This is a genomic window from Pseudomonas cavernicola (genome assembly GCF_003596405.1).
Lineage (GTDB): Bacteria > Pseudomonadota > Gammaproteobacteria > Pseudomonadales > Pseudomonadaceae > Aquipseudomonas > Aquipseudomonas cavernicola.
The window spans coordinates 286,543-342,833 of record NZ_QYUR01000006.1; the positions used below are offsets into that span (position 1 = coordinate 286,543).

Consider the following 56,291-nt stretch of genomic DNA (forward strand, 5'->3'; position numbering starts at 1 on the left):
GCTCTTGGGCCGTCTGTGGCTCAGCCAGACGTGCCAACGCCGCCAGCAACTCCGGTGTGGCCGGAGTCGGCTCGGCCCGCTCGCGCACGTCAGAAAACATGCCATTGACCGCATCCAGCGCTTCCAGGACAACGTCCATCAGCTCTGAGTCGACGCGCCGCTCGCCCTTACGCAGGATATCGAACACGTTCTCGGCGATATGACAGCACTCCACCAGCTCATTCAGCTGGAGGAAACCGGCGCCACCTTTGACGGTATGGAAGCCGCGAAAAATGGCATTGAGCAGATTCGAGTCATCAGGACGGCTTTCCAGCTCGACCAGTTGCTCGGATAACTGCTCAAGAATCTCGCCGGCCTCAACCAGGAAGTCCTGGAGGATCTCTTCATCGGCGCCGAAGCTCATTGTGGTGCTCCCTAAAACCCAAGGCTGGATAGCAGATCGTCAACATCGTCTTGATTGGATGCGACGTCTTCACGCTTATCGGCATGAATCTGCGGACCTTCACCGCGGGAAGGCTCTTTTTGTTGTTCTTGTTCAGCGCGTAACACTTCGTGGTCGTGTTCGATACCGGCAAAACGGTCGACTTGACTGGCCATCAGCACCAGTTTCAGCAGGTTACTTTCCACTTCCGTGACCAGTTGGGTAACGCGCTTGATCACCTGACCGGTAAGGTCCTGGTAGTCCTGCGCCAGCAGAATGTCGTTGAGATGACCGGACAATTTGGCGTTATCGCGCTCACTGCGAGCGAGGAACAACTCGATACGTTTGGCCAGTTCACGGAAAGCCTCCGCACCGAGTTCGCGGCGCATAAAGCGACCCCAGTCGGCACTCAGGCTTTGTGCTTCGCCACTCAGATCATTGACCAGCGGCGCGCTCTGTTCGACCAGGTCCATGGTGCGATTGGCCGCTTTCTCGGTCATCGTCACCACGTAGTTCAGCCGCTCGGTGGCATCGGTGATCTGCGAGACCTCCTGCGCATAAGGCACCCGCGGATCGAGCTGAAAATTGACGATGGCGTTGTGCAACTCGCGCGTCAGCTTGCCCACTTCGTGGTACAGACCGCGATCACGTGCCTTGTTGAGTTCATGGATAAGTTGCACCGCATCGCCGAAATTGCCTTTTTCCAGGCTATCGACCAGCTCACGGGCATGGGACTTCAGGGTCGACTCAAGGTCACCCATTGATAGATCGTTATGCTCCATAGTGCCCCCACGGCAGGCATCAGCCGTTAACCCGCTCGAAGATCTTTTCGATCTTTTCTTTCAGCACTTGGGCCGTGAACGGTTTAACCACATAACCATTCACCCCGGCTTGCGCCGCTTCGATAATTTGGTCGCGTTTGGCTTCAGCAGTCACCATCAACACCGGCAACTGTTTCAAACGCTCATCAGCCCGCACCGCGCGCAACAAATCGATGCCGGTCATACCGGGCATATTCCAGTCGGTGACTAGAAAGTCGAAGCTGCCGCTTTGCAACATCGGCAGTGCAGTGGTGCCATCATCGGCCTCAGCGGTATTGGTGAATCCCAAGTCACGCAAGAGGTTCTTGATGATCCGTCGCATCGTTGAGAAGTCGTCAACGATGAGGATTTTCATGTTCTTGTCCAAGTCGACCTCCGTACAGTCCTAAACGTATTCAGCACCTGAATACGCCGTTCAATCGTGAAACTGGCAGTACCGCTCAGCTCGCGCGCCACTCGCTCAGGCGTGCACGCAAACGAGCGGCACACTGGCTATGTAACTGGCTGACCCGCGACTCGCTGACCCCCAGCACTTCGCCAATTTCCTTGAGATTCAGTTCTTCGTCGTAATACAGCGACAACACCAACTGCTCGCGCTCCGGCAGGTTGGCGATGGCAGCCGCCAGCGCCGACTGGAAGCGTTCATCTTCCAGATCGCGCGAAGGCTCGACGTGGGTAATACCGGCGTCTTCACGCAGACCGGCATGCTCTCCGTCCTGTAACAGGTCGTCGAAACTGAACAAGCGGCTGCCCAAAGTGTCGCCAAGAATGCCGTAGTAATCCTCGAGACTCAATTGGAGTTCGGCCGCAACTTCTTGATCTTTAGCGTCTCGGCCTGTTCTGGCCTCAATTTTTCTGATCGCGTCACTGACCATCCGGCTATTGCGGTGCACCGAGCGCGGCGCCCAGTCCCCCTTGCGCACCTCATCCAGCATGGAGCCACGGATGCGAATCCCGGCAAAGGTTTCGAAGCTGGCACCTTTACTGGAGTCGTATTTTTTCGAAGCTTCGAGCAGGCCAATCATGCCGGCCTGGATCAGATCTTCCACCTGAACGCCGGCTGGCAAACGGGCCAGCAAGTGGTAGGCGATGCGTTTGACCAGCGGTGCATAGCGCTCGATCAACTGGTGCTGGGAATCCTGCGCCTGTGCCTTGCTGTACATACGAAGTCCATTGGCTGCTGTCATACGGCCGGATCAGCGATCGGTTGCTGCACCAGGCGCTCGACGAAAAATTCCAGATGCCCGCGTGGGTTGGCCGGCAATGGCCAGGTATCGACTTTCTGAGCTATCGCTTTGAACGCCAGCGAGCACTTCGAGCGCGGGAAAGCTTCGTAGACCGCGCGTTGTTTCTGCACAGCCTTGCGGACTGACTCATCGTAGGGCACAGCGCCAACGTACTGCAGCGCCACGTCGAGGAACCGATCAGTCACTTTGGTCAGCTTGGCGAAGAGATTACGGCCCTCTTGCGGGCTATGTGCCATGTTGGCCAGCACGCGAAAACGGCTCATACCGTGGTCGCGATTGAGCAGTTTGATCAGCGCGTAGGCGTCCGTGATCGAGGTCGGCTCATCGCACACGACCACTATGACTTCCTGGGCGGCACGCACGAAGCTGACCACCGCATCGCCAATCCCGGCGGCGGTATCGATCACCAGCACGTCGAGGTTGTCACTGATCTCGCTGAATGCCTGGATCAACCCGGCATGCTGCATCGGCGTGAGGTGCACCATGCTCTGCGTGCCCGAGGCTGCCGGCACTACGCGAATACCGCCCGGCCCTTGCAGCAACACATCGCGCAGTTCGCACTCGCCACTGATGACGTCGGCCAAGGTGCGCTTCGCCGTTAAGCCGAGCAGCACATCGACGTTTGCCAGACCGAGGTCGGCGTCCATCAACATCACCCTCCGACCGAGGTCGGCCAGGGCCAGGGAGAGGTTCACCGACACATTGGTTTTGCCGACGCCACCCTTGCCGCCGGTCACCGCGATCACCTGTACGGGATGCATACCCATGTTATCTACACACCTTGTCTAAGAGGCTGTTTTGAAATTGTCTGCGCATCGGTGATGCCGCATTAGAAATGCCTGACCTTCGCTCGACGATTTTCAAAACAACCTCTAACTTCGACTGGAGCCATTTGGCTGGTTCCGTTCGGGTCATCCTGAACGGTACAAGGCACATCCTATGCCTGGGAACTCTTGCGTCTGCCTACCATACCTAGCCAGCGCGCCGCGTCGGGCTTTGGTAAAGGCCGGCAAACAAATCGGCCATGGCATCTTCGCTCGGCTCTTCCGGCGCTTGCAGGCTGACGGCACGACTGACCAACTGATGACTGCGTGGCACGTGCAGATCATCCGGAATTCGCGGCCCATCCGCCAGATAGGCTACCGGTAGATGTTGGCCTATAGCCAGGCCTAAAACCTCGCCGAGACTGGTGGCTTCGTCCAACTTGGTCAGAATACAGCCGGACAATCCGCAGCGCTTGTAGCTATGGTAAGCCGCCTTGAGTACTTGGCTCTGACTGGTGGCAGCCAGAACCAGATAATTTCTCGCTTTCACCCCTCGCCCAGCCAGCGACTCCAACTGCATCTGCAGCGCCGGATCGTTGCCCGGCAGGCCGGCGGTATCGATCAGCACCAAGCGCTTGCGGGCTAATGGCGCGAGGGCCTGGGTCAGCGACTGGCCCGGATCCTCCTGGGTCACCGAGACGTTGAGAATGCGTCCCAGGGTCTTCAGTTGTTCCTGTGCGCCAATCCGATAGCTGTCCATGCTCACTAGAGCGATGTTCTGTGCGCCGTACTTCAGCACGTAGCGGGCTGCCAGCTTGGCCAGGGTGGTGGTTTTACCCATGCCTGCCGGGCCGACCAGGGCAATCACACCGCCCTCTTCCAGGGGCTCTTCCTGCGGCGTACGGATTGCGTGGGCCAGGTGCGCTAACAACATCCGCCACGCCTGGCGCGGTTCGGCGACATTGGCGACACGCTCCAGCAGCGTGCGCGACAACTCGGCGGAAAGGCCCATGCGTTGCAGCCGACGCCACAGATTTGCCTGCTGCGGGCGACGATTCTGTAGTTGCCCCCAGGCCATGGAGCCGAGCTGGACTTCGATCAGCTCGCGCAGCCCGTGCAACTCAAAACGCATTGCATCCAAAGCATGTTGATCCGTCACGGCAGGCATGGCTGGCGCGGCGGCGACAGGTGCCGGCCGCTCATGACGCACGACCGAGGCCGGCAGTTCAGGAGCGATGATGGATTCATTGGCGAACAATTGACGGTCTTTGCCAGCATCGCTGTGCACGCGGGTAGCCAGTTCCGCCTGAGCCGAGGCAATTCGTGATTGGGTCTTGCGCAGCTCAACTTCAAGTTCCGGGTTCGGCTGCCGCACCGGCGCGGCCGGCACCTGGTAATCCAGCGCAGCGGTCAGCTCTACCCCACCGGCAACCCGACGGGTGCCGATGATGGACGCATCAGCGCCCAGCTCATCGCGAACCAACTTCATGGCTTGACGCATATCAGCGGCGAAAAAGCGTTTAACTTGCATGAGCTAGAGCCTCAGTTCTGACCCACCGTCGCAACGATGGTGACCTGCTTATTGTCTGGAATTTCCTGGTAGGCCAACACGTGCATATTCGGCACTGCCAGCCGTGCAAACCGCGAGAGCATCGCCCGAACCGGACCGGCCACCAGCAGAATCGCTGGCTTGCCGAGCATTTCCTGGCGCTGCGCCGCATCCACCAGGGAACGCTGCAGCTTCTCGGCCATGCTGGGTTCGAGGAGGATGCCATCCTCGGAGCCCTGCCCGGCCTTCTGTAGGCTATTGAGCAATATCTGTTCCAACCTTGGCTCAAGGGTGATCACAGGCAGCTCCGACTCTAGTCCCACAATGCTTTGCACGATTGAGCGGGCCAACGCCACCCGCACCGCGCCCACCATCGCGGCGGGATCTTGACTCTTCGGCGCGACGTTGGAGATGGCTTCGGCAATGGAACGGATGTCGCGTACCGGCACCTGTTCCTGCAACAACGCTTGCAGCACTTTGAGCAGGGTCGACAGCGAGACCATGCCTGGCACCAACTCTTCCGCCAACCTCGGCGAGCTTTTCGCCAGCAATTGCATCAACTGCTGCACTTCCTCATGCCCAAGCAGTTCATGAGCATGCTTGTGTAGCACTTGGTTGAGATGAGTAGCGACCACAGTGCTGGCGTCGACCACGGTGTAACCGAGGGACTGTGCCTGATCGCGCTGGGTCGGGTCGATCCACACCGCCTCCAGGCCGAACGCCGGATCTTTGGCGGCGACGCCATTCAGGGGGCCGAATACCTGACCAGGATTGATTGCCAGCTCGCGGTCTGGATAGACCTCGGCCTCGGCCAGGCTGACGCCCATCAAGGTCAACCGGTAGGCGTTCGGTTGCAGGTCCAGGTTGTCGCGGATATGCACCGAGGGCATCAGGAAGCCCATCTCTTGCGAGAGCTTCTTGCGCACCCCCTTGATCCGCGCCAACAACTGACCTCCCTGGTTGCGATCGACCAGCGGAATCAACCGGTAGCCCACTTCCAGGCCGACCATGTCCACCGGCGTCACGTCGTCCCAGCCGAGTTCCTTGACTTCCTGGGCACGCTGCGCGGGAAGCAGCTCCTGTTGGCGTTGGACTTCCTGCACCGCGTCTTCTTTGCCTTGGCGTTGTTTGTTGGCAATCCAGTAAGCCGCACCAGCCGCCACCAGGCCGAGACTGATAAAGGAAAAATGCGGCATGCCGGGCACCAGGCCCATGGCGATCATGATCGCCGCCGCTACCGCCAACGCCCGGGGCGAGGCAAACATTTGCCGAGTGACTTGCTCGCCCATGTCTTCCGAGCTGGAGACCCGGGTGACCATGATCGCCGCCGCAGTGGAGAGCAACAGCGAAGGAATCTGCGCCACCAAACCATCACCGATGGTCAGCAGGGTATAAATCCGCCCGGCATCGCCAAAGCTCAGGCCATGCTGGAAAATGCCAATCGCCATGCCGCCGATCAAGTTGATGAAGAGAATCAGCAAACCGGCGACCGCATCGCCGCGGACGAACTTACTGGCACCGTCCATCGAGCCGTAGAAGTCAGCCTCCTGGGCCACTTCGGTACGGCGTCTCTTAGCCTCCGCCTGCTCGATCAAGCCTGCATTCAGGTCGGCATCGATCGCCATTTGCTTGCCTGGCATGGCATCCAAGGTAAACCGCGCACTCACCTCGGAAATCCGTCCGGCGCCTTTGGTCACCACCACGAAATTGATGATCATCAGGATCGCGAACACCACGATACCGACCACGTAGTTGCCGCCGATCACCACCTCGCCGAAGGCTTGAATCACCTGCCCCGCCGCATCATGGCCGTCTTGGCCATGCAGCAGAACCACCCGCGTCGACGCCACGTTCAGGGCCAAACGCAGCAAGGTCGCAGCCAGCAAAATGGTCGGGAAAACCGCGAAGTCCAACGGGCGCAGGGCATAAATGGCGACCAATAGGACGACGATGGACAGTGCGATGCTGAAGGTGAACAGCACGTCGAGCAGGAATGGCGGGATCGGCAACATCACCATGCCGAGCATGACCAGCAACATCAGCGGTATGCCCAGATTGCCGTGGCGCAGACCGGAGAGGTTACTGCGCACGTTGCCAATCATTTGCGAGCGATCTACTGCCACATCCCTACCCCAGTCGATTCAATCTTTTGACGCGCGTCGCGTCTGCATCGCTGCTTTTGCAAGAAGTCGTCCAACTTGCGCAGAGAAGCCGAGGAAAAGATCAAACGAGACAGGCCAGGGGTTTGCACGGAGCCAGGCCGGGAGCAAGTAGGGTGGATTAGCCGCGCAGCGGCGTAATCCACCAAACCAGGCCAGCAGCCAGTTGGTTCTCGGCAGGCGGTGGAAGCCCCTCCGGGGATTCCACCCTACTGATCTAGCCGCTAACGAGGACTGGCTTTACTCGTCGCGGCGCAAATCCGGCGGGATCGGCAGATCTGGCAACGGCCCAGGGCGCTTACCTTTGCCTGCCTGGAACTGCCTGAGCTGGTAGACGTAAGCCAGCACCTGAGCCACCGCCAAGTAGAGGCCGGCCGGAATTTCATGATCCAACTCTGTGGAGTGGTACACCGCCCGCGCCAACCCTGGCGATTCGAGCACCATGACTTGATGCTGCTGGGCGATCTCGCGAATCTTCAGCGCCAGGAAATCACCGCCCTTGGCCAGCAAGACCGGGGCGTTGCCTTTCTTCGGGTCATACTTGAGCGCTACGGCGAAGTGCGTCGGGTTGGTAATCACCACGTCCGCCTGCGGTACGGCCGCCATCATTCGCCGCTCGGCCATCTCCCGTTGCATCTGCCGAATACGCTGTTTGACCTCGGGCTTGCCCTCGCTGTCCTTATATTCGTCGCGCACTTCCTGCTTGGTCATCATCAGCTTCTGGCGGTTATCCCAGAGCTGAAAAGGCACATCCACCGCGGCGATCAAGATCAGCCCACAGGCCATCCACAAAGCACTCCAACCCACCACCTGAGCACTGTGCAGGATGGCCATCTCCAGCGGCTCGTGAGCCATGGCCAGCAAATCGTCCTGATCGGACGAGAGCACCACCAGGGCCACCAGCAGGATGATGGTGAACTTGGCCAAAGCTTTCAGCAGCTCCAGCAACGCCTTGGCCGAGAACATCCGCTTGAGGCCTTCCCACGGGTTCATCCGGCTGAATTTAGGCTGCAGCGCCTGTGCCGAGAACAGCCAGCCACCGAGGGCAATCGGACCGAGGATAGAAGCCACCAACAAGATCACGAACAAAGGCAACAGCGCTTCCAGCGCGGTTTGTAGGGAAGACATGAACCACAAGCCCATGGAGCGGTCGTCCAGCAAGGCTTCGCGCGGCAAGGCGAAATTGGCGCGCATGATCTTGAGCAGCGAATCCCCCATGCTGCCGCCATACGCCAACAGACCGCCGACCCCAGCCAGCATGATGACCAGCGTATTCAGCTCGCGGGAACGGGCGACCTGACCCTTCTCCCGCGACTCACGGCGTCGTTTGTCTGTGGGTTCTTCACTCTTGTCCGCACCGCTTTCGCTCTCGGCCATGGTCTAAGACGCCTGCGCCAATTCGCGCAACAGTTGCAGAGCCTCAGTGGCCAACATCTGGTACTGAACGAGAATATCGGCCATGCCGATCCAGACGATGATCAAACCCAGCACCAAGGTCAGCGGAAAACCAATGGCGAAGATGTTCAACTGCGGCGCCGCACGGGTCATCACGCCGAAAGCCAGGTTGACCACCAGCAGCGCCGTGATCGCCGGCAGCACCAATAACAAACCGGCACCGAGCACCCAGCCAAGCCGGCCGGCCAATTCCCAGTAATGCTCGACCAGCAGGCCAGTGCCCACCGGCAGGGTCACGAAGCTCTCGGCCAGCACCTCGAATACCACCAGGTGGCCGTTCATGGCGAGAAACAGCAAGGTCACCAGCATCAGATAGAACTGACCGATCACCGCCACCGAAACACCGTTGGTAGGGTCGAGCGTGGAGGCAAAACCTAAGCCCATCTGCGTGGTGACAATCTGCCCGGCAATCACGAAGGCATGGAAAAACAGCTGCAAGGTAAAACCCAGCATGGCGCCGATCAGCACTTCCTGCGCGATCAACATGAAGGAGCGCAGATTGATCGCATCAACCTCAGGCATCGGCGGCAGCGTCGGCATCAACACCACACAGATAGCCAAGGATAAATACAACCGCACGCGCACCGGCACCAGCTGGGTACCAATGATCGGCATGGTCATTAGCAGTGCGGCGATGCGAAACAGCGGCAGAAGGAAACTGCCGACCCAACCGCCGATCTGCGCGTCGCTCAGCTCAAGCATTAGCGGGCTACCTAACCGATCAACAGCGGGATATTGGTATAGAGATTCTGGATGTACTCCATGAACTCACGGATCAGCCACGGGCCAGCCCAGATCAGGGTCACCAGCATCACCAGCAAGCGCGGCAAGAAACTCAGGGTTTGCTCGTTAATCTGCGTGGCCGCCTGAAACATGGCGACGATCAGGCCGACAATCAGGCTCGGTACGACCAATACTGCAACCATCATGGCCGTGAGCCATAGCGCTTCGCGAAACAGGTCTACGGCAACTTCGGGGGTCATATGTCTACTCCACACTCGCCCTACACACCACCGAAACTGCCGGCCAAGGTGCCGATGATCAATGCCCAACCGTCGATCAAGACGAACAGCATGATCTTGAACGGCAGCGAAATGATCAGCGGCGACAGCATCATCATGCCCATCGCCATCAGGATACTGGCCACCACCAGGTCGATGATCAGAAACGGGATAAAGATCATGAAGCCGATCTGGAACGCGGTCTTCAGCTCCGAGGTGACGAACGCCGGAACCAGAAGGGTCAGCGGCGCCAGTTCCGGGCTAGCGATATCGGTGCGTTTGGAGAGGCGCACGAAGAGTTCAAGATCGGATGAGCGGGTCTGCGCCAGCATGAAGTTCTTGATCGGCACTTCGGCTTTGCTGATCGCCTCCTGAGCGGGCAACTGCTCATTTATATAGGGCTGCAAAGCATCGCGATTAATCTGGTCGAACACCGGCGCCATGATGAACAGAGTCAAGAACAGCGCCAGACCAATGAGTATCTGGTTCGATGGCGTCTGCTGTAGGCCCAGAGCCTGACGCAGGATGGAGAAGACGATGATGATCCGGGTGAAACTGGTCATCAGCATGACGAAGGCTGGAATAAAGCTCAGCGCCGTCATGATCAGCAGGATTTGCAGGCTTACCGAATACTCCTGCTGCCCTGCGGCATTGGTCGACATCGTAATCGCGGAAATCGACAGTGGATCATCGGCAGCGAATGCCAAGGGCGCGGCCAGCGCAAACAACAGTGCCAGCAAAATGCGCAACGAACTCATCAAGACTTGTCCTTCTGATCCTTACCCAACAGCTCCATCAGACGCTGGGCGAACTCCGGCGTAGCGGACTCGCCGTCCGGCAGATGCACCGGCTCCTTGAGTACGTGCAGAGGGGTAATCCGCCCGGCGCTGAGCCCGAGCAAAATCTGCTCATCGCCCACCTGCACCAGCACCAAGCGATCACGCGGGCTCAGGGCTTGGCTGGCAACCAGCTTGATGACCCGGCCACCACGTGGACCAATCTGCTGCACCCGGCGCATCAGCCAGGCAAGCAGGAAAATCAGCCCGATCACCAGCAGCAGCCCCAGCAACAGTTGCACCAACTGCCCACCGATGCCGCTGTTGGCCAGCGGCGTTACCGCCTGCGTCGCAGGCTCGGCGGCCAACGCGCTGAGCGGCATGCTCAAGATAACGCCAAGGAATTTGTGCAATGTGTGCATGTTTCAGCGCAGCTTCTTAATACGTTCGCTCGGGCTGATCACATCGGTCAGGCGGATACCGAACTTCTCGTTGACCACCACCACTTCGCCATGGGCGATCAGGGTGCCGTTAACCAAGACATCCAAGGGCTCGCCAGCCAAGCGGTCGAGTTCGATCACCGAACCCTGATTGAGCTGCAGCAGGTTACGGATAGTGATTTCGGTGTTACCGACCTCCATGGAAATCGACACCGGGATATCGAGAATCACATCCAGGTTCGGTCCATCCAGGCTGACCGGCACATTGGATTTCGGTACGCTGCCGAACTCTTCCATCGGTGCACGGGGCGTCGAAGGCTCAGCCACAGCGCCACTCTGGGCCAGCATCGCATCAATATCGTCCTGACTAGCATCGCCAGCCTCGGAGAGTGCCGCCGCCCACTCATCGGCCAGGGCCTGCTCCTCTGGGGTGGTATGTGTGTCGTCTGCCATGGTGGAGGTCCTCGCCTAGCTCTAAACGGGTTACATCTGGATTAGGTTTAACGGTGCGTCGTCAACGTTACCGTTCGATCGGTTCTAACACTTGAAAAGCCAGGTTGCCCTTGTGCGCGCCCAGCTTGACCTTGAAGGCCGGCACACCGCTGGCGCGCATCACCACGTTTTCTGCCATCTCCACCGGAATCACATCCCCCGGCTGCATATGCAAAATATCCCGCAGACGCAGTTGGCGGCGGGCAATGGTGGCACCGAGCGGCACGCTGACGTCGAGAATGTCTTCGCGCAGGGCTTTTACCCAACGCTCGTCCTGATCATCGACATCCGACTGGAAGCCGGCATCGAGCATGTCGCGGATCGGTTCGATCATCGAATAGGGCATGGTGATATGCAGGTCGCCGCCACCGCCGTCCAGTTCGATATGGAAAGTCGAAACCACCACCACTTCACTGGGGCTGACGATATTGGCCAGCGCCGGATTCACTTCTGAGTTCATGTATTCGAAATTGACGTCCATCACCGCGTGCCAGGCTTCCTTCAGGTCGATAAAGGCCTGATCCAGGACCATGCGCACGACGCGCAGCTCAGTCGGGGTGAACTCGCGACCTTCGATCTTGGCGTGCCGACCGTCGCCGCCAAAGAAGTTGTCCACCAGCTTGAACACCAACTTGGCATCCAGGATGAACAGGCCGGTGCCACGCAGCGGCTTCATCTTCACCAGGTTGAGGCTGGTCGGCACATACAGCGAATGCACGTACTCACCAAACTTCATCACCTGCACGCCGCCGACCGCCACGTCTGCCGAACGACGCAGCAGGTTGAACATGCTGATACGGGTATAACGGGCGAAACGCTCGTTGATCATTTCCAGGGTCGGCATGCGCCCGCGGACGATGCGATCCTGGCTGGACAGGTCATAACTTTTGACGCTGCCCGGCACAGCCGCGTCTTCGGTCTCGACCATTCCGTCATCGACACCGTGTAAGAGGGCATCGATCTCATCCTGGGACAACAGGTCTTGGACGGCCATCGGCGGTACCTACTGTAAGACGAAGTTAGTGAAGAGCACTTGTTCGATGGCCACGTTCCCCGTCTCCTTCTGCGCAAGCTCTTGCACGCTGGCGGTCGCCAGTTGACGGAGCATTTCCTTGCCTACCGGGGTGGCCAACGAGTCGAAATCTTGACCGGAGAACAGCATCACCAAGTTATTCCGCAATACCGGCATGTGGACTTTCAACGCATCCAACAGGGCTTGGTCACGGGCCATCAGCGCGATACTGACCTGCATATACCGCTGCCGCCCTTTGTAGTTGAAGTTAACGATGAAAGCCGGTGTAAGCATTTCGTAGATGGCTGCTTGCTTTACTGGCGCAGCCTGCCCGCCACTGACCGTCTCAGGTTTCGCCTCATCCTGGTCGCCTTTGCTGAGGAAGAACCAAGTGCCCCCCACCGACAAACTGATTGCCAGCAACAGCACGAGAACTATCAGGATGATCAGCTTGTGTTTGCCTTTGCCAGCCGCTGGGGCTGCAGCATCTGGCAGGGTTTTCTCGATGTCTTTCTTAGCCATGCCAATAATCCGTCACTGATCGGAGTTCTATCCGCGTTCAAAGGGTTAGGAGCAAGTGTTATGCCAGCTTGAAAACCAAGCAGTCCAAGAAGCTGAAGGGCAGGCAAGTCAAAAGGGCAGAGGAAGCGCAATGTACAAGCAAGTACATGAGCATTCCGAGGCCATTTCTAGCGCAGCATGGCCAGGCGCAGGCGTTTTTAGACAGTTTCTAACTCAGAGCACCTAACTTGCGCAGCGGATATACCAGCCTGGCCAAGCGCTGTCACCCAAAACGAGTTCGCCCAGCTACCTGACGGTAACCGGGCGAACTCCGTATAGATCAGCGTGCGGTCAAATCTGCGTACTCGGCAACCGCCGGCTTGACGTTCTCCCTAACGGTCGTCCGAGCCTTTTTTATGGTTCTTCACGAAATTCCGGGATGGTGGCTAACACCGGATAGGCAAGAGGGTTGCAAGCGCTTTGCTGTTTGTTGGCCTTGAAGCGGTGCCCGGGCCATTTATCGCGCTGGCTGATCCTTGTGGTTGCGCCCCCTCGGGCGCCTCACTTTTCTTTGTTTGCGCAAAGAAAAGTAAGCAAAAGAAAGCGCACCCCGACATCCGGGTCTGCGCTGCGCTTCGACTACCCTCACTCCGGCACTGCTCCAGGGGCACGCCACGAAGGGACGTCCCTGTCCCTTCGTGCCTCGCTCCTCAGTACCTCCACTCAGCCTCCTGACGGGGACCCGGGGTGTCGCCTGCACGTTCATTAACCAGTTTGAAGCCTCTGCTGCCTAGTGGATTTGATACACAAGCTCGGGCGGGGACAGCGCCCCGTCAGGAGGCCGAGTGGAATCGTTGTGGAGGGGGTTGAGCGGCAGGGATGCCGCGAGAGCCGCGATGAGCCAGGGACGGCCCTTCGCGGCGTACCCCCGGAGCGACGATGGAGAGAGGGAACCCGTCGCAGGCGGGCCGGATGCCGGGGCTAGACCTTTTGGTTTCTTTTGGGGCAATGCCAAAAGAAACTCGCCCAGCAGGGCGAAACCGGGCTGTCAGCCAGCACGGCAAGCGCCCAATGACACCAAACGACAAGACAACACCCTCTTGCCTATCCGATGTTAGTCCTCATGTCCCCCGGCAATCCGTGAAGAACCGTTTTTAACGCAGCATCACCGAGTTCAGCGGATCGTGAACAGGCTCTCAGGCGTAGTAGTCCACCAACCCGCGACCGTGGGTCAGCATCGTGCTGCGCACCTCGCTCGCAGGTAGCGGCGCATCATCGTCAGCACTGCTCAGCCGATCGCGACCGGCACCGCCGCGGCTCTGAGCATCGCCGCCCTGCCCTTGCCAACCACGGTTCAGCGACTGGTCGGATACGTTGACATCGAGCATGTTCATGCCCTGTTGCGCGAACAACTCACGCAAGCGGTGCATCTGCCCTTCCAAGGCATCGCGCACTCCCGCGTTAGGGCTGGCGAAGGTGACCTGCGCCTGGTCCTGATGCAGATTGATCCGCACCTCCAGACGCCCCAGCTCAGCCGGATCAAGCTGAATCTCAGCGGATTTGAGGTTCTGGCTGGACAGCCACATCACCCGATCCACCACGGCCTCGCTCCAACCACCTTGCTGCATCGGCACCGGCTGGCCGGGGATCAAGGCCGCCCGCTGACTCTGCGTGGCCGGCTGAGCAACTGACTGGCTCAGGGCACCGAGTTTGCTGGCGAAGTTATCCGCACGGGCATCGCTCGGGCTTTCTTTCAGAGCGTCCAGACCTTCAGTTGCCAGTTCGCTGAGCGGCAGCTCTGTCTCGGCCTTAGCCTCGCCATTCAGCACTGTCGGATCGGCGAAAGCCGCCAGAGCATTGGCGAAATTCTGTCCAGCGCTCAGCGCCGTTTGCGTTGCCGTAGCATTCGGCGCGGCCTGTTGCTGCGCCGCGGCCTGCGCCTTGGCCCCGAGTTCGAGCGCCATCTTCACGGCTGGCAGCTCATTCAGCGCGTCCAACTCGGGATCATGACTCGCCTCGGTCATGCTCGCATGCCCCGAACTCGCGAGGCTACTTAGTACAGTCGGCAACCCGAGTTCACCCTCGCCCCCAGCTTCGGCTTCGGCGTTGACGGCAACCTCCACCTCCGTGGCGGGCTGTTGACCGGCCATCACCATCAACAGCAATGGATCTAGGGCCGGGTCGAGCTGTGCCGGATCGGTCGGCAAGGGATTGCCGCTTTCGGCAAGCACTGGTTCGCCAGCGGTTGCCACAGCGCCGGGATCTTCTTCGCGATCCGGCTCGCTGGTTTTGTCGCAGTTGGGTTTAGCCGACGCGTCGCTACGCTCGGCGGACTTTGCCTGACGCTCCTTGGCATACACCTGAGCGAAGCTGGCAGCCCCACTCTTGCTGGGCTCGGCCGGTTTCGCCGGGGCTTTCGCCGCAGACGCTTTGGGCTTTACCTCGGGTGCAGACTTGAGAAGCAGATCGGGGGCAACGGACATGGGCACTCTCCGTGCGGATGGGTCGTGCCAGGGATATAGCAAGGCTTGGGCCAAGTTTTTCGCGGGGCTTAAATGTGGCTCTTTCCGGAATTCCTGGGCAACTGTTAACACCTAAAACCGCATAGGCAATCTGGTCGCAAGAGCCCGGCTGTTTGTTGGCCTTGAGCTTGTACCCAAGCCGTTTAGCTCGCTGGCTGATGCTTCTGGTTGCGCCCCCTCGGGCGCCTCACTTTTCTTTGTTTGCGCAAAGAAAAGTAAGCAAAAGAAAGCGCACCCCGACATCCGGGTCTGCGCTGCGCTTCGACTACCCTCACTCCGGCACTGCTCCAGGGGCACGCCACGAAGGGACGCCCCTGTCCCATCGTGCCTCGCTCGGCGTCCTGCCTCGGCAATTGCTCCCGGCATTGCCCTACCTCCTGCATCCATGCAGTCGTCGCGTCCCCCTGCGCAGCACCTCCACTCGGCCTCCTGACGGGGACCCGGGGTGTCGCCTGTGCGCCTTGTGAAAACCTGAAGCCACCTGCCGTCTGGTGGATTGATACATAAGGTCGGGCGGGGATAGCGCCCCTTCAGGAGGCCGAGCGGAATCGTTGCGTAGGGGGTTGAGCGGCAGGGATGCCGCGAAAGCGACGACTGGCCATGGATGGCCCTTCGTCGCGCCCCCCCCCCCGGAGCGACGATGGAGGGAGGGAACCCGCCACAGGCGGGCCGGATGCCGGGGCTAGACCTTTTGGTTTCTTTTGGGGCAATGCCAAAAGAAACTCGCCCAGCAGGGCGAAACCGTTCTATCAGCCTGCGCGTCAAACGGCCAATGACTCGGAACTAAAAACCAACACCAGATTGCCTATCCGGCGTTAACCTTTCATGTCCCCGGTAATCCGTGAAGTACGTTAAATATTGAGTTGGACTACTGCTCTTCGTAGCGCGTCATGCCCGCGAAAGCCCCTCAAGCAAAAGCATTGCGATAGGTAAACGAATCAACCGCTCAGTCCACTAGATCTTGAGCAGGCGCTAAGTGCGTGGCATCGGGAAACGCTGCCGCTCGGACTTGAAGAGGATGCACACGATGGCAAACTCGCGCTCGATCTGTTCGATCAACTGCGACGTCTCGGCCAGAAGACCGCGGCGGCTGGCCACCTCCAACTGTTTGCACAACCCAGCCAGGAGCGGCGCACCCATGTTGCTGCAACTGCCCTTGAAGCTGTGCGCAGCCAACCGCAAGCTCTGCGCGTCACCGCCCTGCTGCGCGGCGTGCAGCAAACGCAGGCGCTCCTCAGAGTCGGCCAGGAAGGTATCCAGCAACAACGGATATTCGTCCTCCATGACGTCCTGCAAGGCGACCAGTACGGCGTTGTCGAGATGAACATCGGACACTTGGTCACTCCTTGATCAAGGATCTAAAAATTATGCCTGATCCGACCAGGAAAACTCCACGCTGACGCCCCGCCCATCATCAGGCCAAACGCAGCGCTCGGTCAGCTGTTGAACCAAGCTCAAGCCGCGCCCACATAGGCTGTCCGCCACTTGCTGCTGCTCCAGCACACGTTGCACATCGAAGCCCTGACCACTGTCCTCGACCCGCACGATCAACCGGCCACCGCCAGGTTCCGGCAGCAGTTCCAGGTGAAAACGCACGTACCCCTCGCTCAGGTTGGCCAGGCGTGCGCTACGTTCACGGTAGTAGTCGGCGAAGCCCGTGGCGTCGCATTTGAGCGCCGAATCCAGACCCAGAACACCGTGCTCCAGCGCATTCGAGTAGAGCTCGGCCAGCACGCTGTACAGCGCCCCACCCTGGACACGCAACCCCTGTACTTCGAGGAGCAATTGCAGCAGGAACGGCAGCGGATTGAAGCGTTTGAGGGTTTGCGCACGAAACTCAAAACTTGCCGACCAGTCCAGCGGACTGCTCTGCCCGCTGTCGGCGAACGCCGGCGGTGGTCGAGGCAAGGTGCCGGCCTCAACCAGGCAGACCTCGACCATGCTGACATCATCCTGCGCCTCGCCACGGAAGCTGGTCAGCGCCTGTTGGATTTCGTCGAACAGCAGATCAGGCTGCCGATTGGCCGCGAACACCGCCAACAGGCGTTCCTCGCCAAACAATTGGGCAGCGCTGTTACGGGTTTCCAGCACCCCGTCAGACAACAAGAACAGCCGGTCACCCAACTCCAGCGGATAGATCTCACAGCTGTCATCAAAGGTCGCCGGCTCCAACACACCCAATGGCAAATGCCGTGAAACCAACGGAATCCGCTCGCTATTAGCAATGCGGTGCAGATAACCATCCGGCAGGCCACCATTCCAGACCTCGACCACCCGCCGCTGAAAGCTCAGGTTAAGCAGTGTGGCGCAGCAGAACACCCCCCGTGGCAGGATGCGTTTGAGCTTGGCATTCACCTCGCGGAGGATTTCCGCCAAGGAGTAACCCTTGGCGGTCATGCCGTAGAACACTTCGGCCAGCGGCATGGCGCCAATCGCTGCCGGCAAGCCGTGGCCGGTAAAATCGCCGAGCAGCACATGCATGCCGCCAGAAGGCTTGAACGCCGCTAACAGCAGGTCACCGTTGAACACGGCATAAGGCGATTGCAAGTAGCGGATATTCGGCGCGCTCAGGCATCCGGAGTGCGCTACTTTGTCGAATACCGCCTTGGCCACCCGCTGTTCGGTCAGCAGGTGCTCGTTGTGTTTGGCGATCAGATCGCGCTGCTCCAACACGGTCGCTTGCAGGCGACGCAGGCGGTCCATGGCCTTGATCTTGGCTTCGAGAATGACCCGGTTATACGGCTTGGCGAGAAAGTCGTCGCCACCGGCCTCCAGACACCGAACCAAGGCCTCGCCTTCGGTCAGCGAGGTGAGGAAGATGATCGGCACCAGCGCTTCGCCGGCCGCTTGCTTAATCCGTCGCGCCGCCTCGAAGCCATCCATCACCGGCATCAAGGCATCCATCAGCACCAGCTGTGGCCGCTCGAGTTCGAACAGCGCCACCGCCTCCAAGCCATTGCTGGCGGTCAGCACCTGATGCCCCTGACGATTGACGATGGTCGACAGCAGCATCCGATCGGCAGCGTTGTCCTCGACAATCAGGATGGACAGACGCTCGGCCATCAGTGGATGTCCTATGCGATTTTGAACAACTGTGCGAAGTTGGAAATGGCGAGAATCTTGCGCACATCGGCATTGCAGTTGATCAGGCTGATCTGCGCATGGTCGCCACCCGCATGGTCACGCAGCAGCAGGAGCATGCCAAGGGCCGAACTGTCGAGGTAGGTGGTGCCCTCGAGGTCGACGACGTAACGCTTCGGGCTGACATTCACCCGCTCGTAGGAGTCGCGAAACGCTTGGTGCGCGCCAAAATCGAAACGTCCCTGGATCCGGATGCTCAGCTCTTGCCCATCGGCTGAGGGCAGCGAAGTGATGGCCATGTAACACTCCCTATGCAGCAGAAACCCATAATTTTATGCGCGGTGCATACTCTGATGATGTAGCACCGCGACTCGCCAGCAGCAACCGCAATCAGCCGTGCTCACGTCCGATCAGCCGTTGCGACAACTCATCGAGCAACTTCTGCTCCCGTTTATCCGCGGCCACACGCGCCTCGTCAAGATAACGCTGAACTAACTTGCGCAGGCCTTCCAGCCGCGCATAACGCTGCTGCCAAAGCTCACGGGCCTTGTGCAGATTATCGCGGTTCCAGGCCACACTCTGGCTTTGTTGGCTAATGGCCGTTTCCAACTGCGCGAGAAAGCGCTGGTAGTTCATCAGCCATTGCCCGGAGACGCCCTGACGGCCTTCAGTGAGCCACTGCTGTTGGTAATCCGCCAGGTAGCGATGCAACTCCCCCAGCTTGCCCTCGGCCTGACTCAAGAGTGTCTGACAGCGACCAAGCTGGCGGGCCGCCTCGCGCTCATCACGCTCGGCCATATCAATCACCGGCGTTAATCGCGTTGCTCGGCTTTGCGCCATTTAAACCTTAGCCTCTCGGCGCCGCAGGGTTGAAGACTGCGGCCAACTGCGCCCTGCTTTGCGCCAAACTTTCATTATCGTCCAAGCCCTGACGCAGGTATTGAACCATCGCGGGATGACGGGCAATCGCCAAGTCGGTTTCCGGATCGCCGCCCGGCACATAAGCACCCACGCTGATCAGATCGCGACTTTGCTGGTAGCGCGACCACAGCTGCTTAAAGCGCTGGGCGTTGCGCATATGCTCGGCATCCACGACCTGCGGCATCACCCGGCTGATCGAAGCCTCGATGTCGATGGCCGGATAATGCCCCTCCTCCGCCAAACGCCGCGACAGCACGAAGTGGCCATCCAGCACACCACGAGCCGCATCGGCGATCGGATCCTGCTGGTCATCGCCTTCGGACAGGACGGTGTAGAACGCCGTGATCGAGCCCCCGCCCTGCTCGGCATTGCCGGCACGCTCCACCAGCTTCGGCAGTTTGGCGAACACCGACGGCGGATAGCCCTTGGTCGCCGGTGGCTCGCCGATGGCCAGGGCGATCTCGCGTTGAGCCTGGGCAAAACGGGTCAGGGAGTCCATCAGCAACAAAACGTTTTTGCCCTTGTCGCGGAAATATTCGGCGATGCGCGTGCAATACATCGCTGCGCGCAAGCGCATCAGCGGCGCATCGTCGGCGGGCGAGGCCACCACCACCGAGCGCTTGAGTCCCTCCTCGCCGAGGATTTGCTCGATGAACTCCTTGACCTCGCGACCGCGCTCGCCGATCAGCCCGACCACGATGATCTCCGCCTCGGTGAAGCGTGTCATCATGCCCAGCAGCACGCTCTTACCCACGCCGGTACCGGCAAACAGGCCGAGGCGTTGACCGCGGCCGACGGTCAACAGCCCGTTGATGCTGCGGATGCCAACGTCCAACGGCTCGTCGATCGGGTGACGCTTGAGTGGGTTGATCGTCGGGCCATCGATCGGCACCCAGTCTTCGGCCTTCATCCTGCCCTTGCCGTCCAGCGCGTTGCCGACGCCATCCAGCACCCGGCCGAGCATCGACCGCCCCATCGGCAGGCGGCCGCTGTCCGGCAGCGGCACGACACGGGCGCCAGGAGCAATGCCGGCCAGGCTGCCGACCGGCATCAAGTAAATCTTGCCATTGGAAAAGCCCATCACCTCGGCCTCGACCTGCACCGGGTGGTAGCTGTCATCGTTGATCACCAGGCAGCGACTGCCGAGAGCGGCCCGTAGACCTTCAGCTTCCAGAGTCAGGCCGACCATGCGCAGCAGGCGACCCTCCACCACCGGCTGGCTGGGCAGCCGCACCGCCTCGCTGTAGCCGCCCAGCCGCTTGGCGAAGCTGATGCGCTCAAGGCGCATGAGGCGGCTCTTGGCTAGCGGCAAGATCCAACCGAATATCGGCGGCGGCTGGGTGCGTGGCTTGCTCGCGCTGCTGCTCGAACAATTGCTTGAGCGCCTGCGCCAGACGGGTTTCGATGCTCGCATCGATCTGGCTGTGCTCAGTCTCGACCCGGCAACCGCCCGCCTGCAAGGCTTCGTCTTCGAGGATGCGCCAGGTCTCTTCGTGGCGTTCGCGCAGGGCTTTGACCACGTCAAAATCTTGTGGGTTGATATGGATCCGCACATTGTCCGCGCCCATCGGCAGCAATTTCAGCGCCTCACGCAGGACTTGGCGAATCTGGCTGGAGTCGGTACTGAGCTCGCGCTGGATCACTTGCCGGGACATATGACTGACCAGGTTGACCAAGGCTAGTTCTAGCTGCTGATCCTGTTCGGCGATGGGCTCGAGCAGTTGCGTCATCAGCAACTCAAGGCTCGCCAGTTTGGCATTCAGCGCAGCGTCGGCCTCCTGTTTGGCTTTCAACTGGCCGGCGTGGAAACCATCTTTCTCGCCGGTGGCGAAGCCTTCGTTGTAGGCTTCCTGGCGGATCATCTCCAACTCGTCCAGCGTCAGCGGCTTGACGGTCTCCAGCGGCACGTCTTCGCTTTGACTGGCCGCCTCCGGCTCACTCGAGGTAGCGGTCTCGCCAGTGGCTTCGGCGGGCTCCTCGACTACCGCCAGCGCCCCTTCGGGGTCAAAGCTCGGCAAGGCCCAGCGATCAAAAGCGCTGACATCCTTGGCGCGAATCAACTCGCTGGGAGCATCCTTGTTGACCATGCCGGACCTCAGACCATTTCTTCGCCGCCCTTACCACCGAGGACAATCTCCCCGGCTTCGGCCATACGGCGGGCGATGGTGAGAATTTCCTTCTGCGCGGTCTCGACATCGCTGACGCGTACCGGCCCCCGGGCTTCCAAATCGTCGCGCAACAACTCGGCGGCGCGCTTGGACATGTTCTTGAAGACCTTTTCCCTGATCGCCTCGTCCGCGCCTTTCAACGCCAGCACCAGCACATCGGAAGACACCTCGCGCAGCAGCGCCTGGATGCCGCGGTCGTCGACGTCGGCCAGATTGTCGAAGACGAACATCAGGTCTTCGATCTGCGTCGACAGATCCTCGTCGACTTCGCGGATCGAGTCCATCAACTGGCCTTCGATCGAGCTGTCGAGGAAGTTCATGATGTCCGCCGCGCGCTTGACGCCACCCATGGTCGCCCGGGTGGTATTCGCGCTGCCGGAGAATTGCTTCTCGAGGATCAGGTTGAGCTCTTTCAGCGCCGCCGGCTGCACCGTATTCAAGGAAGACACGCGCAGGACGATATCCAGGCGCACCTTGTGATCGAAATGACCAAGCACCTCGCCGGCCTGATCCGGATCGAGATACGCCACCACGATGGCCTGAATCTGCGGGTGCTCATAGCGAATCACATCCGCCACGGCCCGCGGCTCCATCCACTTCAGGCTGTCCAGGCCACTGGTGCTGCCGCCCAGCAGAATGCGGTCGATCAGGCTACCGGCCTTATCTTCGCCCAGCGCCTGGGTCAGCATCTTGCGGATGTAGCTGTCGGCACCGACGCCGACACTGGTCTGGTCGCCGACCGTCTCGACGAACTCACCCATCACCTGCTCGACCTGCTCACGCTGCACATTACGCATGTGCGCCATGGCCACGCCGACCTTCTGCACTTCCTTGGGGCCCAGATGACGCAACACTTGCGCGGCATCGGTCTCACCGAGGGAAAGCAGGAGAATGGCGGCCTTTTCGACCTTGTTCAGTTTGGTGGCGACGCGGTTATCACTCATCAGCGTTAATCCACTCTTTGACGACTTGAGCTACCCGGCCCGGGTCTTCAGCTACCAGGCCCTTGATCGCATTCAGCTGCGCATCATACCCCTCGGTGGGGCTGGGCAGCAGGATGCTCTGCGGCCCGCCGAGGCTGACCCGGTCAGCCGACAGCTCACCGTCCAGACCGCCCATCTCGCCCAGCTCGACGTCGCCACTACGGCCACCGCCAAGCAAGGCATGGCCTTTGCCACCACCGGTAATATTGTTCAGCACTGGCCGCAGCACCCCAAACACCAGCACCAGAATAAACAGGACGCCGAGCACCTGTTTGACCACATCCCAGAACCACGGCTGGGTATAGAACGGAATTTCAATCAGCTCCTCACCCGGCGTGGCCATGAAGGCGGTATTGATCACGCTCACACTGTCGCCACGGCTGGCATCAAAGCCAACGGAGTCCTGCACCAAGCGGGTGAAGCGCGCCAAATCGGCCGCAGCCCAAGGTACTCGGGTGGTTTCACCGGTTTTGGCATCGGTTTTCAGTTGATCGTCCACCACCACCGCCACCGACAGTCGGCGCAGACGGCCCTGCTGCTGCTTCGTATGGCTGATCGAGCGATCCAGTTCAAAGTTGCGGGTGGATTGTTCACGCTTGTCCGCCGGATACGGCGCCAGCTTCGCCTGGCCGGTCGCCGGGTCGATAACTTGCTGGCCATTCGCATCCAGCAAGGGCTGGCCAGCCGCCACCGGGCCCGCTGGAGCCGCTGCCGGTGCTGCATTGGCTTGCGCCGGTGCAGTCGTCGGCCCTGGCGGCTGATTACTCAGCGCACCTGGCACGCCTTGCGGTGGCAGGCTGCTCTGGCGTTCTTCATTGACCTTTTGCTCGCTACGCAGCGCCGGTTGATCCGGATTGAACATCTCCGAGGTGGACTCCACCGCGCTGAAGTCCACATCGGCGGACACTTCGGCCTTGTAACGACCGCTGCCCAATACCGGCTGCAAGATATTGTCCACGCGCTGGCTGAACATGCTTTCCATGCGCCGGCTGTAGTCGAATTGCTTGCCGGCCATGCTCAGCTCGGACAGTTCCTGCTGGTCGGAGAGCAGATTGCCCTTCTGGTCGACCACGGTGACCTGCGACTTGCTCAGCTCAGGCACGCTGGTGGCGATCAGGTTGACGATCGCCATCACCTGGCTCGGCTCCAGCGAGCGCCCCGGATACAGTTCAACCAGCACCGAAGCACTGGGTTTACGCTCATCGCGAACGAACACCGAGCTCTTCGGAATGGCCAGGTGCACGCGAGCTGCCTTGACGTTGTTCAGACTGGAAACGGTGCGCGCCAACTCGCCTTCCAGGCCACGGCGATAACGGGTGGCCTCCATGAATTGGCTGGTGCCAAGGCCTTGTTCCTGGTCAAGGATCTCAAAGCCGACATTGCCGTCGCGCGGCGCTACCCCAGCACTCGCCAGCTTCAGGCGGGCACGGGAGATATCTTCGGCTTTGACCAGCAAAGCCCCGGAGTTAGGTTCGATGGTGTAGGCGATATCAGAAGCGGCCAAGGTTTCGGTCACCTGCTTGGCATCCATCCCTTCGAGGCTGCCATACAACGGCCGATAATCCGGCTGTTGCGACCAGAGCACCACGGCAAAACCGATCGCCACGCTGGCTGCCAGACCGACCAACAGGCCGACCTGTCGCAGCATGGTCATCTCGGACAGGTTTTCCAGAAAGGCCAGCCCGAACAGCGGCTTTTTCGGCTCTCCGGCTTCTGCCTTGACGGGTACGTTACTGATCGCTGCGTCTGCCATCTCTCAATCTCACTCCTTTATTCCGGTCCCAGATCACTCGTACTGCGAAGACAAACCGAGGACAGTACAAGCAGTTCGGCGAGTCGGCGTCGACAAAGGCACGGGTGATGTGGGGCCAGAATTAAACCGGCATCTGCATGATGTCTTGGTAAGCCTGAACAATCTTGTTGCGCACCTGGGTCATGGCCTGAAAGGACACGCTGGCTTTCTGCGATGCGATCATCACATCGGACAGATCAACTCCGCTTTTGCCGACCTCGAAGGCTTCAGCCAGTTGGTTAGAAGCCTGCTGAGTCTCATTCACCTTGTTCACAGCCTGACCGAGCAAGTCGGAGAAGCTCGGTGCGCCCGCTTCGGGCGTGCTGACTGGCGGCTTAGTCCGCGCCATAGCCTCCATCTGCATGGAGCGCATTTCCAACATCAGGCGATTGAATTCAATACCCTGGCTCATAACCTATCTCCAGTGACCGCGGTTTTTTTGACGTTACGCGGTGCTCTGATTAGGTAAGTGCAACAAGGGTGCCAGAAAACCCAGGCAAGAAATGGCCCGCACTAGGCGGGCCAAAGAGGGGGTTATAAAAGATGAGTGGGGTGGAATCTCCGAAGGAGCTTCCACCGCCTGCTAGTCCGATTTGGTGGATTACGCCGCTGCGCGGCTAATCCACCCTACCTACTACCTACTTGACCGAGCAGAGAGTCTCTACGACCTGTTTTTACAGCTCAACTGGCGAACAGATAAGCCTCGACATCCATCCCGGCATCACGCATCTGCGCCAGCTTGTAACGCAGGGTGCGCGGGCTGATGCCTAAGCGCTCCGCAGCCTCCTTCCGGCGGCCACGCTCGGAGCGCAGGGTATCGATGATCATCTGGAACTCATGCCGGCGCAGGTCGTCACCTAGCGCATTGGCAGCTTCAAGGTTATTGGCCTCGGGCAGGCGCGACGCGCTCGATGGCACCACAGCCAACACCGGGGGCGCTGAAACAGGTGACGTCGCCAGACCGATCGGGCCATTCAGGCAGAGATCCTGCGGCTGAATCAAACCACCTTGCTGCAAGATCAGCGCACGTTGAATCGCGTTATCCAGCTCACGCACGTTACCCGGCCAGGGATAGCCGAGCAGACAACTCTGCGCCTCCAACGATAGGCGCGCGGCGGCGTGATTCATTTTTTTTGCGTGCTTGGCCAACAAACGCTCGGCCAGCGGCAGAATATCGGCAGTCCGCTCACGCAGCGGGCGCCAGGCCAGTGGGAAGACCGACAAGCGATAGAAGAGGTCTTCACGGAAGCGCCCAGCCGCCACTTCACCGGCCAAGTCGCGGTTACTGGTGGCTAGCACACGGATATCCAGCTCGATCGGTTTACGCGCTCCGACCCGCTCCACTTCACGCTCCTGCAACACCCGCAAGAGCTTGGCTTGCAGACCGAGGGGCATTTCAGAGATTTCATCGAGCAGGATGGTGCCACCCTCAGCCAATTCGAACTTGCCTGGTTGCGCGGCGATGGCCCCGGTAAAGGCGCCCTTCTCATGGCCGAACAGCGTGGCTTCGAGCATGTTGTCGGGAATCGCTGCACAGTTGATCGCGATAAAGGGCTTGCTCGCCCGCGGTGACTGCTGATGGATATAGCGCGCGAGCACCTCTTTACCCGTACCGGACTCACCGGTAATCAGCACCGTGGAATCACTCTGGGCCACGCGCGAGGCCAGCTCCAACAGCTGCCGGCTAGCCGGCTCCAGCGCTACCGGGCCGTCACTTTCCGCCGAACTCAAACGACCAAGGGCGTGGCGCGCCACCAGATCGAGCAACGCCTTCGGCTCGAAGGGTTTAACCAGGTAGTCCGCCGCGCCTTGACGCATGGCCTCGACTGCCCTCTCGACCGCGCCATAGGCCGTCATCAGCAGTACCGGCAATTTCGGGTAGCGGCTACGGATCAGCGCCAGCAACTGATGGCCGTCCATGCCCGGCATATTGACGTCGCTGATCACCAGGCTAAACGTCTCGCCGTTCAGTGCCTCGAGCGCAGCTTCAGCACAATCCACCGCCCGGTAGTCATGCCCGCCGATCTGCAGGGTATCGGCCAGAGCCTCGCGTAGCGCACGGTCGTCTTCGACCAATAGAACTTTGGCAGCCATGGACACTTACTCCTGAATAACCGTTGGCGCCGCAGAGATCAGCGGCAACACTAAAATGGCGCACGTGCCACGCCCCGCACGCGAGCGCAGCTGCAACTCGCCTTGATGCGCACGCGCCACCGCCTTGACCACTGCCAGGCCGAGGCCGGTACCGGTGGTTTTGGTGGTAAAGAAGGGTTCGCCCAAACGCGCCATAGTCGCGGCATCGATGCCTGGGCCGTTATCGCTGATGCACAGTCGTAGGGTCGTGCCGCGCGCATACAGATGAATCTTCAACTGCGCCTCGCGGCCGGCTGCCTGGATAGCGTTCTCGACCAGGTTAAGTACGGTGCCCACCAAGGTATCGCGGTTGCACAGCAGCTCGCCGGCGTGGCTATCGCACTGCCATCGCACCGCCATGTCCCTGACATGCGGTTCTGCGGCAGAGCGCAGCGCGTCAAATAACGCCTTTGGCGCCAGACGATCAGGCAGCGGCAGATCGCCACGGGCAAACACCAGCATGTCACGCACTTGGTGCTCCAGCTCATGCAGGCGCTCTTTCAGGCGCCCGGCAAAGCGCTGCTGCTGTTCGACAGGCAGCACTTGCTCGGCCAAGTGGCTGGCATAGAGCAAAGCGGCGGAAAGCGGTGTACGGATCTGGTGCGCCAGGGAGGCGACCATGCGTCCAAGAGCGGACAAGCGCTCATGGCGGGAGAGCTGATCCTGCAAGCGCCGGGTTTCTGTCAGATCGGTAAGCAGCACCAGTTGCCCTGGCTCGGCAGACAGCGAGCGAGTGGCAATCGACAGACGCCGGCCATCTTTAAGAGAGATTTCGTGACCATCATCTTCACGCGGCGCGAAATTACGGGCGATGACTTGGCGCCAGAGCATGCCGACCAGCGGCTGACCGAGCAGATTGCGCGCCACCGGATTGGCTTCCCGCACCACGCCCTGGCCATCGATCACGATCACACCGCCAGGCAGCAGGTCGAGCAGGCTTTGCAGACGGTGGGCCAGACGCTCCTTTTCCGCCAACTCCTGCATCCGCTGCGCGCTGACCAGAGCCAGTTGGCCTTTCAGCTCAGTAACCCGCGCCTCCAACAAGTTGTAGGAATCACTGAGCTGAGTCGACATCTGATTGAACAGGGCGAACGCCTGCTCAAGACCGGCACGACTGGCCTGCTCCAGGGGAGCGGCAGTGTCCGGTTCAGCGGTGTGGGATTGGAGTGCGGTTGGGTTCATGGTCCTCTCTCGCGCGGCGAGCCGTCATAAGACGGTCAGTCGAGAGAGGACTAGCAATACCCGTGCCTAAAAAATTAGGCTTATTTTTCAACTAGATAAGAAAACTCGCCGTAGGGCGTGTCAATCCTCCGGCTGATCCTCGTCATCACGGCGGCTCATGCCGTACTTGCGCATTTTCTCAACCAGGGTAGTCCGGCGAATGCGTAGGCGTTCGGCCGCACGCGCCACCACCCCACTGGCATCATCCAGCGCCTGCTGGATCAGGCCTTGCTCGAGATTGCCCAAGTAATCTTTGAGGTCCAAGCCTTCCGGCGGCAGCATCGCTGACGAATCCAGCACCGGCATGCCTCCATTAAATCCAACTCGCTCTTCCAGTTCATCACGCAGACTGGTTGCTTGTTGATCATGCTCGTCGTCGACCTGGCGGAACTTCTTCGGCAACTCCAACACGCCGATCACGCCGTAGGGATGCATGATCGCCATGCGTTCGACCAGGTTGGCCAGTTCGCGCACATTGCCTGCCCAGTCATGCCGACAGAGCGACATGATCGCTGCGGAGTTGAAGCGAATCGAACCGCGCTTCTCGAACTCCATTCGCGAGATCAGTTCGTTCATCAACAGCGGAATGTCCTCCACGCGCTCACGCAGCGGAGCCATCTCGATCGGGAACACATTCAGGCGGTAGTAGAGATCTTCGCGGAAGGTTCCTTGCTCGATCATCTGTTCCAGATTCTTATGCGTCGCCGCGATGATGCGCACGTCCGCGCTCTGCGTCTTGTTGCTACCCACCCGCTCGAAGGTTCGCTCCTGCAACACCCGCAGCAGCTTGACCTGCATGGGTAACGGCATGTCGCCGATCTCGTCGAGAAACAGCGTACCGCCATTGGCCAACTCGAAACGCCCAGCCCGGCTGGTGATGGCGCCGGTAAAGGCACCCTTCTCATGGCCAAACAGCTCGCTTTCCAGCAACTCCGCCGGAATGGCACCGCAGTTGACCGGAACGAAGGGCGCTTCTCGGCGTTTGGAGTGGTAATGCAGGTTACGTGCGACTACTTCTTTACCGGTGCCCGACTCGCCGAGGATCAAGACACTGGCCTCGGTATCGGCGACCTGCTGCATCATCTGCCGCACCTGCTGAATCGCACGGCTAGTGCCGACCAGGCTGCGGAACAAATTGGGTTCACGCTGCCGGCCACGATCACGGGCCTGGTCATACATCTCACGATAGACCTGGGCACGATGCAGGGAGTCGAGCAGCTTGGTATAGCTCGGCGGCATTTCCAGGCTGGTCAGCACGCGGCGACGCAGATCCTCCGACCAATCGGCCGGCACCGGCTCGCCGATCAGCATTAGCGGCACCAATTCGTCCCAGGTCGCCAACTGCTTGAGCAGTTCAAGCACCCCGCCCTTCGACTCAACCTCGCCAAGCAGCACGCTCAACACATCGCGGCTGCTGGCCAACTGGCTCACAGTCTCGCGCCAGTCGCGGCTGCTACAGACGAGATGCTCTTCCCCAAGAAAACTCAGAATGACCGCCAAATCCCGACGGCGTTCACTGTTGTCGTCAATCAGCAAAATTTTGGTTTCACGCCACATCTTATTTTTTCTAACTCGTGGGCTGGAGGAGGACCGCGTCGCCGTCAAAATTTACGGAAAGCACCGGCAAGTGGCCAGTAGTAAAGTCAAAAGCGTGACAAGAGTCAATTTTATGGCGTGATTTTTTTGCTTTCCCCACGATGAAGTCTAAGCGGCTGTTTGGAAAGCGAGGAAATGCGCCGTAATAAACAGGCAAACTGGCAGAGAACATCCAGAAACGCAGGCAATACTTAATGGCCAAGCACAGGAAATAACGCCGAAAATCAGCTCAACCGAAGAGCTGGTAAACCTTGGCACCCTGCTGGGATTGGTTCAGCTGGATCAGCTCGCCAGCCAAACGCTGTTGCTCGACCTGGCAGACGGTCACCAGCTCACGGTAGAGATCTAGCAGCTCTTGCATGCGCGCTCGCAGTACTTCTTCGTCACGCACGGCTTCAACCATGGCTTCATCGACGGCTTGACGGCACTGCAAATCCAGCTCGCCGATAGCGGACCAATCTTGCTTGGCCAGGGCATCGCGCAAGGCACTGCCAGTTGCCTCAAGGAGCTGTACGGATGAACTCATGAATTTCTCCTTGGGGCTTGCAGTCATCAAGGTGCAATCGCGTCCCAGCCAGATTTGATATTGCGTAGCAGCCCTGCGACTTCGTCCAGCATGGCTGGATCATTCTTCACATTGGCCTCGAGCAGACGCACCGACATGTACGCGTACAGGCGATCCAGATTCATCGCCAGCTCACCGCCGGCCTCCAGATTCAGCCCATCACGCAATCCGCCGACAATACCCACGGCCTTACCGATCAACTCGCCCTTCAGCGCAACCTGGCCACGTTCCAACGCACCGCGAGCCTGGGCCATACGGGTCAGGCCGCCCTCCATCAGCATCTGAATCAATCGATGCGGGCTGGCGTCTACCGCTTGGGCCTGGGTGTTAACGGTCTGGTACTGCCGCAGGGCTGCCATCGCGTTCATCTTGTTTCGCCTTGATTACTGACTGGATATCTTCTGTATCGGTCAGCCAAGGCAAAGCTTTAACGCGATTTCGCTTCTATCTCGAGCGTTTCCGGGCCGATCTCATCCCACGCCTGCTTGATTTCGCTCAGCAGCGCTTCGACTTCATCCAGGCGGCGCGGCGTGCTATCCAGGGCCACGCCAGCCAGGCGGCGGGTCATATAGTCATAGAGGGCATCGAGGTTCTCGGCGATCTCGCCACCAAGCTCCTTATCCAGCCCTGCTTGCAGCGCACCGATAATCGACAGGGTGTTGCCCACTGCATGGCCACGAACATCAGCCTTACCCTCGGCCTGCGCCAGGCGAGCCAGTGACAAGCGCTCGAGCGCGCCTCCCAGCAGCATCTGCGCCACCTGATAAGGCGATACAGCCTGAGTAGTTTTGATTTGCTTATAGGTATCGATTGGGCTGTTCATGCTTAGTTTTTAACCAGACCAGGAAGGCTCGCCAGGGATTGTGCCAAGCGGTTGCTGGTCTGACTGAGCTGACCGACCAAGCTGTCCATGGCGTTGAATTGCGCCAGCAGGCGAGTCTGCAATTTCTCAACGCGCAGGTTGAGGGCGACACGCTGGGTGTCCACCGACTTGATAGTGGTCTGTAAACCGTCCAGGCGCTGTTGCAACACACCACCGGTCTGGGTGTAGGGCTCGAGCTTGCTGTCGAGGCGCTTCATCAGCCCTTGATCACCGGTAAAAAATGCGGCTACGGACTCGAAGTTTGCGCTCAAGGCCTTGTCCAACTTGCTGTCATCGACCTTCAGGGTGCCGTCTTTCTGGGTGGTGACACCTAGGTCTGCCAGGATGCGGACCCCCTCATCTCCCGAGGTCTTGACCAGCTCATTGCGGACCGTGGTCAGCAATGCACGCACACTGGCGTCACCGACCAAGGCGCCTGTGACCGGCGCCTTACCTTCGCCTACCGGGGTCACTCCAGTCAGCGAACTGGTAACGCTTATAAGTTTGTTGTAGGAATCGACAAACTTTTTGATATTGCTCTTAACACCGCTTTTGTCTTGATCGACGGTCAAGGTGATGGGCTTATCGACCTCGGTCTTGGCAAGCAGGTTGAACGTCACCCCCTCGATAGAACCCACGACACTGTTGGTTTTGCTCTCAAGCGGCAAACCGTCGATGCTGAACTTGGCATTTTCTGCCATGGAGATATAGATAGCGCCAGAGGCTGGCAGAGTACCTTTGGCCGGTACATCCAAGACGGCGAGATCGGAACCCACGGTAGCCTTCATCGTCAGATCATTGCCCTCGCCGGTTTTGCTCGAAGAAAGCGCCAGGCGCGAAGTCGGAGGAGTGGTGGAGGCGTCGGTAATGATATTGGCACTGACACCATCGCTCTTAAGCTGGGTATTAATGGCGTCGCGAATATCTTTTAGGGAAGCATTCAGCGGAACGTCGATAGGCTTTAAAGCTGTCGCGCCCAGACTGACAGTCAGGGTACCGCCGCTGGCGAACGAATAATCCGAGCCGCCACTGACAGCTGCGGTCGCCACTTTGCTGGAACTGGCAAGACGCTCGACGGCAATTTTGTAGCTTCCCGACAACGCAGCCTTGCTAGCCGAGGCACTCACCAGCTTGCTATCGGATGAGACAGCCGTTCGATTCTCAAATAACTCTGGCTTGTTCAAATCCTTGAGGATCGCCTGCAAGTCAGCAATGACGCCCTTAAGCTGACCAACCCCGGTGAAGCTAGCAGTCGTGGCCGCTTCCAGACGCTTAAGCTGCGCTTCCTTGGGGGCTTTCTCCACAGCCACCAAGCTGGCAACGATGGATTTGATATCCAGGCCAGAGTTGTAGCCACTGATCGTCGTATTGGATGCCATCTGCCTTACCTCGTCAGTTCATTGACGTTTCAACCTTTGGTCGTGCCATACAGTCAAAAGGCGTGCCGCTTTTACTCAGGCCTCGGCTTTAAAGAGCAAACTTCTGGCTTCGGCCAGGCTTTCAGCCAGCTTGAGTGCTTCCTCCGAGGGAATCTGGCGGATCACTTCACCGGACACCGAGTCGGTCACCTTGACCACCACGCGCCCGCTCGAGTCATCCAGATTGAAACTGAGATTGCGGCTGATGCTTTGCGCATACGCCGCGATAGTCGAAACAGCCTGCTGCACCGCGCTTTGGTCAACCTGCGCAGTAAGCGGAGCCTCTAAAGCTGCCTGCTTGCGGGTATCGGCCGCCTGAGAAAAATCGCTAGCAAACAGGCGAACAACCGGATTGGCAGACAGCCCATTCAATTTAGCAACGTCCATCCTTTCCACCTCTCAATGGCAAGACGGGGAGAAGCGCAAGCGCTTCCCCCCGTTGTCACACATCAACCCAGGTTGCGCTTAGCGCAGCAGGCTCAATACCGCCTGCGGCAGTTGGTTAGCCTGAGCCAGGATGGCGGTGCCCGCCTGTTGCAGCACCTGGTTCTTGGTCATGTTCGCGGTTTCGGCCGCGAAGTCGGTGTCCTGGATTCGGCCGCGGGCGGCGGAAACGTTTTCACCGATGTTCTGCAGGTTGACGATGGTGTTGTCGAAGCGGTTCTGCACGGCACCGAGTTCGGCGCGCTGGGAGTCGATTGCCCTAATCGCGTCGTCAATGGCGATTACAGCCTTCTGGGCACCCTCTGCAGTAGTAAGATCAACATTGCTGACCTTCAACTTACTGACATCGGCAACAGCGCTATTCACATCCACAGTCCCCTGAGTAACACCTGCGGGAACCTTGCCGGCAGTAGCACTGTTGGCGACGGTCAGAGCGGTGAGAGCACCTGTACCATCCGCCTTTGCGGCCAGCTTGGAGACAACGTTCAAGCTGTTGTCACTCTGAACGAAGGCACCGATACCGGAGTTGGTGTCGTTGATTGCTGCCGCAATCTTCTGGCTAACCGCTTTCTGGTCGTCACCAACACTCAAGGAAGCAGTTGCAGTGAACGCCTTACCGTCCACAGTGAAGCCAATATCGACCTCACCAGCAGTGGTTACGGTGGTAGCAACAGTCGGCGCAGTAACTGTGGAAACGTAGTGCTGGGACTCCAGCGACTTCGAGCTCATTTCCTTGATACCGACGCTGATGATCTCGTTAGCAGCAGAACCAACCTGGAAGCTGGCCACACCGAAAGTACCGTCCAGCAGCTGACGACCACCGAAAGTGGTGGTGTTGCTGATACGGTCCAGTTCCTTCTTGAGCTGGGTCACCTCGGAGTTCAGAGCTGTGCGCTCGGAGCCGCTGTTGGAGCCGTTGGCCGACTGCAGGGACAGATCACGCATGCGCTGCAGGATATTGGTGGACTGCTGCAGGGCGCCTTCGGCGGTCTGCGCCAGGGAGATACCGTCGTTGGCGTTCTTCACCGCAACACTCAAGCCGTTGACCTGGCTGGTCAGGCGGTTGGCGATCTGCAGGCCGGCGGCATCGTCCTTGGCGCTGTTGATGCGGCTACCGGTGGACAGGCGCTGCATCGAGTTGTTCAGCGAGTTGGACGAGTTGTTCAGGTTGCGCTGGGTATTGATCGACGCAATGTTGGTATTGACGGTCAAGGCCATGATGTTGTCCTCCGAGGACTAGCGTATTTGCCTGAGCTTGCGAGCTTGGGCGGGCTTAGCCCAGGCACCCATAAAGTTCGCATTCGTACTTTGTATCGGCGCTTGATCGGGGAGCTTTAGGTTTTTTCCAGAGTTTTTTGAGGGATTTTTTTCTGCAGGCTTGACAAGGGCTTAGCTGAAGCAAAAAACCTTAAGGCTGGGTGTGGCGGATTTTCGGCGGGATTGTAGGAGTAGCAGCCAAGCACCTCGTAGGGTGGGTTAGCCGTAGGCGTAACCCACCATTGATCGGCAACCGGCATGGTGGGAGGCGTGGTGGGTTACGCCGCTGCGCGGCTAACCCACCCTACGGGGCTTTTCAACGCAGTTTGTCGAACAGGCTGAGGCTGCTGATCTTCACGTAACTCTGCTGCGCGGCTTCCAGAATGATGGACTGGAAGGACAGGCGCGAGAGCGCCTCGGCGTAATCCAGGTCCTGCAGGCCCGACTGGATGCTCTTGTTGATCAGCACCAGATCTTCGTTATTGGTTTGCGTCGACTCCACGACGTTGAGCCGTGCGCCGATCTCGCCCTGGGCACTGAGCACCGATGCCATGCCGTTATCGAGGTTGGTCAAGGCGGCGGCCGTGATGTCACGAATGGCGGCGTTATCGCCGTTGCCTTCAAGCGCGCGACGCAGGGTCGCGACCGTGTTGAGAATGCCTTGGCTTTGCTCGTCCGGTGTCGAACCCAGCGCCAGGGTCGTGCCCGCCTGCGGCGGCGATTCGAAGCGGACGCTGAAGCCGTTGGGTGCCACGAAGATGGCCGGATAATCGGCGGCATTCGAGGTCAGCGGCGGCGCCAGCGCAACCAGCACACCCGGTGCCGCGCCGATTCGCAACTCAGGAGTACCCAAGTTGTCGACCACCGTAGCCTGGGCACTACCGGCCGGATAGTCGGTGAGGAAGCTGGCCATATTGGTGACGAAGCCCTGCCCGCCTGCAGCCGCGCTGCCAGCTGGGCTGCCGATGAAGAAGCGCTCCCCGCCCGCCGGCACACCGTCGAAATGCACACTGACACCCTGGAAGCGCAGCTGGTCCCCACGCTCGGGGTTATCGTCCATCTGCCGAGCAGGGTTGGTCAGCGGGGTAGGATTACTGGCACGAGGATAGGCGTAGACGTTGTAGGTTTTCTGGTTCGGTGCTGGCTCGAACTCGATCTCGACCCCGGAAGCGGGAAACCCGGCGAAAGCTACTTCGTCATCCACCAGCGGCTCACCCATCTTCAGCGTGGAACCCGTTACCGGCGGAGTGATGCTGCCACCCTGCAATCGCGCACCATTGACCACGCGATCGAACACGCTCTTGCCGTTGTCGCTTATGGCAATCTGCTGCGAGCTGGCGATCTGGATCTTGCGCTGGCCTTCATCACCCAGATAGCTGTAGTTGCCATCGGCGTCACGCACGAAGGGCTGACTCTTACCCTGGAAACCGCCGAACAGGTACTCGCCACGGGCGTTCTTGCTGTTCATCAGGCCCAGCAACTCGTCTTCGCGCTCCTTCAGCTCGGAGGCAATGGAGCTGCGATCGTCCTTGCTCAGAGCCCCGTTCCCGGCCTGCACCGCCAGCTCGCGAATACGCTGCATGACGTTGACCACGCCACTGAGCGTGCTTTCTTCCAGAGTCAGGCTGTTCTTCGCCGCAGTGAGGTTGCCTTCGAACTGCTTGAGTGCCGCCTGCTCCTGGTCGAGTTGCAACAGGCGCACGGCCGCGACCGGATCGTCCGCCGGGGTGAGAATCTTCTTACCGGAACTGATCTGTTCCTGGGTGCGCGTGACATCCGAGTAGTTCCGCTGGATGCCGTTAACGCCGTTGTTGAATGCCTGAATGGTGGAAATTCGCATCGTCGCACCACTTAACGGAAGGTAGAAACCAAGGTATCAAACAGCGCGCGCGCGGTCTGGATGATCTGCGCCGATGCCTGGTAATACTGCTGGAACTGGATGAGCTTGCCCGCCTCTTCATCCAGGCTGACCCCAGACAGCGAGTTGCGGTTATCGGTCGCCTGCTTCAGTAGGACCGAAGTAGCCTCACTGTCGACTCGCGATTGTGCGGTCAGGGTACCGACGCGCTCGACCAGTTCGCCATAGCCATCGCCGAAAGACAGGCCCGAGCCAGGCACCGCGGCATCAACGCTGAGCACCGGCTTGTTTTGCAGATCGACCAGTTTGAGACCGTTGCGGTTGTCCGATACGCCATTCTTGTTGAAGTCGACATTGTAGGTGTCGCCAGCTTGCGGCACACCAGAGAGCTTCATCTCGAATGTGTAGGTGCCATCGCCGATACTCAGGGTGTTGGTCTGCCCAGGAGTGATGGTGAAGGTAGAGCTGTTGCCTGGCTGGAATCGCGCCGTGCCAGCACCACTAATAGTCAACTGGTCCGGTGCGCTGAAGGTCATGGTCAAACCGCCCGCACCCAGTAAAGTCTGAATATCTGTGGTGTTGATCGGAGACGGACCAGAGATCAGATCCGGCTGACCAATGGCTCCGGTACCACGGTTCTGCGTGTCGGCCGTGGCCCGTACCGGCCCTGCATACGCTAGCTGATCGGACTGGTTGAGGGTCTTCTCGATATCTGCAGCTCCACGCCGGGTCGGCATCACCAGATAGGACTCACCGGCGCTATGGGCTCCGCCAGCCGGGATATGGAAACCCAGCCCCGGCACGGTATTGCCGACGGTGAAGGTAGAGGTGCCGGGTGGCGACTCGATGAAGCCACCGCCAACAGGGCGAATGCGGTACTGGGTGGAACTGACGAATTCAACTTCGTAGTCGCTGGTGCTCAGCTTGGAGGTGTCGTCGATCCTCACGTCCAGACCGGTGGGGAAGCTCCTTTGCGCCATCAAATCAGCCGAGTTGATGTCCTTGAACAGGTTGACGCCGACATCCCCCTTCAGGTCGAGACCTTGCTTGAGCTGCTTATTGACCTGTTCGCTTATCGACATCGCCAGACGGCCGATGGAGTTGAATGCCGGATCCAGCGCTTCACTGCGATAGCGAATCAGCCCGCCGATTTCACCACCGCTGATCAGCGAGGTGATGGTCTGCCGCGAGCCACCACTGACGAACTCCACTTGGCTGCGCAATGGGTCATCTTTACTCGGAGTGACTTCGATACGATTCGCCGTGCTACCTACTACCAGCGGCTGGCCAGAGCTGATAAAAATGTTGGCCGTGGAGTCGTCCTGCTGAACCACCTGCACACCGATCAGCGTGGACAACTGGCGGATCGTTTCTTCACGAGCATCGAGCAGGTCGTTCGGATCCTTGCCGTTGGATTTGGCTACCGAGATAGCGTCATTGTATTGGGCGACAGAGGTCGCCAGGCGATTGACCTGGTCACTGATGGCCCCCATCTGCTTATTCAGGTACTGGTTCTGCTGGTCGATCCGCTCGTACACCGTGTTAAAGCGTTTGGCCAGACCTTCTGCCTCGGACAGCGCCAGCTGCCGCGCTGGCGCGTCGGCCGGTGCCTCGGCAGAGGCCTGCAGGGCGGCGAAAAATTTCTGCATCGCAGGGCTGATACCGGTCACGCTGCCAGCCAGCAAGGCATCGAGCTGATCGATCTGGCTTTTGTAAGCCGCGACATCACTGTTGACCACGGTGTTATTACGCACCTGGGCGGTGAGGAACTCGCTGGCCAGCCGGCGTACATCATTGATCGTCGAGCCGGCACCAATGTAGCCGGCTCCACTGAACTGCGGAGTTCGCGAGCCCTGCACCGTCTCCTGCCGGGAGAAACCCGGCGTATTGACGTTGCTGATGTTGTGACCGGTAACGGTCAGCGAGGTCTTGCTGGAGTTCAGCCCCGACAGACCAATATTCAGTAAGTCAGCCATGTCTCATCAGCCCGTTGGCGCCGTGCTAGCAGCGGCGATAGTTTGGTAGGTCTGCATCTGCCGCGCGATTTGCGCCACTTTGCGTGCGTACTGCGGATCGCTGGCGTAGCCGGCCTCTTGCAACTCGCGGACGAACTGCTGCGGGTTGTCGGTGGCATCCAGCGCCTCGTCGTAACGACCATTGCTTTGCAGGAAGCTCACAAAGTCGTGGAAGCTCTGCTGATAGGAATCGTAAGCACGAAAGTCGGCCGCCTCCTTCACCGCCTTGCCACCTTTGTATTCGGTGGTCAGCACCCGTGCCGACTCCCCTTCCCAGCCGCCGTGCGACTTGATGCCGAACAGGTTGTGGCTGCTCGAGCCATCCTGCTGGCGAATGATCGACTTGCCCCAACCGGTTTCCAGCGCCGCCTGGGCCACCAGGTAGCGCGGGTCGACGCCAATCTTGTCGGCCGCTTCCTGCGCCATCGGCAACATAGTGGCGACGAATTCTTCCGGCGAACTAAACGCCGACTTGCCCGGCGCCAAAGGCGGCTGCGCCAAGCGCCGGCCGGTGATCGCATCGCTGTCCTGCACGCGCAACTCGCGGTCTTTCGGCGCGGCGTAGGTCTGCGCCGGGAGCCAGTCGGTCTGCGCCAAGGGCTGGCCATCGGCTGAGGTAGCGGACGGTGCGGCGGCGGACGGCACAATGCCCGCAAGCAGGCGGTCGGTGAGCTTGCCGGGCAGCGACAAGCGCCGTTGATTGATCAGTTTGGAGTCATCGCGGCTGCTATCCACGGCCGGCAGTTGCGCGGCCTTGCGGGTTACCGCGACCTCGCTGGTTTGCGCGAACGGATTAGGGCGGGCGCTGCCTTTGTTCATTTGCGACAGCTGCCGCACCAACACATCGGCCAGCCCAACGCCCTGCTCCTTGGACATGGTCACGGCCAGCTGCTGGTCGTACATGTCCTGGTACATCTTGCTCTCGTTGCTGTTCATGAAGTTGCCTTCGGAGAACACCTCGTTAGCCGAACGCATGGCTTTCATCATCTGGTTGAGGAACAGCGACTCGAACTCCTGGGCCACCTTGCGGATGTTGCCCTCGCCGTCACGATCCTTGCCGACCTTCAGTTGGTTGAGGCGGTTGAGGTCGGTGTAGGCGCCGCTGTCGAACTTTGAGCCGAGCTGTGAGCCGAGGCCGGCACTGAGTTTTGAGTCCATGGCCGCTTCCTTAGATCACGATCAGGTCAGCCTGGAGTGCGCCGGCTTGCTTGAGCGCCTCGAGGATGGCCATCAAATCGGAAGGCGATGCGCCCACCTGATTCACCGCGCGGACGATCTCGTCCAGCGTGGTACCCGGGCCGAACTTGAACATCGGCTTGGTTTCCTGCGTCGCATCGATCTTCGAGCGCGGCACTACGGCGGTCTGGCCGTTGGAAAACGCCCCCGGCTGGCTGACGATAGGGTCTTCGGTGATGCTCACGGTGAGGCTGCCATGGGTCACCGCGGCCGGCTGTACCCGCACGTTCTGGCCGATGACGATGGTGCCGGTCCGCGAGTTGATGATGACTTTGGCCACCGCCTGCCCGGCGTTCACTTCGATGTTTTCCAGTACCGACAAATAATCGACCCGCTGGCTCGGGTCCAGCGGTGCACTAATGCGCACCGAGCCGCCATCAATCGCCTGAGCCACGCCTGGGCCGAGCAGTTCGTTGATCTGGTCGACGATGTTTTTTGCCGTGGTGAAGTCCGGGCGATTGAGGTTCAGCGTCAGGCTATTGCCCTGATCGAAACCCGTCGGCACCGGCCGTTCGACCGTCGCACCGCTAGGAATCCGTCCTGCCGATGGCACGTTGACGGTGATTTTCGAGCCGTCGCCGCCTTCGGCATCGAAACCGCCGACGACAAGATTGCCCTGGGCAATGGCGTAGACGTTGCCGTCGATCCCTTTCAGCGGCGCCATCAGCAGGCTGCCGCCACGCAGGCTTTTGGCGTTACCGATCGAGGAAATGGTCACGTCGATGGTCTGGCCCGGCTTGGCGAACGCCGGCAGATCGGCATGAATCGACACCGCCGCGACGTTCTTCAGCTGCACGTTGCCACCGCCCGCCGGCACCTTGATGCCGAACTGCGCCAGCATGTTGTTGAAGGTTTGCAGGGTGAACGGCGTTTGCGTGGTCTGGTCACCGCTGCCATTCAGGCCAACGACCAGACCGTAGCCGATCAACTGGTTACTGCGCACGCCCTGGATACTGGCCAGGTCTTTAAGCCGCTCGGCTTGCGCTGCGCTGGCGGCGAGCAGTAAGCACAGGGCTGAAATCAATCGTTTCATGATCACGCTTACCTACTCAGAACGGCCACAGCGGGCTCATGAAGAAACGATCGAACCAGCCCGGCTGACTGGCATCGGCAAAGGCACCAGTCCCCGAATAGGTAATGCGGGCATCGGCCACTCGGGTCGAGGGCACGGAGTTGTCCGTAGCGATGTCATCGGCGCGGATCAGGCCGGCAATTCGCACCAGCTCATCGCCCGTGTTCAGGGTCAACCACTTCTCGCCACGCACTGCGAGGACGCGGTTCGGTAGCACCTCAGAGACCGTAACGGTGATCGAGCCGGTCAGGCTGTTGCTTTGCCCGGCCTTGCTGTCGCCTTTGGTGTCGCGGGTGCCCTCGTACCCGACATCCAGGCTCAGATCCCCACTACCGAACGGGTTGTCGGTGGAAACGCCAACACCGAACAGGGTGTCCAGGCTGAGGTTGGCCTTGCTGTCTTTCTGTAGTTGCGAGTTGGCGTTCTTGCTCGCCTGGGTTCTCTCGTTCAGGGTGATGGTGATGATGTCGCCGACCCGGTAAGCCTTGCGATCGTCGTAGAGATTGGTCTCGAACCCTGCCTGGTAGATGGAGCCATTGTTCTGCGCCGCAGGTAACGGAGTACGCGGCAACACCGGGGAGTAATAGGGGTCATTCGGCTTTGGCGGCGGCGACACGCAACCACTCAGGGCGGCGATGCCAAGCAGCGGGATAAGAATAAGCCGGTTCATAACTACTACCTCACGGCGCTCTGTTGCGAGTTGCGTAGGGTGGGTTAGGCCATAGGCCGTAACCCACTGTTTGGCGATGCCTATCGGCACCGATGGTGGGTTACGCCGCGATGCGGCTAACCCACCCTACGGTTATAAGTTCTGCGAAACGAAAGCGAGCATCTGGTCAGCGGTGGAGATGACTTTGGAGTTCATCTCATAGGCGCGCTGCGTGGTGATCATGTTCACCAGTTCCTCGACCACGCTGACGTTGGAGTTTTCCAGGGTGTTCTGCTGCACCGTGCCCAGGCCGGTTATGCCCGGGGTGCCGACCTGTGGCGTGCCGCTGGCGGCGGTTTCCAAAAACATGTTGCCGCCAATCGCTTCCAGGCCAGCCGGGTTGATGAAGTCAGCGGTCTGGATGTTGCCGAGGATCTGCGGCTGCGGGTTGCCAGTGGTGGTGACCGAGACCGTACCGTCTTCACCCACAGTGAACGACTTCACTTCGTTCGGCAGGACAATGGCCGGCTCCAAGGCAAAACCATTGGCGGTCACCAGCTGGCCGTCGGAATTCAGATGGAAGCTGCCATCACGGGTGTAGGAAACCGTGCCATCGGGCATCAACACCTGAAAGAAGCCACGGCCGTTGATCGCCATATCCAGCGGCTGCTCGGTGGTCTGTAGGCTGCCGGCGGTGAAGATCTTCTGCGTACCGACAATGCGCACACCGGTACCCAGCTGCAGGCCAGACGGCAGTTGGCTGTCCTGGCTGGTCTGGCCACCCGGCTGCCGGCGGATCTGATACAGCAGATCCTCAAACTCCGCGCGATCACGTTTGAAGCCAGTGGTCGAAACGTTGGCCAGGTTGTTGGAAATCGTGGTCAGGTTCATGTCCTGGGCGGACAAACCGGTTTTACTGACCCACAGAGCCGGTAGCATGGTCATTCTCCTCGGGCGCCGGTTTCACGGCGGCCACGTGCTGGAAAGGGCGTGTCGTCAATTATTTGCCAGATTGCGTTGCCGCCTGAAAATCGGCCAGGCAAGGCGCGGGCCGCAGCCAATGGTCATTCCATTGGCAAGTCCTGCAACGCCGCATGGCCGATTTTCAGGCGCAACCCGAAGGGACGGGCCTGCTTTTACGCAGCGCTGCGTTATTCGTCGCTCATTTGGAATAGCCAAATCTCTCTCCTCATGCCTTGCTCTGCGTAAAAGCAGGCTCCGGCGCAACAGGCAAATAATTGACGACACGCCCTAGCTGAGTTGCAAAACACGCGCCATGGCCGACGCATCGTCCTCGGCAGTGCGCATCATCTTCACTTGCAGTTCAAATTGGCGGGACAAGGAGAGGATCGCGGTCATCTCCTCCACGGCATTCACGTTGCTGGTTTCCAGAAAGCCGGAAGTCACCCGGACATTGGTATCGGCTTGCACGGGGCCTTGGCCCTTGAAGCGGATCATGCCGTCGGCGCCCTTCTCCATTTGCTTGAGATCCGGGTTGACCAGCTTGAGGCGATCCACCTCAGCCAAGACATTGGGCGCCTCGCCCAAGGCCCGAACGGTGATGGTGCCGTCCTGACCGATCTCGACCTTTTGCTCCGGTGGCACGGCAATCGGACCGCCATTGCCCATCACCGGCAAACCATTGCCGGCACGCAGCTGACCGAGGGCATCGATCTTCAGGCTGGCGGTCCGTACATAAGCCTCGCCACCGTCCGGCGCCTGCACCGCCAGCCAGCCATCGCCACTGATGGCTACGTCCATGCCGTAACCGGTTTCCTGCAAGGTGCCGGGGGTGAAGTCGGTGCCTGGGCGCTCGCTCATGGCGTAGACCCGTGACGGGAAACTTTCACCGAACACCTGCATCGAGCGCGCCTGCTCGAAGTCGCGACGAAAGCCGTTAGTCGAGATATTCGCCAAGTTGTTGGCGTGCGCACGCTGGGCCAGGGTGTTCTGGCTGGCTCCGGTCATGGAGACGTACAGCATCTTGTCCATGGTCATTCTCCGAGGGGTGGCGCTTGCCGCCCGCTGCTCTGTTACCAGCTACAAAGCAAGCGCTATGCCACTCTCGAATAAAAACAGTAAGCAATTGATATAAAACAAATTTTAAAAACAAAAAAACCCCTTTCGGGGTCTTAAAATAGCGCTGGCGGCGAGTGGCTGCCGCCAGCGGCAAAGCGCTTGCCGACCTATTTCTCAGGCGGCAAGACGCGACTCATCGCAGATTGATGATGGTTTGAGTGATCGCACTCTCAGTCTCGATGGTCTTGGCGTTGGCTTGGTAGTTGCGCTGGGCGACGATCAGGTTCACCAACTGGTCCGACAACTCGACGTTGGAGTCTTCCAATGCGCCAGCCTGCAGCGCACCCATGGTGCCGGTACGCGGCGTACCCACCACCGGCTCACCCGACTCGAACGACTGCACCCAGCCGGTCTTACCCACCGGGGTCAGGCCCTGCACGTTGGCGAAGTTGGCCAATACGATCTGCCCCTGCACCTTGGACTGACCGTTGGTGTAGCGGGCGAAGATCACCCCGGTATCGTCAATTTCCAGACCGGACAATTGCCCGGTGGTGTAACCATCCTGGCTGACGCTGTTGACCGCAAAGGCGCTGGAGAACTGGGTAGCGTCGGAGAAGTCGAAGGCGATGCCGCCCGCATTGGCCTGGGCTCCGTTCCAGTTCCACACCGGTGGCTTGCCATTGTCGGAGATGGCCGGAATCCAGCCGCTGCCGGGAGTCGGCGGATTGCCGCTGGCGGCATTGATGGTCACCGTCATGTCGGCGCCAATGGTCACCAGGCCCGGAGTGGCATTCTCATCGCTAACGCTTTGCAACTGGCCGGTGGAGTTGAAACTCAAACCGAGAGCATAGGGTGTGGTGGAGCCGGGGTCGGCCGGATTACGGCCGTCGACCAGCATCTTCATGTCCCAGTCATTGGCGCCGGTCTTGACGAAGTACTGGGTCAACACATGGGCATTGCCCTGCGTGTCGTAGATGTTCACCGAGGTGGACGAGTTATAGGTGGTCGGGTCGCTGGGGTTGAAGGTGGCGTCCGCGACTGATGCAGCAGAGGTCGCCGCAGCCGCCTGCTGAGCCCCAGTCGGGTTGGCCGGGTCAACTACGCCGTTGACCGGATCATTCAGCCAACGGTTGTATTCGGCGTCATAGCTGGCTTGCCAGGTTTTCGGCGACACCAGCGTCGAGTTCAGGTTGAAGTTCTGATCCAGCTTGCTACTGGCCTTGGGCGCCTGACTCGCCGTCTCGATCTTCAGGTCACCAACCACACCGCTCTGCACATTGCCATTGGCATCCACGGCATTGCCCTGCAGGCGATAGCCGAAGTTGTTGACGACAAAACCATCGCGATCCGTACCGAAGTAACCGGCCCGGGTATAGCCGACATCGCCATTGTTACTGGTGACGAAGAAGCCATTGCCGTTGATAGCCAGATCCAGAGCGTTCTGCGTGTAGTTGATGTTGCCTTGGTTATACAGCTGCGACACATTCGCCAGCAGCACGCCACTGCCCTGCGCGTTGGAGCCTGAACCAAGCACCGATGCGGCATACACGTCGGCAAACTCCGCACGCGACTGCTTGAAACCAGCAGTACCAGCGTTGGCGATGTTGTTACCGGTGACGTTGAGGTCGCTAGTCGCTGCCCGCAAGCCGCTAAGGCCAATATTGAACGCCATGGAATACTCCTTTGCCGGTACAGCCGGCGATTACAACGTAGAAGTTGCTGACTGTAATTACTGGCCGATGACCTGAACCTGGGAGAGCCCAATGCTGCCGAGCCCCGCCAGATTGAGCATCAACTCACCACCGTTCTGCCCCAGGGTGACGCTGTCGACGTTAGCCGGCAGCAGGGTGTATAGCCCCTTGGTTTCAGTACCGAAGACCGCTTGCGCTTCGAACTTGTAAGTACCGGGTGGCGCCACCTTGCCGCTGGAGTCCTTGCCGTCCCACATGAAGCTGACATTGCCGGCGGCCTGCTCGCCCATGCTGACCCGGTTCACCACAGCGCCTGCGCTGTCGTAGATGTTGACGTACACGTTGCTGCTTGACTGTGGCAGCACTAGGCTGGCTTTAAAGGTTTCGCTGGTATCCACCACCGCCTTCTCGCTCGGCACTATCACCTTGCGCCCGACCAAGGAGGACGCCTGCAACGCTTGCGAAGACTGATAACCGGAGACCAGCGAACCCATGCTGGTGTTCAACTTCTCAATCCCCTCCACCTGACTGAATTGCGCCAACTGGGCGATGAACGCGCCATTCTCTTGCGGCGCCAGCGGGTCTTGGTTGTTCAACTGAGCGACCAGCAAGTTCAGAAACTCGTTCTTACCGAGATCCTTGCTGCTCTTCGTCTCAGTCTTGATCTGATACTGATCAAGTAGCGAGCCGGCGGCGCTAGTGCTATCGATGCTCATGCTTCATCCCTCGTTGGCAGCTCACTGACCCAGGGTCAGGACTTTCTGCATCATCTGCTTGGCGGTGTTCATCATTTCGGTGTTGGTCTGAAAGGCCCGACTGGCGGAAATCATGTCGGCCATTTCCTCGACCACGTTGACGTTGGGGTAGTAGACATAACCATTGGCATCCGCCGCCGGGTGATTCGGCTCATAGCGCGGAGTCAGGCTGCCCTGATCCTCGACCACACCGAGCACCTCCACGCCACGGCCAGGCTCGTCTTGATCGGCGAATAACGAACCACGGTCGCCGCTCAGCGACTGCTGATTCTGGAACATGGTGGCAAATACCGGATGGCGAGCGCGGTAGGTCTGGTCGACGCTCGAAGACACCGTCTCGGCGTTGGCGATATTGCTGGAGATGGTGTTCAGGCGAGTGGTCTGGGCACTCATGCCGGATCCGGCGATATTGAAAACACTGGCTAGTGACATGGCATTCGACTCCGTTATTCGCCGCGCAGGGCGCCGATCAGCCCTTTGAATTTACTGTTGAGCAAGGTGAAGCTGGCCTGAAACTGCACAGCGTTTTCCGCGTAATTGGATTGCTCCAGCTGCGCATCCACCGTGTTCTGGTCAATCGAGGGTTGTGAAGGGGTGCGGTACTGCAACGCGCTATCCGCCATGGCTAGACCTTCGGCGGAGAGATGCCGACTGTCCGTGCGGTTCAGCGCAACCGGGCCGCGCTGGGTTTTAGCGCTCTGCTCGGCGAGCACCGAAGCAAAATCCAGATCACGCGCCTTGTAGTTAGGTGTGTCGGCGTTGGCGATGTTGTTGGCCAGAACCTCGGCACGCTGGGCGCGAAAGCCGAGTGCTTTTTCATGGATTCCGAGGGCTGTCTCGAAACTGATGCTCATGGTCAACGAACCTTTGCCTATTGGCGTGTCTGGTTTTCCCTGTCAGACATATAGCAAAGCTCATGCCAATTTATTTTTTACTTATAAATCAACAATTTGAATATTTTTAAGTAAGGAAATAGCCCCTCAGCGGCAAAGCCTTTCCGCTGCCTGGCAAAGCCGGCGGCAACCCTGCCCGGCGTTTTGCCGCATTCTAAAAACAAAAAGGGAGGCCAATGGCCTCCCTTCTTTGATGCATAACCCTACCGCCCTGCCGACACTCACTTCACCTTGTAGATGATCCCCGGGCTGCATTGCACCATCTGATAGTGATCGGGCAGGCCATTCAGCGCCTCGGAAGCACCGAGGAACAAATAGCCACCCGGCCTCAAGGTGCTATGAATGCGTAGCAGGATGTCCTTCTTCACCTCGGCGGAGAAGTAGATCAACACGTTGCGGCAAAATACGATATCGAATTTGCCAAGGCTGGCGTAGCTATCCAGCAGGTTCAAGGCGCGAAATTCGACCCGACTCTTGATCGCCGGCTTGACCGCCCAACGCCCCGCTTCTTTCGGATCGAAATAACGTTGCAGGCGCTCCTGCGACAACCCACGCCCTATCGCCAAACTGTCGTACTCACCCGACTTGCACGCCAGCAACATGGAGCTGGACAGGTCAGTCGCAACGATCTGTACGCCGGCCCGCAGCTGGCCGAGATTGCTGCGCTCGAACTCGTCGATCGCCATCGATACCGAATACGGCTCCTGCCCCGATGAAGACGCCGCCGACCAAATGCGCAATCGCTGCGTTGGATTAGCCTTGAGCAGCTCGGGCAAGACCCGATTCTTCAGCACTTCGAACGGGTAGGCGTCACGAAACCAGAGGGTTTCGTTGGTGGTCATGGCATCCACCACCTGCTCACGCAGACCACTGCGCGGCAGGCCCTGCATGCGCTGTACCAATTCGCCGAGTGTCTTGATGTCATTCTGCTCCATCAGCTTATTCAGCCGGCTGGATACCAAGTACTGCTTATTACTACCCAAGAGGATGCCGCAGGCTTTTTCCAGGAAAGTCCGGAACTGCTCAAAATCCAAATTACCTGAAGACACTGGCGCCGCCTCTCCGAACCTATGTACCGCTGAGAGCCAAGCTCTCAGACCTCAGCTGCTATGTTGATGCGCTCAGCCACCCGCGAAGCCAAATCATCGGGCCGGAACTTGGCGAGAAAATCATCCGCACCAACTTTCTTCACCATCGCCTGATTAAACACACCGGAGAGCGAAGTATGCAGGAGGATATGCAGTTTCTGCATGCGTGGATCGGCACGAATCTCAGCGGTTAACGTATAGCCATCCATCTCCGGCATCTCGATGTCGGAAATCAGCATGAGCAATTCCTGCTCCGGCCGCTTACCGTCATCCGCCAACCTACGCAGATAGTTCAAAGCTTCACGACCATCGTTCAATGCCGTGACCTCGACACCTACCGACTGCAAGCAACGCATCACCTGCTTACGCGCAACTGACGAGTCGTCGACGATCAGTACATGCTTGCTAATGGCTTTGCTCTTGGTTTCCAGATCAATCACACCGGCAGTAATAGCCTCGGAGGTCGGGGCGACCTCCGCGAGAACTTTCTCCACATCGATGATTTCCACCAACTGCTGATCCAAGCGCGTCACGGCGGTTAGATAGTGGTCACGGCCCGTGCCCTTGGGTGGTGGATGAATCTCTTCCCAGTTCATGTTGACGATGCGCTCTACCGAGCGCACCAGAAAGCCCTGAACCTTGGTGTTGTATTCCGTGATGATGACAAAGCTGTTCTTCAAGTCAGCCAGTCCTGGTCGACCGGTAGCCATGGCCAAATCAAGAATTGGAATGGTTCCCCCACGGATATTGGCGACTCCACGCACCACCGGGCTGGATTTGGGCATGATGGTGAGCTTGGGGCATTGCAGCACCTCTTTCACCTTGAACACATTGATCCCGTACAGCTGCGTTCCATCGAGACGGAATAACAGCAGCTCTAGGCGATTCTGCCCAACCAGTTGAGTGCGCTGGTTAACCGAATCCATTACACCCGCCATGCCCTGACTCCCTAATTTAGCCACCGAACGCGCAACTTGACGCTGCAGGCGGCACGGGGCTTGCTTTGAAGCGGTTATGAAAGCGAAAACGACATTTTTTCGACATCTGATAGCCAAACGCCGCACGTTGCTTGGGGCTTTATGCGCTTTCTTTTGGCTCGGCCATAACCCGGCTACCGCGACTGCGGTGACCTTACCCGAACAACTTATCGGCGTAACCCAGAGCTTTCTTGAGCTGACCGTAGAAGACTATTTGCAGCGTAGCGAAATCCAGGGGCGCCCTGAAATACAAATCAACCGACTCGATCCGCGCCTGCGTCTTCCGTTATGCGACAAGGATTTGACAGAATCCCTGGAAAGCCCCGCCCAGCCCATTGGCCGGGTCACCGTAAAAGTTCGCTGTGAAGGCACTTCACCTTGGACAGTGTTTGTTCCAGGGCAGGTACGCCTATACCGCGACGTCGTGATCGCCATCCGCCCACTCAAGCGTGAAAGCGTGCTCGGCGAGGCTGACCTGTCATTAGTCGAGCGCGATGTCGGCCTGCTCAACCAGGGCTATCTCACTTCGCTGGAGCAGGCTCTCGGCAAGAAACTGACGCGCACTCTGCTGCCCGACCAAGTTTTAGCCCCGCTGCATCTGCAACAGGCGGAGGTCGTGCGCAAAAGCGATCAAGTCGTGATTAGTGCCCGCAGCGGCACGATAAATGTGCGCATGCCCGGCGAAGCCCTATCCGACGGTGCGCCTGGTGAGCAGATCAAAGTTCGTAACCTGAGCTCACAACGGGTGATCAGAGCCCGCGTGATCGGTCCAGGTCAGGTTGAAGTGGCGATGTAGGCAGTTTTTTGTAGCGCAATTTAGCTGGCGATTTTCTACACTGGGCGATTATTAGGTTGTTGCAAGACGTACAAATAAAAGCCCTAAAGTTTTCTTAAATATGGCCGATAAGCTTGGCAAGCGTCCAAACACCGTCCGAGGTTTTGCATCATGGTCATCGACTTCAACCGGCCCAACAATGCCGCCGCGCCCACCAACACTGGGCGTACCAGCACTACCCAGTCTGGCAGCCGCAACGAAGCCGTCAGCACCAACCAACCCGTTCCCGCGTCGGCTCCTGCCGAACAAGCCCATACCGCTAAAACCGGCGAATCTGTGCAGCTCAGCCAAGAGGCCCAGCAACTGCAGAAAGTCACCGACAAACTACGCGACCAGCCGGTGGTAGATCAGGAACGCGTCGCTCGACTGAAACAGGCGATTGCCGACGGAAGCTACAAAGTCGACAGTCAACGTGTCGCCGGCAAACTGCTCAATTTCGAATCCCAGCGCTAGTCCCAGGGCTGCGCTGAGAGTGTTGGACGCCTAACTCCCAGAGCCCGCGATGCACGACATTACTCTGCTCCAACTTTTCAACGACGATATCGGCACGGCTCAGCAGTTACTTGAGCTGATCGACACCGAGTTTCAAGCCCTCAGCGAACGCGACCTACCCCGTCTGGAAACCATCTTGGCGGATAAGCAACCGTTACTCGCACAACTGGGGCAGCATGGCAACGAACGCAGCCAATTGCTTACCAGCCTGCAATTGAGTGCTGACCGCGCTGGCCTAACAGCTCTTGCCGAACGTTCCACTCAAGGCACAGAACTACTCGCTCGCAGTGACGAGCTGAGTGCGCTGCTAGAGCGCTGCCAAACTGCCAACCTGCGCAATGGTCGACTGATTCGCGCCAATCAAGCCTCAATTGGCAGCGTGCTTGGCATTCTCCGCGGTGGCGAGACGCCTGGGCTCTATGACAGCCGCGGTGGTGCCGCTAGAATCGCCCAGCAGCGCCCACTTAGTCAGGCCTGACAAACACTTATAACAAGGCGCGGGGGACATGCCGGCACAATGCCAGTATGCTAGTGCCGCAGTATTTTGCTCGGAGAATTCTGGACCGTGTCCAATCCCTTCATCGTGGATGATGGCCCGCAGCCGCCCAAAGTGCTCAAAACGGCGCTGGAAGTTTTTGCCGCCCTACGCCAGCTGCAAGAGAATCACGATCCTTTGGTGATCACTTTTCATGAGCGCACGCAGCGCTTTCAGAGCTATTTAGTCCAAGTCGACCGCGAGCGCGGAGTATTGGCCTTGGATGAAATGATTCCGAACGATGGCGAGCGTTTCCTGAAGAGTGGCGAAACCTTTCGCATCGAGGCCTTCCACGAGGGCGTACGGATGGTCTGGGAGTGTCAGCAGCAGGTACAGATCGGCGAACTGGAAGGAGCACGCTGCTACTGGAGCTCGCTTCCTACGGAGGTTCTCTATCATCAGCGCCGCAATGCGTTTCGCGCGCCGATCAAACAGGCTCAACTGGTCAATGTCGAGCTCGCTGGCGATAAGCTGACCCCTTCAATCAAGGGGCAATTGCTAGATATCTCTGCCACTGGCTGCAAATTGCGTTTTTCCGGTGACGTCAGCAAGCGTCTGCAAGCAGGCCAAGTGTATGAGCGCTTTACCGCTCACCTGCCCTTCGGCGCCATGACCACCTCGGTCGAGCTACGCCATCTGCACTATGAAGACAAGCTCGATATGAGCTTCGCAGGCATGCGCTTTCATCGCATGAGTGGCCTTGAACAGCGTCAGATCGAACGTTTCGTCTACCAACTTCAGCGTGAAGCTCGCCGCGACGAGAATGACGGACTGTTCTAGGGGAGTACTGATCCGCTCACTCCGGCTTGATCAGCATACATTCGACCGGGCATCAGCCTTGATCGCCCACCTAGATCACTCTGAGACGAATCCCTAGCTCAGCCAAGCGCGGTAGATCTTCCGGGCGATCCACATCCCATAGCACCGACAATAGCTCGTGCTCCCAGCCCAACTGCTGCAGACGCTCACAGGTCAACGCCAAGATCTGATCCGTACCCCAGGGCATAGCCTCGAACAGCAGCGGATCGAGCCGTCGCAAGCCCAGCAGCACATAACCGCCGTCTTCGGCCGGCCCCAGCACCGCCTCTTGTGTCGTCAATGCTTGGCAGGCTGCGCCCAGATAATCGCCATCCAGCGCCGGACAGTCATTGCCGATCAAGACCACTGCATCACTCTCCGCCAAGCCGAGGGCCGCGATACGCCGCATCCGCTCGCCAAGATCGCCCGCCGGTTGTCCGATCACCGTCCAGTCGAACGACTCGGCCAGGGCTTCCAGCTCCTCATCCGGGTCCTCATCCAGCCACAGGAAGCGCTCTGTGAACCCCTGCGCAGGCAGGGCCAGCGCACGCTCGAGCAGCAAACGTTGCAAATCGCTGGCGCCCTCTTCGCCCAAGACCGGAATCAGCCGGGTTTTGACCCGGCCTGGCTCAGGCGTTCGCGCCAACAAGTGCAGGGAGATGGACAAGCTCATGACGGCGGTCCTCCGTAGTACTGTCGCGCCAGTTTTTCCGGGCTGGCACCGCAGTAATAGGCTAAGCGCAAGCGCCACATCAATAATACTGTACGCCAGATACCATGCTGCTCCCAGCGGCGACTAGATGTCACCAGTGGCGGCCACAAACAACGCGGTCGGGCCAGGCGTTTGAGGCGTCGCGACAGCTCCAGATCTTCCATTAGCGGCAGTTCCGCGTAACCGCCCAACTCCGCGAACACGCTGCGAGCAACGAAGATGCCTTGATCACCGCTGGCTATACCGGTCAGTCGGGAACGCAGGCTGATCATGTTGCCAATCAGCCGTAGCGATGGGCCAGCACCCGACAATTGCACATCGAAACGGCCCCAGGCCGGCTGTTCGCCGAGCACCTCGAGCAAGCGCTGACAGGCCCGCGCCGGTACTCGTGTGTCGGCATGCAAGAACCACAAGTAACGCCCGCTCGCTAGGCTGGCGCCGGCATTCATCTGCCGTGCACGCCCCGGAGCGGTCGTCAGGATTTGATCGACTGCGGTAACCGACTGCTGTGCGCTGCCGTCATGGCTGCCGCCATCGACCAAGATCAGCTCGGCGCCTACAGCGCGCAGAATGTGCAGATCCTCCAGCAGCCTCGGCAAGTTCTCCGCTTCATTCAGCGCGGGAATGATCACACTGAGCAGCGGCGCCGTCATCGCAATGCTTCGTCAACCGGCTCAGCAGAGGACTCAACCGGAGCTTTCGACGGTTCCGGCTGGTTCTGCATCTGATCGTGCACGATCTGCTCGTCGACCCGAGGATCAAGCGCCGCCACCAACGGAGAACTGGTCATGTTGTCTGGCATCGCAACATGATGCAGCGGTGCATCTTCGACCTGATACAGCTTGGTTACCGCATCCGGGCGGATCCGCCAGACCAGGATAAAGGCACAGGAGCTGACGAAGGCAAAGAGCATATGGGCGCCCAGCTGCCTCATCAACAGCCCAGCCACCAGCGGGCCCAAACAGGCACCAATCCCAAAGGTGACCAGCAAGATAGCGGTCAGCGACACCCGGTGTTCACCCTCGACATGGTCGTTCGAGAAGGCTACCGCCAAGGGATAGAGGCTGAACTGCAGCAGGCTGACCACAAACCCCATGGGGAACAGCAGCTCCAGCGGCACCGAAGGCATCAAGGCCAATGGCAAGGCCGCCAGCACCAGCAGGAAAGCGCAGCCACGGATCAAGCGGGCGCGATCATGCCGATCGGATAACCAGCCCAGCGGCCACTGCACAACCAGCCCGGCGAGGATGCAACACCCCATAAACAAGCCGACTTGTTGAGTGCTCAGCCCCAAGCGACTGGCGTACAGCGGCGCAAGGCCATAAAACGCGCCAATCACCAGCCCAGACACCAAGGTCGTGGTTAACGACTGCGGAACCCGCTTAATGAAAAAGCGTGGCTCCAACGGCGCAGGGTGCATCGGTGCAGGGTGAATCTTGCGCGTCACCGCCACTGGCACCAAGCACAGGGCAAAGCACAGCGCCACCAGCATCAACAGCTCCAGCCCGAGAGCTGGGTGCAGTACCAGCACCAGTTGGCCCAGCACCAAACCGAGGTAGGAGGCGATCATGTAGCCGGAAAAGACCAAGCCTCGCTGACTGGCATCGGCCTGCTCGTTGAGCCAGCTCTCGATCACCATGTACTGACACATCATGCCCAGGCCGACGATGGCCCGTAGCACGATCCAGGCCGGTAGCCAGTCGATCAAACCGTGGCCAAGTACCGCGGCAGTCACCACGCCCGCGCAGGTGACGTAGGCACGGATATGCCCCACCCGCGCGATCAATCGGTGGCCTAGCTTGCCGCCCAGCACCAAACCAAAGTAGTTGGCCGCCATCAGCGCACCGACCCAAATGCTATCCGTCTTATCCGCAGCAAGACGCAGCCCCAGGTAGGTGCTCAGCAGACCAGAGCCAATCAGCATTAGCAGGCTGGCGAAATACAGCGCTCGAAAAGACTTCCAGATTCGATGCATCGGTTTTCCGAGCGGCTCCTTGAATGAGGGGCCGGACCGCTGCGAGACAACGCGGTCCGGAGGCGGAAGCTTAAGCCTGGGCGGCTAGAACGCGGCGCTCCCAAGGCGTGATTTCGTCGAAGAAACTCGTAAGCTCCATCGTCTTAGTAGCAATGTAGCCTTCGATGAACTCCTTGCCGAACAGTTCCCGCGCCAATTCGCTACGCTTCAAGCGTTCGATCGCCGCGTGCATGGTACACGGCAGGCTCAACGCCTCCGGCACCGCGAATTCACCCTGGATCGGTTCGCTCGGTTGCAACTCATGCTCAAGCCCATACAGACCGGCCGCCAAACTCGCGGCAAGCGCCAGATAAGGGTTGGCATCGGCGCCCGGCAGGCGATTCTCCACCCGCCGCGCGACCGGCGCACTGGCCGGGATACGCAAACCAGCCGCGCGGTTATCGTGCGACCAGCAGGCATTGTTCGGTGAAGCATAGGGATGACACAAGCGCTGATAGGAATTGACGTTCGGTGCGAACAATAGCGTGAACTCCGCCAACGCCGCCTGCTGACCGCCAATGAAGTGGTAGAACGCTGGGGTGGCTGCGCCAGACTCATCACTGAAGATATTCCGCCCACTGCCCTGCTCCACCACGCTTTGGTGAATGTGCATGGAACTGCCGGGGGTCTTCGCCAACGGCTTGGCCATGCACACCACAGTCAAACCGTGCTTGAGCGCGACTTCCTTGAGCAAGTGTTTGAACAGGAAAGTCTGATCGGCCAGCAGCAGCGGATCGCCGTGCAGCAAATTGATCTCGAACTGACTGACGCCCATCTCGTGCATAAAGGTATCGCGTGGCAGACCGAGCGCCGCCATGCACCGATAGACTTCATTGAAGAACAGTCGCAGGCCGCTATTGGAGGACACGCTAAACGCCGAACAACCGTCCTCGCGCCGACCGTCCAAACCAACCGGCGGTTGGAAAGGCTGCTGCGCATCGGCATTCGGGGCAAAGACAAAAAACTCCAACTCGGTCGCCACCACCGGCGCCAAGCCACGTTCGGCGTAGCGGGCAATCACGCGCTTGAGCAGGCCGCGAGTGGACAGGCCAGAGCTACGACCATCCAGCTCATCCGCATCGCAGATGGCCAGGGCGCGCGGTATCTCGCTCCAGGGCAGACGGTGAATCTGCGTCGGATCAGCGTTCAACGCCAGGTCGCCATCGTCGCTACCGTAGAAAGACGCGGACGGGTATCCACCCATGATGCATTGCAACAGCACACCACGCGCCAGCTGCAAACGCCGCCCTTCGAGGAAGCCCGCGGCGGTCATCACTTTGCCCCGCGGCACCCCGTTCAGGTCAGGGGTTACGCACTCAATCTCATCAATGCCGGCCAATCGTTCAGCAAGTGAACTGCGACAGTCAGTAGTCATCACGTCTTATCCTTATTAGTGTCCATGCCGCACTCTAGCGATGGCATGTACAAAATACGCACCACCCGTTCAAAATTTCAAGCATGGCCAACAAAGATAATCGTGGGGCAACCAAGGTGACGGTAATCGCGGGAAAAATGTCGCTGCAACATTCTCCCTAAGAAAGCAGTGGCGGCCCAATCCATCAGGGCTGTGGGCACGCTGGCGGGGGGGCGCACTGCCCGGATGCCTGATGGGACTTGACCTGCACCGGAGTAAAACGCTTATCCCCAGGAGCCAGACGTTGAGCACAGGCCCCGACTTTCGCCGCCGCAACCGCACAGCCTCGCTCGGCCAGTATTTGCGACAGATTGAACCAACCGGCAGCGAAGTTCGGAGCGCGCTCGATGCTTTCGCGTAGAGCCGACTCGGCACCCATGCGATCGCCTGCCGCATAACGACTGTTGGCCAAGGCAAACCAGCCCAGGGACTCCTCCGGCCAACGTTTGGTCGCGGTCAGATAGGCCTGTTGAGCCACCTGGATATGCCCCGTTTCTTCCAGGTCACTGGCTGCCTTCAACCAAGGCCGCAATTGCGCACCTGCCGGCAATCGATCACCCGGCAGCGTCAGCACAGCCCAACGTCCACTGCGCGCCCAGGTATTGTCGAAGCTGGCAAAGTCAGTCAGCCATCGGCGGGTGGTGCCCGAGCGAAGAATCAGGCTGCCATCGCGACGGTCGTACCCGACCAATACCGCAAAATGCCAACGCGGATACCAGTCGAACGCCAGGTTCTGCAGCACCAGGACCGGATTACCCGCTGCCACCTCCTTCAGCAGATTCTCCAGATGCGGTTGCAGTGGATAGACGAGCAGCTCATGCGCACGCGCTGCCGCCACCAACTCGACCTGCAGACTGCCTTCGCGCCCTGGAATGAAGACACGATCCTTGAGCAGGCCAGGGCTGGTAGCGACACCTCGCTGAGTGAGCATCGTCGCCAACGCAGCCGGCCCGCACTGATATTCACTCTGTGCAAAAAACGGCACTTCGGTGAGTTCTACCCGTTCCGGCAACACCGCGCTCTCCGGTGATAGCACCGGAGAGCGCGCACATGCAGCCAGCAAGGCAATCAGGAGTAGCGGGAGAAAATGCCAACCTTTCAACGATTTATACATTTGACGAAGGTGAAAAGGTCGGTCGCACAAAGCAGGTCGGTAATGATGAAAATCACCAGAAACAGCACAATGATGCCAATGATGCCGCCAGCCGGAGCCTCATCCAATTGCTGGTTGAACTGCGCCAATTCAGCACTGGTCAGGCTATTGATCCGATCAGCAACTTGATCTCGCTCAACCCCGAGTGAGGCAAGCTTCTTTTGTACCCCTTGATCATCAAGCATCGCCAACAGGTGCTCACGGTCGACCTGTTGCTGCTGTTCGGCCAAGACCTCGGCAGTCCCAAGCATGGCTGCATTTGCCACAGGCAACTGAGCGATCAAAAGCAGGTGGAACAGCGCTAAAACAGCAGCCAATCCACGCAGGAATGAACGATCGAACATAGTGGCGTTCCCCTAGTTGTCCGTTTGAGACACAGGCCGCGAGCGCTGGGTTCCTACGAAGCATAGCTGATCGACCATTGCTGGAATTGAGCCAAATGAGAGTCCCCTCACAGCAGTGGTTAAAACCGCCAGGACTGAAC

57 protein-coding genes (1 of these 57 running past the window's edge) are annotated in these 56,291 nt (G+C 59.4%); 4 read left to right on the forward strand and 53 right to left on the reverse strand.

All coding sequences use genetic code 11. The annotated features are described in order from the left end of the window. The 47 genes from D3879_RS17395 to D3879_RS17635 form a co-directional block, all read right to left on the reverse strand. A protein-coding gene (locus D3879_RS17395; protein WP_119955524.1) for a chemotaxis protein CheA crosses the window boundary here: on the reverse strand, window positions 1-403 show its start. The gene continues 1,805 nt to the left of window position 1, outside the view; the window shows 403 of its 2,208 coding nt (coding positions 1-403); its start codon is at window positions 401-403; the stop codon falls past the left edge of the window. 11 nt (window positions 404-414) lie between these two features. Next, entirely contained in the window at window positions 415-1,203 is a 789-nt protein-coding gene (locus tag D3879_RS17400) for a protein phosphatase CheZ (protein WP_119955525.1), read from the reverse strand. 19 nt (window positions 1,204-1,222) lie between these two features. After that, window positions 1,223-1,597, reverse strand: coding sequence for a chemotaxis response regulator CheY (locus D3879_RS17405; RefSeq protein WP_177345177.1), 375 nt, complete (start codon window positions 1,595-1,597; stop codon window positions 1,223-1,225). Between the two features lie 85 nt (window positions 1,598-1,682). After that, entirely contained in the window at window positions 1,683-2,429 is a 747-nt protein-coding gene (gene fliA, locus D3879_RS17410; protein ID WP_177412453.1) for an RNA polymerase sigma factor FliA, read from the reverse strand. Next, entirely contained in the window at window positions 2,426-3,256 is an 831-nt protein-coding gene (fleN, locus tag D3879_RS17415; protein WP_177412454.1) for a flagellar synthesis regulator FleN, read from the reverse strand. Before fleN ends, fliA begins: the two co-directional genes overlap by 4 nt. A 205-nt stretch (window positions 3,257-3,461) precedes the next feature. Beyond that, a complete protein-coding gene (gene flhF, locus D3879_RS17420) occupies window positions 3,462-4,784 on the reverse strand; it encodes a flagellar biosynthesis GTPase FlhF (RefSeq protein WP_119955527.1) in 1,323 nt (440 codons plus the stop codon). A gap of 11 nt (window positions 4,785-4,795) precedes the next feature. After that, a complete protein-coding gene (gene flhA, locus D3879_RS17425; RefSeq protein WP_119955528.1) occupies window positions 4,796-6,904 on the reverse strand; it encodes a flagellar biosynthesis protein FlhA in 2,109 nt (702 codons plus the stop codon). 297 nt (window positions 6,905-7,201) lie between these two features. After that, entirely contained in the window at window positions 7,202-8,338 is a 1,137-nt protein-coding gene (flhB, locus tag D3879_RS17430) for a flagellar biosynthesis protein FlhB (RefSeq protein ID WP_119955529.1), read from the reverse strand. Window positions 8,339-8,341: 3 nt separating this feature from the next. Beyond that, entirely contained in the window at window positions 8,342-9,118 is a 777-nt protein-coding gene (fliR, locus tag D3879_RS17435) for a flagellar biosynthetic protein FliR (RefSeq protein ID WP_119955530.1), read from the reverse strand. Between the two features lie 11 nt (window positions 9,119-9,129). Next, the gene (gene fliQ / locus D3879_RS17440) at window positions 9,130-9,399 is read right to left on the reverse strand and encodes a flagellar biosynthesis protein FliQ (protein ID WP_119955531.1); all 270 of its coding nucleotides are present in this window, start codon (window positions 9,397-9,399) and stop codon (window positions 9,130-9,132) included. A gap of 20 nt (window positions 9,400-9,419) precedes the next feature. Then, window positions 9,420-10,175 (reverse strand): flagellar type III secretion system pore protein FliP, encoded by a 756-nt coding sequence (gene fliP, locus D3879_RS17445; protein WP_119955532.1) that lies wholly within the window; start codon window positions 10,173-10,175, stop codon window positions 9,420-9,422. Continuing rightward, window positions 10,175-10,615 carry a flagellar biosynthetic protein FliO gene (gene fliO / locus D3879_RS17450; protein WP_177412455.1) on the reverse strand — a complete coding sequence of 147 codons (441 nt, stop codon included), beginning with the start codon at window positions 10,613-10,615 and terminating at the stop codon, window positions 10,175-10,177. Before fliO ends, fliP begins: the two co-directional genes overlap by 1 nt. Window positions 10,616-10,618: 3 nt before the next feature. After that, window positions 10,619-11,086 (reverse strand): flagellar motor switch protein FliN, encoded by a 468-nt coding sequence (gene fliN, locus D3879_RS17455; RefSeq protein ID WP_119955533.1) that lies wholly within the window; start codon window positions 11,084-11,086, stop codon window positions 10,619-10,621. 67 nt (window positions 11,087-11,153) lie between these two features. After that, on the reverse strand, window positions 11,154-12,119 hold the full coding sequence (fliM, locus tag D3879_RS17460) for a flagellar motor switch protein FliM (protein WP_119955534.1): 966 nt from the start codon (window positions 12,117-12,119) through the stop codon (window positions 11,154-11,156). 9 nt (window positions 12,120-12,128) lie between these two features. Next, window positions 12,129-12,659, reverse strand: coding sequence for a flagellar basal body-associated protein FliL (gene fliL / locus D3879_RS17465; protein WP_119955535.1), 531 nt, complete (start codon window positions 12,657-12,659; stop codon window positions 12,129-12,131). A 1,175-nt stretch (window positions 12,660-13,834) separates the two neighbouring features. Then, window positions 13,835-15,121, reverse strand: a complete 1,287-nt coding sequence (locus D3879_RS17470) for a flagellar hook-length control protein FliK (RefSeq protein WP_119955536.1) — start codon at window positions 15,119-15,121, stop codon at window positions 13,835-13,837. 1,011 nt (window positions 15,122-16,132) lie between these two features. Further along, window positions 16,133-16,495, reverse strand: a complete 363-nt coding sequence (locus tag D3879_RS17480; RefSeq protein WP_119955538.1) for an Hpt domain-containing protein — start codon at window positions 16,493-16,495, stop codon at window positions 16,133-16,135. A 30-nt stretch (window positions 16,496-16,525) separates the two neighbouring features. Beyond that, window positions 16,526-18,223, reverse strand: a complete 1,698-nt coding sequence (locus tag D3879_RS17485) for a fused response regulator/phosphatase (RefSeq protein ID WP_119955539.1) — start codon at window positions 18,221-18,223, stop codon at window positions 16,526-16,528. An 11-nt stretch (window positions 18,224-18,234) separates the two neighbouring features. Then, window positions 18,235-18,540, reverse strand: coding sequence for an STAS domain-containing protein (locus D3879_RS17490; RefSeq protein ID WP_119955540.1), 306 nt, complete (start codon window positions 18,538-18,540; stop codon window positions 18,235-18,237). Between the two features lie 91 nt (window positions 18,541-18,631). After that, complete coding sequence (fliJ, locus tag D3879_RS17495) at window positions 18,632-19,081, reverse strand: flagellar export protein FliJ (protein ID WP_119955541.1); 450 nt, start codon at window positions 19,079-19,081, stop codon at window positions 18,632-18,634. A 7-nt stretch (window positions 19,082-19,088) separates the two neighbouring features. Continuing rightward, entirely contained in the window at window positions 19,089-20,450 is a 1,362-nt protein-coding gene (fliI, locus tag D3879_RS17500) for a flagellar protein export ATPase FliI (protein ID WP_119955542.1), read from the reverse strand. After that, window positions 20,440-21,249 (reverse strand): flagellar assembly protein FliH, encoded by an 810-nt coding sequence (fliH, locus tag D3879_RS17505; protein WP_119955543.1) that lies wholly within the window; start codon window positions 21,247-21,249, stop codon window positions 20,440-20,442. The genes fliI and fliH overlap by 11 nt, the downstream gene beginning before the upstream one ends. 8 nt (window positions 21,250-21,257) lie before the next feature. Then, window positions 21,258-22,274 carry a flagellar motor switch protein FliG gene (gene fliG / locus D3879_RS17510; RefSeq protein WP_119955544.1) on the reverse strand — a complete coding sequence of 339 codons (1,017 nt, stop codon included), beginning with the start codon at window positions 22,272-22,274 and terminating at the stop codon, window positions 21,258-21,260. Further along, on the reverse strand, window positions 22,267-24,066 hold the full coding sequence (gene fliF, locus D3879_RS17515; protein WP_119955545.1) for a flagellar basal-body MS-ring/collar protein FliF: 1,800 nt from the start codon (window positions 24,064-24,066) through the stop codon (window positions 22,267-22,269). Before fliF ends, fliG begins: the two co-directional genes overlap by 8 nt. Window positions 24,067-24,187: 121 nt before the next feature. Next, the gene (gene fliE / locus D3879_RS17520) at window positions 24,188-24,517 is read right to left on the reverse strand and encodes a flagellar hook-basal body complex protein FliE (protein WP_119955546.1); all 330 of its coding nucleotides are present in this window, start codon (window positions 24,515-24,517) and stop codon (window positions 24,188-24,190) included. 269 nt (window positions 24,518-24,786) lie between these two features. Then, a complete protein-coding gene (fleR, locus tag D3879_RS17525; protein WP_119955547.1) occupies window positions 24,787-26,199 on the reverse strand; it encodes a sigma-54-dependent response regulator transcription factor FleR in 1,413 nt (470 codons plus the stop codon). 6 nt (window positions 26,200-26,205) lie between these two features. Continuing rightward, window positions 26,206-27,420, reverse strand: coding sequence for a sensor histidine kinase (locus D3879_RS17530; protein WP_119955548.1), 1,215 nt, complete (start codon window positions 27,418-27,420; stop codon window positions 26,206-26,208). Between the two features lie 120 nt (window positions 27,421-27,540). Further along, window positions 27,541-29,016, reverse strand: a complete 1,476-nt coding sequence (locus tag D3879_RS17535) for a sigma-54 dependent transcriptional regulator (protein ID WP_119955549.1) — start codon at window positions 29,014-29,016, stop codon at window positions 27,541-27,543. 268 nt (window positions 29,017-29,284) lie between these two features. Next, the gene (gene fliT / locus D3879_RS17540; RefSeq protein WP_119955550.1) at window positions 29,285-29,581 is read right to left on the reverse strand and encodes a flagellar protein FliT; all 297 of its coding nucleotides are present in this window, start codon (window positions 29,579-29,581) and stop codon (window positions 29,285-29,287) included. Window positions 29,582-29,607: 26 nt separating this feature from the next. Beyond that, on the reverse strand, window positions 29,608-29,988 hold the full coding sequence (gene fliS, locus D3879_RS17545; RefSeq protein WP_119955551.1) for a flagellar export chaperone FliS: 381 nt from the start codon (window positions 29,986-29,988) through the stop codon (window positions 29,608-29,610). Window positions 29,989-30,047: 59 nt separating this feature from the next. After that, window positions 30,048-30,443 (reverse strand): flagellar export chaperone FliS, encoded by a 396-nt coding sequence (gene fliS, locus D3879_RS17550; RefSeq protein WP_119955552.1) that lies wholly within the window; start codon window positions 30,441-30,443, stop codon window positions 30,048-30,050. A 2-nt stretch (window positions 30,444-30,445) separates the two neighbouring features. After that, on the reverse strand, window positions 30,446-31,861 hold the full coding sequence (gene fliD / locus D3879_RS17555; RefSeq protein ID WP_119955553.1) for a flagellar filament capping protein FliD: 1,416 nt from the start codon (window positions 31,859-31,861) through the stop codon (window positions 30,446-30,448). A 75-nt stretch (window positions 31,862-31,936) separates the two neighbouring features. Next, the gene (locus tag D3879_RS17560; RefSeq protein WP_119955554.1) at window positions 31,937-32,287 is read right to left on the reverse strand and encodes a flagellar protein FlaG; all 351 of its coding nucleotides are present in this window, start codon (window positions 32,285-32,287) and stop codon (window positions 31,937-31,939) included. Between the two features lie 78 nt (window positions 32,288-32,365). Next, window positions 32,366-33,562, reverse strand: a complete 1,197-nt coding sequence (locus tag D3879_RS17565; RefSeq protein ID WP_119955555.1) for a flagellin — start codon at window positions 33,560-33,562, stop codon at window positions 32,366-32,368. A 355-nt stretch (window positions 33,563-33,917) separates the two neighbouring features. Continuing rightward, window positions 33,918-35,441 (reverse strand): flagellar hook-associated protein FlgL, encoded by a 1,524-nt coding sequence (flgL, locus tag D3879_RS17570; RefSeq protein ID WP_119955556.1) that lies wholly within the window; start codon window positions 35,439-35,441, stop codon window positions 33,918-33,920. Window positions 35,442-35,452: 11 nt separating this feature from the next. Next, window positions 35,453-37,435: a flagellar hook-associated protein FlgK gene (gene flgK, locus D3879_RS17575; protein ID WP_119955557.1), complete on the reverse strand. Its 1,983-nt coding sequence runs from the start codon at window positions 37,433-37,435 to the stop codon at window positions 35,453-35,455. A gap of 6 nt (window positions 37,436-37,441) precedes the next feature. Continuing rightward, entirely contained in the window at window positions 37,442-38,632 is a 1,191-nt protein-coding gene (gene flgJ / locus D3879_RS17580; protein WP_119955558.1) for a flagellar assembly peptidoglycan hydrolase FlgJ, read from the reverse strand. A 10-nt stretch (window positions 38,633-38,642) separates the two neighbouring features. After that, the gene (locus D3879_RS17585; protein ID WP_119955559.1) at window positions 38,643-39,743 is read right to left on the reverse strand and encodes a flagellar basal body P-ring protein FlgI; all 1,101 of its coding nucleotides are present in this window, start codon (window positions 39,741-39,743) and stop codon (window positions 38,643-38,645) included. 16 nt (window positions 39,744-39,759) lie between these two features. Next, the gene (gene flgH / locus D3879_RS17590) at window positions 39,760-40,452 is read right to left on the reverse strand and encodes a flagellar basal body L-ring protein FlgH (RefSeq protein WP_119955560.1); all 693 of its coding nucleotides are present in this window, start codon (window positions 40,450-40,452) and stop codon (window positions 39,760-39,762) included. A 132-nt stretch (window positions 40,453-40,584) separates the two neighbouring features. Beyond that, window positions 40,585-41,370: a flagellar basal-body rod protein FlgG gene (gene flgG / locus D3879_RS17595; RefSeq protein WP_119955561.1), complete on the reverse strand. Its 786-nt coding sequence runs from the start codon at window positions 41,368-41,370 to the stop codon at window positions 40,585-40,587. Between the two features lie 312 nt (window positions 41,371-41,682). Continuing rightward, on the reverse strand, window positions 41,683-42,423 hold the full coding sequence (locus D3879_RS17605; protein WP_119955562.1) for a flagellar basal body rod protein FlgF: 741 nt from the start codon (window positions 42,421-42,423) through the stop codon (window positions 41,683-41,685). Window positions 42,424-42,643: 220 nt separating this feature from the next. Continuing rightward, on the reverse strand, window positions 42,644-44,122 hold the full coding sequence (locus D3879_RS17610) for a flagellar hook protein FlgE (protein WP_119955563.1): 1,479 nt from the start codon (window positions 44,120-44,122) through the stop codon (window positions 42,644-42,646). A 57-nt stretch (window positions 44,123-44,179) separates the two neighbouring features. After that, window positions 44,180-44,857 (reverse strand): flagellar hook assembly protein FlgD, encoded by a 678-nt coding sequence (flgD, locus tag D3879_RS17615; protein WP_119955564.1) that lies wholly within the window; start codon window positions 44,855-44,857, stop codon window positions 44,180-44,182. A gap of 21 nt (window positions 44,858-44,878) precedes the next feature. Next, window positions 44,879-45,328 (reverse strand): flagellar basal body rod protein FlgC, encoded by a 450-nt coding sequence (gene flgC / locus D3879_RS17620; RefSeq protein ID WP_119955565.1) that lies wholly within the window; start codon window positions 45,326-45,328, stop codon window positions 44,879-44,881. A gap of 14 nt (window positions 45,329-45,342) precedes the next feature. After that, on the reverse strand, window positions 45,343-45,750 hold the full coding sequence (gene flgB / locus D3879_RS17625; protein ID WP_119955566.1) for a flagellar basal body rod protein FlgB: 408 nt from the start codon (window positions 45,748-45,750) through the stop codon (window positions 45,343-45,345). Between the two features lie 260 nt (window positions 45,751-46,010). Beyond that, window positions 46,011-46,838: a protein-glutamate O-methyltransferase CheR gene (gene cheR / locus D3879_RS17630; protein WP_119955567.1), complete on the reverse strand. Its 828-nt coding sequence runs from the start codon at window positions 46,836-46,838 to the stop codon at window positions 46,011-46,013. 44 nt (window positions 46,839-46,882) lie between these two features. Continuing rightward, on the reverse strand, window positions 46,883-47,815 hold the full coding sequence (locus D3879_RS17635; protein ID WP_119955568.1) for a chemotaxis protein CheV: 933 nt from the start codon (window positions 47,813-47,815) through the stop codon (window positions 46,883-46,885). A 76-nt stretch (window positions 47,816-47,891) separates the two neighbouring features. Here D3879_RS17635 and flgA point away from each other — a divergent pair, with 76 nt between their 5' ends. The 4 genes from flgA to D3879_RS17655 all read left to right on the forward strand — a co-directional run bounded on the left by flgA (window position 47,892) and on the right by D3879_RS17655 (window position 50,496). Beyond that, window positions 47,892-48,650 carry a flagellar basal body P-ring formation chaperone FlgA gene (flgA, locus tag D3879_RS17640; protein ID WP_119955569.1) on the forward strand — a complete coding sequence of 253 codons (759 nt, stop codon included), beginning with the start codon at window positions 47,892-47,894 and terminating at the stop codon, window positions 48,648-48,650. A gap of 150 nt (window positions 48,651-48,800) precedes the next feature. Beyond that, on the forward strand, window positions 48,801-49,142 hold the full coding sequence (gene flgM / locus D3879_RS17645; RefSeq protein WP_119955570.1) for a flagellar biosynthesis anti-sigma factor FlgM: 342 nt from the start codon (window positions 48,801-48,803) through the stop codon (window positions 49,140-49,142). 49 nt (window positions 49,143-49,191) lie between these two features. Then, entirely contained in the window at window positions 49,192-49,659 is a 468-nt protein-coding gene (locus D3879_RS17650; RefSeq protein ID WP_119955571.1) for a flagella synthesis protein FlgN, read from the forward strand. Between the two features lie 87 nt (window positions 49,660-49,746). Further along, a complete protein-coding gene (locus tag D3879_RS17655) occupies window positions 49,747-50,496 on the forward strand; it encodes a flagellar brake protein (protein WP_119955572.1) in 750 nt (249 codons plus the stop codon). 70 nt (window positions 50,497-50,566) lie between these two features. Here D3879_RS17655 and D3879_RS17660 read toward each other — a convergent pair whose 3' ends face one another. From D3879_RS17660 to D3879_RS17685, 6 genes are all read right to left on the reverse strand, one after another. Then, complete coding sequence (locus D3879_RS17660) at window positions 50,567-51,187, reverse strand: TIGR04282 family arsenosugar biosynthesis glycosyltransferase (protein WP_119955573.1); 621 nt, start codon at window positions 51,185-51,187, stop codon at window positions 50,567-50,569. Beyond that, window positions 51,184-51,879 (reverse strand): TIGR04283 family arsenosugar biosynthesis glycosyltransferase, encoded by a 696-nt coding sequence (locus D3879_RS17665; RefSeq protein WP_218567844.1) that lies wholly within the window; start codon window positions 51,877-51,879, stop codon window positions 51,184-51,186. Before D3879_RS17665 ends, D3879_RS17660 begins: the two co-directional genes overlap by 4 nt. Next, entirely contained in the window at window positions 51,876-53,201 is a 1,326-nt protein-coding gene (locus tag D3879_RS17670; protein ID WP_119955575.1) for an MFS transporter, read from the reverse strand. The genes D3879_RS17665 and D3879_RS17670 overlap by 4 nt, the downstream gene beginning before the upstream one ends. A 70-nt stretch (window positions 53,202-53,271) precedes the next feature. Then, window positions 53,272-54,513: a glutamine synthetase family protein gene (locus D3879_RS17675; protein WP_177412469.1), complete on the reverse strand. Its 1,242-nt coding sequence runs from the start codon at window positions 54,511-54,513 to the stop codon at window positions 53,272-53,274. A 286-nt stretch (window positions 54,514-54,799) separates the two neighbouring features. Further along, window positions 54,800-55,768 carry a PA2778 family cysteine peptidase gene (locus D3879_RS17680; protein ID WP_119955577.1) on the reverse strand — a complete coding sequence of 323 codons (969 nt, stop codon included), beginning with the start codon at window positions 55,766-55,768 and terminating at the stop codon, window positions 54,800-54,802. Further along, a complete protein-coding gene (locus D3879_RS17685; protein ID WP_119955578.1) occupies window positions 55,753-56,151 on the reverse strand; it encodes a PA2779 family protein in 399 nt (132 codons plus the stop codon). The genes D3879_RS17680 and D3879_RS17685 overlap by 16 nt, the downstream gene beginning before the upstream one ends. Between the last annotated feature and the right edge of the window lie 140 nt (window positions 56,152-56,291).

Excerpts from the sequence above, each read along its gene's own strand:
- D3879_RS17400 (WP_119955525.1), bottom strand. The coding sequence starts at position 1,203 with ATGGAGCATAACGATCTATCAATGGGTGACCTTGAGTCGACCCTGAAG.
- D3879_RS17405 (WP_177345177.1), bottom strand. The coding sequence starts at position 1,597 with ATGAAAATCCTCATCGTTGACGACTTCTCAACGATGCGACGGATCATC.
- fliA (WP_177412453.1), bottom strand. The coding sequence starts at position 2,429 with ATGACAGCAGCCAATGGACTTCGTATGTACAGCAAGGCACAGGCGCAG.
- fleN (WP_177412454.1), bottom strand. The coding sequence starts at position 3,256 with ATGGGTATGCATCCCGTACAGGTGATCGCGGTGACCGGCGGCAAGGGT.
- flhF (WP_119955527.1), bottom strand. The coding sequence starts at position 4,784 with ATGCAAGTTAAACGCTTTTTCGCCGCTGATATGCGTCAAGCCATGAAG.
- flhA (WP_119955528.1), bottom strand. The coding sequence starts at position 6,904 with ATGATTGGCAACGTGCGCAGTAACCTCTCCGGTCTGCGCCACGGCAAT.
- flhB (WP_119955529.1), bottom strand. The coding sequence starts at position 8,338 with ATGGCCGAGAGCGAAAGCGGTGCGGACAAGAGTGAAGAACCCACAGAC.
- fliR (WP_119955530.1), bottom strand. The coding sequence starts at position 9,118 with ATGCTTGAGCTGAGCGACGCGCAGATCGGCGGTTGGGTCGGCAGTTTC.
- fliQ (WP_119955531.1), bottom strand. The coding sequence starts at position 9,399 with ATGACCCCCGAAGTTGCCGTAGACCTGTTTCGCGAAGCGCTATGGCTC.
- fliP (WP_119955532.1), bottom strand. The coding sequence starts at position 10,175 with ATGAGTTCGTTGCGCATTTTGCTGGCACTGTTGTTTGCGCTGGCCGCG.
- fliO (WP_177412455.1), bottom strand. The coding sequence starts at position 10,615 with ATGCACACATTGCACAAATTCCTTGGCGTTATCTTGAGCATGCCGCTC.
- fliN (WP_119955533.1), bottom strand. The coding sequence starts at position 11,086 with ATGGCAGACGACACACATACCACCCCAGAGGAGCAGGCCCTGGCCGAT.
- fliM (WP_119955534.1), bottom strand. The coding sequence starts at position 12,119 with ATGGCCGTCCAAGACCTGTTGTCCCAGGATGAGATCGATGCCCTCTTA.
- fliL (WP_119955535.1), bottom strand. The coding sequence starts at position 12,659 with ATGGCTAAGAAAGACATCGAGAAAACCCTGCCAGATGCTGCAGCCCCA.
- D3879_RS17470 (WP_119955536.1), bottom strand. The coding sequence starts at position 15,121 with ATGTCCGTTGCCCCCGATCTGCTTCTCAAGTCTGCACCCGAGGTAAAG.
- D3879_RS17485 (WP_119955539.1), bottom strand. The coding sequence starts at position 18,223 with ATGGCCGAGCGTCTGTCCATCCTGATTGTCGAGGACAACGCTGCCGAT.
- D3879_RS17490 (WP_119955540.1), bottom strand. The coding sequence starts at position 18,540 with ATGGCCATCACTTCGCTGCCCTCAGCCGATGGGCAAGAGCTGAGCATC.
- fliJ (WP_119955541.1), bottom strand. The coding sequence starts at position 19,081 with ATGGCGCAAAGCCGAGCAACGCGATTAACGCCGGTGATTGATATGGCC.
- fliI (WP_119955542.1), bottom strand. The coding sequence starts at position 20,450 with ATGCGCCTTGAGCGCATCAGCTTCGCCAAGCGGCTGGGCGGCTACAGC.
- fliH (WP_119955543.1), bottom strand. The coding sequence starts at position 21,249 with ATGGTCAACAAGGATGCTCCCAGCGAGTTGATTCGCGCCAAGGATGTC.
- fliG (WP_119955544.1), bottom strand. The coding sequence starts at position 22,274 with ATGAGTGATAACCGCGTCGCCACCAAACTGAACAAGGTCGAAAAGGCC.
- fliF (WP_119955545.1), bottom strand. The coding sequence starts at position 24,066 with ATGGCAGACGCAGCGATCAGTAACGTACCCGTCAAGGCAGAAGCCGGA.
- fliE (WP_119955546.1), bottom strand. The coding sequence starts at position 24,517 with ATGAGCCAGGGTATTGAATTCAATCGCCTGATGTTGGAAATGCGCTCC.
- fleR (WP_119955547.1), bottom strand. The coding sequence starts at position 26,199 with ATGGCTGCCAAAGTTCTATTGGTCGAAGACGACCGTGCGCTACGCGAG.
- D3879_RS17530 (WP_119955548.1), bottom strand. The coding sequence starts at position 27,420 with ATGAACCCAACCGCACTCCAATCCCACACCGCTGAACCGGACACTGCC.
- D3879_RS17535 (WP_119955549.1), bottom strand. The coding sequence starts at position 29,016 with ATGTGGCGTGAAACCAAAATTTTGCTGATTGACGACAACAGTGAACGC.
- fliT (WP_119955550.1), bottom strand. The coding sequence starts at position 29,581 with ATGAGTTCATCCGTACAGCTCCTTGAGGCAACTGGCAGTGCCTTGCGC.
- fliS (WP_119955551.1), bottom strand. The coding sequence starts at position 29,988 with ATGAACGCGATGGCAGCCCTGCGGCAGTACCAGACCGTTAACACCCAG.
- fliS (WP_119955552.1), bottom strand. The coding sequence starts at position 30,443 with ATGAACAGCCCAATCGATACCTATAAGCAAATCAAAACTACTCAGGCT.
- fliD (WP_119955553.1), bottom strand. The coding sequence starts at position 31,861 with ATGGCATCCAATACGACGATCAGTGGCTACAACTCTGGCCTGGATATC.
- D3879_RS17560 (WP_119955554.1), bottom strand. The coding sequence starts at position 32,287 with ATGGACGTTGCTAAATTGAATGGGCTGTCTGCCAATCCGGTTGTTCGC.
- D3879_RS17565 (WP_119955555.1), bottom strand. The coding sequence starts at position 33,562 with ATGGCCTTGACCGTCAATACCAACATTGCGTCGATCAATACCCAGCGC.
- flgL (WP_119955556.1), bottom strand. The coding sequence starts at position 35,441 with ATGCGAATTTCCACCATTCAGGCATTCAACAACGGCGTTAACGGCATC.
- flgK (WP_119955557.1), bottom strand. The coding sequence starts at position 37,435 with ATGGCTGACTTACTGAATATTGGTCTGTCGGGGCTGAACTCCAGCAAG.
- flgJ (WP_119955558.1), bottom strand. The coding sequence starts at position 38,632 with ATGGACTCAAAACTCAGTGCCGGCCTCGGCTCACAGCTCGGCTCAAAG.
- D3879_RS17585 (WP_119955559.1), bottom strand. The coding sequence starts at position 39,743 with ATGAAACGATTGATTTCAGCCCTGTGCTTACTGCTCGCCGCCAGCGCA.
- flgH (WP_119955560.1), bottom strand. The coding sequence starts at position 40,452 with ATGAACCGGCTTATTCTTATCCCGCTGCTTGGCATCGCCGCCCTGAGT.
- flgG (WP_119955561.1), bottom strand. The coding sequence starts at position 41,370 with ATGCTACCGGCTCTGTGGGTCAGTAAAACCGGTTTGTCCGCCCAGGAC.
- D3879_RS17605 (WP_119955562.1), bottom strand. The coding sequence starts at position 42,423 with ATGGACAAGATGCTGTACGTCTCCATGACCGGAGCCAGCCAGAACACC.
- D3879_RS17610 (WP_119955563.1), bottom strand. The coding sequence starts at position 44,122 with ATGGCGTTCAATATTGGCCTTAGCGGCTTGCGGGCAGCGACTAGCGAC.
- flgD (WP_119955564.1), bottom strand. The coding sequence starts at position 44,857 with ATGAGCATCGATAGCACTAGCGCCGCCGGCTCGCTACTTGATCAGTAT.
- flgC (WP_119955565.1), bottom strand. The coding sequence starts at position 45,328 with ATGTCACTAGCCAGTGTTTTCAATATCGCCGGATCCGGCATGAGTGCC.
- flgB (WP_119955566.1), bottom strand. The coding sequence starts at position 45,750 with ATGAGCATCAGTTTCGAGACAGCCCTCGGAATCCATGAAAAAGCACTC.
- D3879_RS17635 (WP_119955568.1), bottom strand. The coding sequence starts at position 47,815 with ATGGCGGGTGTAATGGATTCGGTTAACCAGCGCACTCAACTGGTTGGG.
- flgA (WP_119955569.1), top strand. The coding sequence starts at position 47,892 with ATGAAAGCGAAAACGACATTTTTTCGACATCTGATAGCCAAACGCCGC.
- flgM (WP_119955570.1), top strand. The coding sequence starts at position 48,801 with ATGGTCATCGACTTCAACCGGCCCAACAATGCCGCCGCGCCCACCAAC.
- D3879_RS17650 (WP_119955571.1), top strand. The coding sequence starts at position 49,192 with ATGCACGACATTACTCTGCTCCAACTTTTCAACGACGATATCGGCACG.
- D3879_RS17660 (WP_119955573.1), bottom strand. The coding sequence starts at position 51,187 with ATGAGCTTGTCCATCTCCCTGCACTTGTTGGCGCGAACGCCTGAGCCA.
- D3879_RS17665 (WP_218567844.1), bottom strand. The coding sequence starts at position 51,879 with ATGACGGCGCCGCTGCTCAGTGTGATCATTCCCGCGCTGAATGAAGCG.
- D3879_RS17670 (WP_119955575.1), bottom strand. The coding sequence starts at position 53,201 with ATGCATCGAATCTGGAAGTCTTTTCGAGCGCTGTATTTCGCCAGCCTG.
- D3879_RS17675 (WP_177412469.1), bottom strand. The coding sequence starts at position 54,513 with ATGACCGCCGCGGGCTTCCTCGAAGGGCGGCGTTTGCAGCTGGCGCGT.
- D3879_RS17680 (WP_119955577.1), bottom strand. The coding sequence starts at position 55,768 with ATGTATAAATCGTTGAAAGGTTGGCATTTTCTCCCGCTACTCCTGATT.
- D3879_RS17685 (WP_119955578.1), bottom strand. The coding sequence starts at position 56,151 with ATGTTCGATCGTTCATTCCTGCGTGGATTGGCTGCTGTTTTAGCGCTG.